This is a genomic window from Pseudomonas sp. GM79, from assembly GCF_000282495.1.
Classification (GTDB): domain Bacteria; phylum Pseudomonadota; class Gammaproteobacteria; order Pseudomonadales; family Pseudomonadaceae; genus Aquipseudomonas.
On the sequence record NZ_AKJE01000038.1, the window covers coordinates 1 to 45455 of the forward strand.

Genomic DNA, 45455 nt, shown 5'->3' on the forward strand with positions numbered 1-45455 from the left:
CCCCCGCCAATGGCTCGGACGCAACTCGCTGCGACCGCTCCAGTCGGCAAGCCGCTGCTGGTATTGCCAGGCGCTTTGGCGGGCGCTGCGTCCGAACAGGAAAAAGTACAGCACGATGCCGTACAGCAGTGGGCTCAGCAGTCGGCGACCCAAGACTTTTGCGCAAAGCGCAGTGAACTTCATCAACCAGAAGCTGCCGCGCTCCTGGCGGTCGGCCCAGTGCTGTTTGTCTGCGTTGTCGCTCATGCTCGCCACCGTCGCCAGAGGATTACCGGTGCGCGCAGCAACATGCCGAAGAACAGCCGGGTGTGCATGCTCGAAATCAGTACATTGTCGTGGAACAGACGGAAATGCGAGACGCCATCCAGAGGGTAATGAACCCTGGTTTTCAGCCACTGCATCGGCTGATTGCGCCAGGCCAGGCGCACCAGGATGTCGGAGTCGAAGTCCATACGCTTGCCGATCCTGGCCGAGTCGATCAGTGCCAGGGTCGGTGGCAATGGGTAGACACGGAAGCCGCACATGGAGTCGCGAATCTGCAACGACAGGGTGTTGATCCAGACCATCACATGGGTCAGGTAGCGGGCGTATAAACGGCCTTTCGGCACGCTGGCGTCGTATTGCGGATAACCGCAAATCACCGCGTCGGGATAGGCGCGTGAATGTTCGATGAAGACTTTGACGTCTTGCAGGTCGTGCTGGCCGTCGGCGTCCACCTGCAAGGCGTGGCTGAAGCCCAGGCGCGACGCTTCGCGCAAGCCGGTCATCACCGCGCCGCCCTTGCCCTGGTTGACGGTGAGCCTGATCAGGTAAACCCGGTCTCGCCGGGCCAGTTGGTCAAGCACCTTGGCGCAGGCAGGACTGCTGGCATCGTCCACCAGAATGCAGGGCAGGCCGCTGGCAAGCAGCGCATCGACCACGGCGGTGATTGCGGTTTCGTGGTTGTAGACCGGGATGATTGCGCAGGGGTTATGCATGATCAGAAACCTCCACAGAACCCTTGTTTTGAAGGCGCTTGCTGTGGCGAGGGAGCTTGCTCCCGTTCGAGTGCGAAGCGCTCGCAATGAAGTCTGCGTTGGTTGATTTGGGGGCCGCTTCGCAGCCCAGCGGGAGCAAGCTCCCTCGCCACAGGTTATGCATCGCTTGACGCCTCCAGCAAAATCCGCCCACTGGAGCAGGTAGCGGTTTCATTGCGATAGGCGAAATACAATTTACTGCGCGCCGAGTCGAAGCGCAGGTGCAGCTGGATTTCATCACCGGGGCGTACCAGTTGCTGGAATTTCAGTACTTCCATACCGGAAAATTTTGCCGGCAGATTCATCAATTGCTGGCCCAGGCTCAATGCCCAATCCACCTGCACCACACCGGGCAATACCGGCGCTCGGGGAAAGTGGCCGCTGAAATACGCCAGGTCTGGCGGGACCGCCAGTTGCAGGCTCCACTCGCCATCGACTTCGAGCTGCTCCAGCACTTGCGGCGCTTTTGGACGGGGTGCCAGCAGCAAGGCTTCCACCTCGGCCTGGGGCAGTTTGCCTTGCGCGTTCAGCGGTAGCTGCCGCAACAAGCGCCAGCGGCGTGGCAGGGCCAGCGTTTCACAATGTTGACTCAGATGCTGACGCAAGGCTTGAGTAAGGCTGCGTCGACCCTGATTGCGCAAGGCACGCAGGCCTCGCTCGCTGAGTACCAGCAGCGCCCCTAATGAAGCGCGGTTTTCCTGAACCACACCGAGGCGCGCTTCGGCGACCCAGTCGTGAGCCGTCAGCGCTTGTTCGAGCATCGGTAGCGAGATACGTTTTTCTTCCAGTTTGACGATTCGGTCCAGCCGTCCCAACAGCTCGAAACGGCCGTCGGCGGCGATGCGCGCGGCATCGGCGGTGTGTTCAATATGGCCGGCCGGCAAGTACGGTGAGGCGATAAGCAGGGCGCCATCGCTGTCCTGGCTCAGCGCAACATCGGCGAAGGGCTGCCAGAGATGCTGGCCCTGACGCCAGGCGATGCCGCCGGTTTCCGAACTGCCGAAGATTTCTGTCGGCCATTGTTGCAGGCGCTCATGCAGGCTTTGCGCCGCTTCGGCGGGCAGCGCGCCACCGGAGGAAAACACTCGGCGCACCGCGCCCAGCGCTGGCCAGTCGAGGTTGTCGCCCATGCGCTTGAGCAGCGCCGGGCTGGCGACCCAGGCGAAGGCCGGGTGTTCGCGGCTGGCGCGCTGCAAGTCTTCAGGGAAGGCCAATTGCTTGCGGACGAACGAGCGCCCGGCGCACAACGGCCACAGCACCCGAAACAGCAACCCGTAGATGTGCTGCGTGGCAACGCTGCCGATGATGCAGGCCTCGCCCAGATCTGCGCCCCACAGGTGCTCCAGCGCTTGGACTTCATTGGCCAGTTGGCGCAGGGTTTTGTCGATGCGCTTGGGGGCACCACTGGAACCGGAGGTGCACAGGCTCAGTTGACAGCGATCCAGATCCAGCGGGCTGGCCGGCAGCGGTGGATGACGATAATCGCTCAGGTGCGCGTCGGTAGCCTGATCGGTCAGCCACAGATCGACCTCGGTCGACCAGCGCTGGCGAGTCTGCGCTTGCAGGTCGGCGGGCAACAGTACGCTGACCCCTGCACGCCAGGCGCCGAGCAGGGCAATGGCCAGGTCGGCAGCGTCCTCAAGGTGCACGGCGATGCGCTGTACCCCCTGAGCTTGCAGGCCGGCAGCCAGGCTCAGGGCCTGTTCGCACAATTGCGCATGATTCAACGCCGGTTCGACCGTCACGGCACGGTCCGGCTGAGCCTTGAGCAACAGTTGCTCAAGTGTTATCCAATTCATGGGCGGCCTCTTACCCGTTGTCGTATCAGCCATTCAATGGCAAACATCAGGCCGATCAATCCATAGGAGATCAGGCCGGTGTACAACATCCACCAACTCAGTGGCGCCCAAAGGGTCAGGGCAGTGGCGCACAAGCCGTTGCAGAGAAAAAACAAGCACCAGGCAATCGTCACCTGACGGGTGTAGCGAATGGCCCTGGCCGGCAACTCCGGCTCTCGCAGACGGGCCAGGCGTTCAATCATCGGCGGGCCATATTTCAGGCTCAGGCCGAACAGTACCAACATGAACGCGCTGATCAGCACCGGGTACCAGCGCAGCAGCACCGGGCTGTCGAACAGCGCCAGCAGCAGGCAGAACGCGATGGCGACCACGGCCATCCACAGGCTGCCAGGCCGCCGCTCGCCAGTCAGCGCCCGCGCCAGCCACAGGCTGCCCAGCAGCAGAGCGAACTGCCACGGGGCAAAATGCTCCATGCCGAAATACACCGCAAAGGGGTACAACAGGCCTGCCAGCAGCAGGACCAGGCCGATCAATCGGCTCATGCGGCCGGTTGAACCAGACGGTAGACCGCCTCGACCACGTCGCTGACGGTACGCACCGATTTGAATTCTTCGGCGGCGATTTTCTTGCCGGTCTGGCGTTTGATGTGATCGATCAGGTCGACCGCATCGATGCTGTCGATTTCCAGATCCTGATACAGGTTGGACCCCAGACTGATGCGCTCGGGCTCCAGCTCGAAGAGTTCGACCAGAGCATCGCGCAGGGTATTGAAAATATCGTCACGAGTTTGCATGGTCCGGTCTCAAGCTGCCTGTTTTGCAGTGACGAACGCCGCAAGGCTCGCCACGTTGGTGAAGTGATTACGGGTGTCCTTGGCGTCGGCATCGATTTTGATGCCGTACTTTTTCTGGATGGCCAAGCCGAGTTCCAGGGCGTCTACCGAGTCCAGGCCCAAACCTTCGCCGAACAGCGTTTGTTCATCGCCGATATCATCGACGCTGATGTCTTCGAGGCCCAGGGCTTCGATGATCAGTTCTTTTATCTCACGGTGTAGATCGCTCATCTTCGGCGAGCTCCTTAATAAAGTAATGGTGCAAATAATCATTGAGCTTGCGCGAGGCCTGAGGCGCAGGCCCTTGCGTAGCGAAGGCCTGTGGGTCTATATCGGCCCCGACGCGAAAACTGAAGTGCACGCGGCGTTTGGGAATCCGATACCAGGGTTCGGCCTTGGTCAATGTGGTCGGGCTGACCTTGATGATCACCGGGGTGAGGATTCTCGCACCGCGCAGGGCGATTGCCGCGCCCCCCCGATGAAAGGCCGGCGGTTTGCCGGGTTGGGTGCGGGTGCCCTCGGGAAAGATGATCAGGGTCTGACCGCTTTTCAACGCGTCGGCAGCGGCGTCGAGCATATCCATGCTGCCATCGTTGCTGATGTAATCGGTGCGGCGTAGCGGGGCGCGGGTGAACGGGTTTTCCCAGAGGCTTTTCTTGACCACACAGTTGGAGTGGCCCACCAGGCCGATCAAAAACACCACATCGATCAACGAGGGGTGATTGGCAACGATCATTTGCCCTGGCCGTCCGAGTTTTTCCGCGCCCTGGATGTCATAAGTCAGCACGCCAGTGCGAGCCATGAACCGAATGAAAAACCAGAAACAGCGGCTCACTGTCTGTCGGGCACGCTGACGATGGGCCTGAGCGTCTCCCGGCAGGCAACTCAGCAGCGGGAATACCACCAATCGCAGGCATAGCCCGCCCAACCCGAACAGGGTGAAGCTTGCGGCAGTGGCCAGCAGGCGCCAGTAATAGGCGTCGCGGTTTTTATCGGTCACAGGTTGCGTTGCCAGGTCCATACACGATTTTTCCAGGCATGTTGGCAGGTCGTTTGCTGGCCGAGCAGGGTACGCAACAGATTCAGGGCATGGGGCCAGTGGGTTTTGGACAACGCTTGCGTGGTGCTGTTCAGCGACAGCTGCCACTGATTGCCAGGCGTAATCAACAGGCCCACCGCGTAGGGGAATGGCACATCGTCGATCCAGGCCGAGTAGGCTTCGGGCGGTTGCTCTTCTGTCACTACCAGCAGTACCGCGGGCGCGCCTTCCTCAAGCAGCGCCGCCGCTTCTAGCATGCCGTGTTCAAGGCCATCGCCAGCCGCGGCGAGGGCGGTCATTTCGCTGGTTTCGCCACGCATGATCGACCACAGGCCGATCACCGCGTTGTGCACCGACAAGCTGAACTGAGTGGGCGACAACGGTTGATCAGTCGCCAGATCGCTGAGAATGTCGAAGGTGCGCGGGGTTTCGCCATGGCGGGAAATAAAGACCAACGGTAGGTCCTGGCGACCATCGGCCAAAGGCCAGCCGACGCTGAACGCCATCCGCGCCAGACGGCTGAGTCGCCGACGCTGCATGGCCGGCAGAAACGACACATCGGGGGCGGCATCGCTGCGCTCGAGCACGATCGGTTGCCGGCTCCAGGCCTGCCAGTCATCCACGCTTTCAAGCCCGGGGGCCCACGCGCGCCATTGGGCGATGTTGAAGTTGATCACAGACATTCATCCCGCCCCTGCGGGCTTCCTTTTGACGCGGTGAGCCGCAAAAATCGCGGCAGACCTTACGTGGCGCTTAACGCCGAGTGGCGCGCATTATCCCGGTGCGGCGGGCGTGTAGCAAATGCTGGTTACATTTTGTGCAACGAAATGTACCGTCTGGTTCGCAAAAAAGCTGTCGTTTGGCCATTATCCACGTTGCGTCGGACATGTCTGTCGGCTCTATCGGCTGTCGTTGGGCGAGTTGGCGGTTTTTTTCGACGGAAATTACCAATGACTGTGTAGTCCCGATGCCAGCAAGGTAGCTAAGCAGCGCCGTGGACTACTACACTCGGTCATTCTTTGATACACGGAGGTTTTGACATGCGGCGCGTGGTGTTCAATCAGAAAGGTGGCGTGGGCAAGTCGAGTATTGCCTGCAATCTGGCGGCGGTCAGTGCCAGCGAAGGCTATCGCACGCTGTTGGTGGATCTCGATGCCCAGGCCAACTCCACTCAATACCTGACGGGACTCACCGGTGACGATATTCCGATGGGGATCGCTGACTTCTTCAAGCAGACTCTGTCCTCCGGGCCGTTCTCGAAGAAAAACCAGGTCGATATCTACGAAACTCCATTCGATAACCTTCACGTCGTTACCGCGACCGCCGAGCTGGCTGACTTGCAGCCCAAGCTTGAGGCCAAGCACAAGATCAACAAGCTGCGAAAATTGCTCGAGGAACTGGACGGCGATTACGACCGAATCTACCTCGATACGCCGCCAGCACTGAATTTTTATGCCGTCTCGGCCTTGATCGCCGCTGATCGTGTGCTGATTCCCTTCGATTGCGACAGTTTTTCGCGTCAGGCGCTGTATGGCTTGCTGGCGGAAATCGAAGAATTGAAGGAAGACCACAACGAAGGGCTGGAGGTTGAAGGCATTGTCGTCAACCAGTTCCAGGCCCGCGCCAGTTTGCCTCAACAGATCCTCGACGAACTGATCGCCGAAGGGCTACCGGTGTTGCCTGTGTACCTGGCCAGTTCAGTGCGGATGCGCGAATCCCATCAGGCCAACACGCCGCTGATCCATCTCGATCCACGACACAAACTGACGCTGCAGTTCGTCGACCTGCACAACCTGCTGGAAAACACCTGATTAGCCCATCATGTAGGAGCGAGGCTTGCCCGCGAAGGGGTCATAACAGTCAACATTATCTTTGATTGTCAGACCGCTTTCGCGAGCAAGCCCGCTCCCACATTTGGCCTCGTGCAGTTTTCAAATCCCCTGACTGCGCAACCAGCTCATCAACTGCGGCAACGGGAAGGCCCCGCTCTGGCGAGCCACTTCCCGGCCGTTCTTGAACAGAATCAGGCTCGGGATCGAGCGAATCCCCAACTGCGCCGACAGTTGCTGATTTGCCTCGCTGTCCAGCTTGGCCAGCCGACACTTGCCCGCCAATTGCCCCGCCGCCTGCTCGAACACCGGTGCAAACGACTTGCACGGCCCGCACCAGTCCGCCCACACATCCACCAGCAACGGCAGGTCGCCCTTGATCTGACTGGCGTAATCGCCTTGCTTCAATTCGAATGGTTTGTTGAGCAGGACTTCGGCTTTGCAGCGACCGCATTTTGGATGATCGTTGAGGCGCTCGGCGGGGATGCGGTTCAGGCCGTTGCAGTGGGGGCAGGGGATGAGGAGTGGGTCAGGCATGATTGGGTTCCGGATGAGTAGGCAATCTATGGCACTGATCTGGAGTCGGAAATGATGTTTATCAAGGCAGAAATTTGTAGGCAATAACCTTCCTTGGTTTGAGATACACCCTACGAGTGCTGGTGTCCCTGACTGATTGGCTGAGAGCTGTTCAACTCTTAGTCTTGAGCCCTATTTTCACGCAGCAAGACCGAAGCATCACTAATAGGGAGCAATAATGAGCGATATCGTTAAGCGAGCCGTCGAACACTGGCCATTTGTAGCCTGGCTATTAAAACGACCTGAATCGGAAGCTGAATACAACCTGCTGGCTGAGTCGCGGTATGAATTGCTAGCAATGATGGGCGGAGAAGAATTACATCCGTTGGAAAACCTGGTGGAGATCATAGGCGACCATATCGAAGCCTATGACCATGAGCGCCGGCCAGTACCAGTCTGAATACTCAGTGTTGTTAAGTCTCACGACGAACAACTGATCTCCAGATGCTTGCCCCACTCCGGCGGCCGTTCGGCGTAGCGCTCCATTCCAGGCTGCTCCTCGAACGGATTGCTCAATACCGCGTGCAAACGACGAACTTCTGCATAGTCGCCACTTTCCGCCGCATCGATGGCTTTTTGCGCCAGATAATTACGCAGGATGTACAGCGGATTGACCGCATGCATGCGCGTGCGGCGCTGTTCCTGGTCAACCACGCCTTCACGGGCAACCCGGGCGATGTAAAGCTCGCCCCATGCATCAAAGCCCTTGAGGTCGACGAAGTCATCGCGTAAACGGGCGAGGGTCTGCTCCGGTGATTCGTCGCCGAGGCGGCGGAAGAACAGGCTGTAATCGACGCCGCTGTTCTGCATCAGTTGCAGCAGATGCTCCAGCAATTTCTGGTCGTCGTCTTCGGCAGTGGTGAGACCGAGGCGGCGGCGCATCAGGTCCAGGTAGTGGGCCTGGAACAGTGGCAGGTACAGGCCGAGGGTTTCGCGCAGAGCTTCGACGCTGATGAACGGCGTCAAGGCCTGGGCGAGGGCGCTGAGGTTCCACTGGCCGATCGGCACTTGGTTGCTGAAGGAGTAGCGGCCTTGGTCATCGGAGTGGTTGCAGATGAAGTGGGCGTCGAAGTCGTCGAGGAAGGCGAACGGGCCGAAGTCGAAGGTGATGCCCAGGATCGACATGTTGTCGGTGTTCATCACGCCGTGGCAGAACCCATAGGCCTGCCATTTGGCAATCAGCTCGGCATTGCGTTCGACGATTTCGCGGAACATCGCCAGGTACGGTTCCGGCTGTTCCAGGCAATGCGGGAAATGCATGGCCAGCACGTGCTCGCCGAGTTCTTTCTGTTGCTCGGGGCGCTTGGTGTAGTAGAAGAATTCGAAATGCCCGAAGCGCACATGGCTGGGGGCCAAACGCAGGACCATGGCCGCGCGCTCCTGTTTCTCACGCCAGACCGGCGTGTCGGAGCCGATCACGCACAGCGCGCGAGTGGTGGGAATGTTCAGCGCATGCAGGGCTTCGGAGGCGAGAAACTCGCGGATCGATGAGCGCAGCACCGCCCGGCCATCGCCCATGCGCGAGTAAGGCGTCTGACCGGCGCCCTTGAGGTGCAGGTCCCAATGCTCGCCGGCGTTGTTATAGACCTCGCCCAGTAACAGGCCACGACCGTCGCCCAACTGTGGGTTGTAAGAGCCGAACTGATGCCCGGAATAGACCATCGCTCGCGGCTCGGCCTCGGCCCAGAGCTTGTGGCCGCCGAACAGTTCGGCGAATACCGGCGTCTCGGCCTCGGCCGGGTCCAGGTCCAGCAACGCCATGGCGGCGGGGCTGGCGACCACCAGTCGCGGAGCGGCGATGGGCTCGGGCAGCACATGGGTTGAGAACGCATCGCCCAGGCGGGCGAAGCGATTGTCGAAGGTCAGTTCGTCGAGGGCTTTCAACGGCCATCTCCAGCAGAATGTCCGAGCATTCTGCTAGGGATAGCACGGTTAGTCGAGTTCGACAGGTGGCGGTTCGCGCCGCGGTTTGCTGTCGACCACCGGCACGATGGTTTTGGCTTCCGGCTCGATCGGCACCATCTTGTATTCCTGGCCGTGAAGGTTCTTGAGGTAGACCTCCATCTGCCGGAACGAGATGTTGATGTGCTGCTTCTTGAACTCGCGATTGATAAAGCGGTTGACCTCATCGAGCACCGGGTTGCGGTCGCCGAGGTCGCGCACATGCATACGCAACTCGTGATCGAGGGTGCTTTCGCCGAAGTTCAGGAAGTACACGTGGGGTTCCGGATCCTTCAGCACGCGCGGGTTATCCCGGGCAGCCTTGAGCAGCAGCTCTTTCACCAGGTCCAGGTCCGAGCCGTAGTCGACGCCGAGCTTGAGGGTCACTCGAGTGATGGTGTCGGTCAGGGACCAGTTGATCAGTTGCCCGGTGATGAACGTCTTGTTCGGGACGATGATGTCCTTGCGGTCGAAGTCGGTGATGGTCGTGGCGCGGATGCGGATCTTGCTCACTGTGCCCGACAGGTTGCCGATGGTGATGGTGTCACCGATCCGCACCGGGCGTTCGAACAGGATCATGATGCCGGAGATGAAGTTGGCGAAGATCTCCTGCATCCCGAAACCGAGGCCGACCGACAGCGCGGCCACCAGCCATTGCAGCTTGTCCCAACTCACGCCGAGCGTGGACAGGGTCGTGACGAAACCGACACCGGCAATCACATAGGACAGCAGCGTGGTCGTGGCGTAGGAACTGCCTTGGGCCAGGTTCAGCTTCGACAGCACAAACACTTCCAGCAAGCCCGGCAGGTTGCGCGCCAGCGCAAAGGTGATGCCGATGATGATCAGCGCGCCGAGCATGTCGCCGATGCTGATCGGCACCATGCTCATGTTGGCACCGGTGCCGCTGGTGTATTCGTAAAGGGTGATGTTATCCAGGTACGAGAACACCGAGATCAGGTCCGACCAGACCCAATACAGCGCCGCGATGAAACCGCCGAGCAGGGCCAGGCGAATCAGTCGCAGGGACTGCTCGTTGACCTTCTCGATGTCCAGAGTCGGCTCTTCGATCACCGCTTCGCCATCGCCAGCCTCTTTTGCAGCCTGACGTTTGGCCAGGGCGCGTTGATAGGCCAGGCGCCGTGCCGCAACGCTGAGGCCACGGACGAAGGTCGCTTCGATCACCAGCCAGAACATCAGCAAGTACAGCGTGTTGATCAACCGGTCGCTGAGTTTCAGCGCGGTGTAGTAGTAGCCAAAGCACACGGCGACGAACAACGCGATTGGCAGGGCTGTGAACAGAACACCCACGGCCTTGCGGAACAGTGAAGCGTTCTGGTGAGTCGGGCTGCTGACCAGCAGGCGGCTGAGTAGCCAGGCCATCAAGGCGTAGCAAGTCAGCACCACCGGCATGCCGAGCACGTCATCGGCCAGTATCGCTGGTTGCAACTCGGCGACCGCCACCACCGCCACCAGGGCCATCACTACCAGGCCGAGTCGGCGAATCCAGCCTTGAAGGAATTCGACCTGAGGTTTTTCCCAGCGGAAATGCAGTTCGGCCACGCCGCCCGGCGCGAGGATGCGGTAGGCGGTGTAGAACACCAGCCAGGCCTGGGCCATTTGCAGCAGCGCCGCGCCCATATTGGCGTTCTGCCCGCGGGCGTCGATCTGCAGCGCCAGGCCGCACAAGGCTAGTGCCAGGGAAACGGGCATCGCCAGCAGGATGTTGATCAGAATCGCTTGCGGTGTGTGCCACTGGCTGTCGCGCTTGAAATGGCCGATGTCCAGGTGAACCTTGTTCAGGCGCGCATACAGATTTTTTCGGCGCCACAACAGCGCCCCGATCAGAAAGGCCAGCGGCAGGAACAGCAGCGGCCGCTGGGTCAGGCCATCGGTCAGCTCACTCACGCTCGAGGCCCACGGCAGGGTAGTGACCTGACGTTCCAGGCGTTCCGGCACGGCGTATATCCACTCAAGATCCAGCGGCTTGTTGCTGGGAATCCAGAACATTTGTTCATCCAGCGTCGCCCTTAGGCTTTGCGCGGTGCTGAGCAGTTGTTTCTGATTGAGTTGCAACGTGATGGATTCGTTGAGTACCGCGCTCAGTTCGCGATTCAAGCGCTCCAACAGGTCTGCGCGGGTGGTGGCCAGTTCCAGCAGGCTCTTGCGCAGTTGCGGGGTGATTTGCTCGGGCTGTTGTGTCGCCAGCAGGTTGTCGACATAGGTTGTCGGGTTGCTGAGCAGTTCCCGTTGCTGGCTGACTTCGAACTGATACAGGCGAATGTCGGCAATCTGGTCCGCCAGATCGCGGTCGAGCTTGAGACGCGGCAGTGCCTGTTTCTGTTTGTACAGAATCTTGGAGAGCAGCAGGCTGCCCTTGAGCACGTTGATCTGTTCCTCCAGCGCCGAGTCGCTCTGGGTCACGCTGTCCAGTTGCTGCTTGGTCTGCAGGTTCTGTTGGGTGACTTCATTGAGGCGGTCGGTGCTTTTGAGCAGGTAGTCGGAGAGCTTCAGGTTGGCCGCGCTTTCGGTGGCCAGCAGGCTGCTGCCGCCGGCCTTCTGCGCTTCGATGGACTGCTGAGTGACGGTCTCTTGAGACTGGGCCAGGCGCTTCTGGTTGATCAGGGTTTGCAGCTCCTGGATCTCTTGATCCAGGCGATTGGATTTTTCCGTGAGCAGGTCATGCTGGCTGTTGCCCAAATCCTGCAACAGGCTGTTGCCGGCCAGTTCCTGGCGACGCAACGGGATCAGTGCATTCAGCGCCGCGAGCTCGGCGTTGAGCTGGTCGCGCTGCTCGGCGGTCAAGGTCTTGCCGCTGTCCTTGCCGAGCTTGAGGATGTTGTTGATCTGCTGGATGCGTGTCTGGCTGGCAGATATTTCGGCCTGGGCGCGCTCGGGGCGAGTCTGGGCGGTGATGATCAGGCTGTTCGCTTCGGCCAGGGCTTTCTGCAGATCGCTTTGCTGGGTGGAGCGCTCGGTCAGCAATTGCTCAAGCTGCTGAATGGTCTCTTTGGTATAGCGTTGCGCCACCGGCACCACTTTGGTGGCCTTGAGGCGGGTCAGTTCGCGCTGGTTCTCGATGTTCTGCTTTGGCGCATTGGTCAGCTGCTGCTTGAGATCAATCAGCTTCTGATCGTAATTGCGCTGGTTGTTGAGTTGGGTGAGCGTGCCCTGCAAGACCGCTTGCAGGGCCTTTTGATCGGCTTCCGGCAGTTTGCGGTCGGCGATCTTGTTCAGGCTCGCTTGCACGGCTTCGCTGGACGGCGGTTCGGCGGCTTGCAGCGTGCTGATGGAAAGACTCAAGCCCAGCAGGGCCATGATGAAAAAGGTGCGCAGAGTTGACATAAAGACCGATCGAAAACGAGACGAAGTGTGGAGTTTAGAGGAACAGGCCGGGGCCGGGGCGACTTCCTTCGGGGAATCTGACGCCTACCTTACCAATCTTGTTCCCTTCCATGACAGCGACGGTCCAGAGGGTGTTGTTCCATTCCACCTGGTCGCCCACTACGGGGGCACCGCCCACTTTCTGGGCAATGAAGTGGCCCAGGGACATGTTTGGATCGATGCCTTCGACTTTCAACCCGTACAGGGCAGCAACCGCGGCCAGCTGGGCGTCTCCTTCGAGTACGAAGTCGCCGAAGAAGCGCAAATCCAGCCCCCGTTGCGGGGCCTGACTGAAGAGTTTTCCGAGGGCCGGAAGGTTGTGTTCATGGCCGATTACGCAGAGCAAATCATCGACTTCGAGCACCGTGCTACCCGACGGATGGAGCAGTTGTTGGCCACGAAAGAGGGCCGCGATACGGGTACCTTCGGGCATTTTCAGCTCGCGAAGAGGGGATCCAATGCACCATTTCTCGGCACCAAGGCGATACACGAACAGCTCCCACTCGCTGGTGACATGCACTTCCAGCGCCGATCGGGAAATCGGCAAGGGCTCCGGCGGGACGGTCACTTTCAAAAGTTTGGCAACCCAGGGCAGGCTCGTGCCTTGCACCAGCAGCGATACCAGGACGATAAAGAACGCCAGATTGAAGTAGAGCTGAGCATTGGGTAGCCCCGCCATCAGCGGGAACACCGCCAGAATGATCGGTACGGCACCGCGCAGGCCAACCCAGGAAATGAATGCCTTTTCGCGGCCATGGAATGCCTTGAAGGGCAACAGGCCGACCAGCACTGACAGCGGGCGGGCAAACAGAATCATCCACAGCGCCAGGCCCAGTGCAGGCAAGGCAATCGGCAGCAGGTCATGGGGCGTAACCAACAGCCCCAGCACCAGGAACATGCCGATCTGCGCCAGCCAGGCCATGCCGTCGAGCATATGCAAAATGCCGTGCCGACTGCGGACCGGGCGGTTGCCGATCACCAGGCCACACAGGTACACCGCCAAAAAGCCGCTGCCGTGCAGGGCGTTGGTCAGGGCAAACACGACCAATCCGCCAGCAATCACCAGAATCGGATAAAGGCCGGTCGCCAGGTTGATACGGTTGACCAGTTGTAGCATCAGCCAGCCACCACCGAGGCCAATCACACCGCCGATGCCGAACTCACGCACCAAATGCCCCAGCAGATCCCAGTGCAGGCCCGTCTCGCCGCTGGCAAGCATATCGATCAAGGTCACGGTGAGAAACACCGCCATCGGATCGTTGCTGCCGGATTCGATTTCCAGGCTCGCGCTCACCCGTTCGTTCAGGCCCTTGCCGCCCAGCAGCGAGAATACGGCCGCGGCGTCGGTGGAACCGACGATGGCGCCGATCAGCAGGCCCTGAATCATATTGAGGTCGAACAACCACGCCGCCGCCATTCCGGTCAGTCCGGTGGTGATCAACACTCCGACCGTGGCCAGCGACAGCGCCGGCCATAACGCCACGCGAAAACTCGCCACCCGGGTGCGCAAGCCGCCGTCGAGCAGGATCACTGCCAGGGCGAGGTTGCCGACCAGATAAGCCGTTGGATAGTTATCGAAAATAATGCCGGCACCGTCGACACCGGCCGACATGCCCACCGCGAGGATGATCACCAGAATCGGGATACCGAGGCGCGATGAAAGTGAGCTCACCAGAATGCTCGCACCTACCAGCAACGCGCCGATCAAGAACAGGCTGTTGATGGTCGTCGCATTCAAAGGCAGTACTCCAGAAAGCTAAAGGCGGGCACAAACTGACCATGCAGTCTGCGTGCCAGCGATTCTAACCTGTTGAAATGTGATGCTGTCAAAAAGCTTTTGCAGATCAAAAGATCGCGCCTCGTTTCACTCGACAGCTCCTACAAAGGATCTGCGTAAACCTGTAGGAACTGTCGAGTGAAACGAGGCTGCGATCTTTTCGGCAGTGATGCGATCTTTGTTTAGAGGCTAAACCGCCCAACCATGTTGTTCAGGTCCAGCGCCAGGCGCGACAGCTCGTTGCTGGCCGCGCTCGTCTGGTTGGCGCCCGTGGCCGATTGCACCGACAGGTCACGAATGTTCACCAGATTGCGGTCCACTTCACGGGCCACCTGTGCCTGCTCTTCGGCCGCGCTGGCGATCACCAGGTTGCGTTCGTTGATTTCGACGATGGCGCTATTAATAGTGTCCAGCGACATGCCTGCACCACGGGCAATATTCAAGGTCGATTCGGCGCGTTCGGTGCTGTTGCGCATCGAATCCACGGCGTGTTCGGTGCCGCTCTGGATGCTGCCGATCATGCGTTCGATTTCGCTGGTCGACTGCTGGGTGCGATGGGCCAGGGCACGTACTTCGTCGGCGACCACCGCGAAACCACGACCGGCTTCACCGGCACGGGCTGCTTCGATGGCTGCGTTCAATGCCAGCAGGTTAGTCTGGTCGGCCAGACCGCGAATCACATCCAGCACTTTGCCGATGTCTCGCGACTCATTAGCCAGATCGCCGATCAGGGTGGCGGTGCTCTGTACGTCGGCGCTCATGCGCTCGATGGCACTCACGGTTTCCTGTACCAGGTCACGACCGTCGCCAGCCGACGTGGTGGCGTTTTTCGAGGCTTCGGAGGTGCTCACGGCGTTGCGGGCGACTTCTTCCACGGCGCTGGTCATTTCATTGACGGCGGTGGCGGCCTGTTCGATTTCGTTGTTCTGCTGGGTCAGGCCACGGGCGCTTTCGTCGGTGACGCTGTTGAGCTCTTCCGCGGCGGACGCCAGTTGCGTGGCCGAACCGGAAATCCGTTGCAGGGTGTCACGCAGTTTTTCCTGCATCTTCGCCATGGCGGCCAGCAGGCGACCGGCTTCGTCTTCACCATCGACGGTGATCGGGCGCGTCAGGTTGCCTTCGGCGATTTCTTCGGCGGCGCTCAGGGCATTGGCGATCGGCTTGGTGATGCTGTTGGTCAGCAGCCAGGCGAATAGCAGAGTCAGGCCGGTGGCGATGACCAGCAGGGTCACCACCAGGTTGAAGGCCGACGAGTACTGATCGGCGGCTTGCTGATTGATCTTCGTCGCCTGCTCGTTGTTGATCTGCATCAGCCGATTGAGCACGTTGTTGACTGCTTCGGAGTTGGTCAGCAAATCGGTGTTGAGCAGTGTGCGCAACTCTTCGATCTGATTATTGCGCGACAGGCCCTTCATACGGTCTTCGAGCTGACGGTATTGGTTCAGCAACTGAACGTACTGATCGTAGCTGGCGCGTTCTTCAGGACTGCTGATGTATTTTTCGTACTCGGTCTGGGCGGTACGGATTTGCTCATTGCGTTGCTCGAACAGAGCCATGGTTTTTTGCTGCACATCCGGCTCGCGATTGGTCAGCAACCGATAGGACAGAACCCGCAAACGCAAAGTGAGCTGGGTGAACTCATCGAGTGCCTTGATGCTTGGCACATTGGTCTGGATGATGTTTTCGCTGGCGCCGCGAATCTTGCTCATCTGATTCAGGGCGAACACGCCCAGAACCAGCATCAGGCCGCCAATCAAGGCAAAACCGAGGAATGCCCGCGGTGCGATATTCATATTTCGTAAAGACATGGTGTTCACCGAAAAAAGCGCATCCGTGCGGGGCTGAGACTGCTGTATGCATGACTTATCGGTCATACGACTAAAGTCTTGAGGTGCTGCGCGCTTTTGTCGCAGAAGGGTTGCGGCGACGAAGTGCAGGAACCAGAGCCGCCAAACACAGTCTTTAAAGATCGCGAGGAAGGTCGCCCGCCAGCAAAATCAAGGCCTTGCGCCCGAATAACCCTGGCGTCAGTGGTGACTTTTCTTTATCGTACGCGCCCTTTGAAAATGCCTGGAAAATCAAAATGTTGGAAGCATCCCTAAGCCAATTGGAACAACTGGTCAGCGACCTGGTGCAGCAGAACCAGACCCTGCTCGGCACCAATCAATCCCTGAGTGCAGAACTGGCCCAGGTCAAGGATGAAAACGAAAGCCTGCAACTGAGCCTGATGGAACAGGAAGAGAAACAAGGCACCACCGCCGCACGCATTCAGGCCTTGGTTGAGCGCGTCAGCGCCGGCCCTGTCAGCGCATGAGTTATGGCGCCCCGGGGGTAAAAGTCGTCTCGATTCTGGGGGAGGACTATTCGATCAAGGCGCCGGCCGGGGAAGAGCAGACCCTGCTGGACGCCGCATTAATGTTGAAAGCCGCCCTGGCCGAGACCAAAAAGAAATACCCGACGCTGATCGGTGACCGCTTGCTGGTGTTGGCGGCGATGAATCTGTGCTCGCAGCAGATCGAAATGCAAAAGCGTCACCAGCAAGAACTCGACCGTTACCAAGAGCAAGTCAGCGCCACGGTTGAAGTGATCGCCAAGACCATCAATCAGGCCTGATCAGCTTTGCGCACAACCAAAGAATAAATTGTCGTTTGAGTTGTATACAATCGGCATGGCTGTTGCAGTGTTTCAGCCTCTTATTCTTTGGGGGTGCTCCATGCAGTTCTGGCGACGCAGTATTCAGTGGCAGTTGATCCTGAGCATGGGCACCGCCCTGCTGGTCAGTATTCTGATCGTGGTTGGCGTTTATACCCTCGTGGTCGACCGCCTCGCCCAGCGCTATCTGGTCGAACAAGCGCTGCCGTCGAGCATCGAAGCGATGCGCAACGACATCGAACGAATCCTCGTTCAACCCCTCACCGCCGCCAAGGACATCGCCAGTAACAGCATGGTGCGCGACTGGTTGGCCGGGGGCGAAAGCAGTGCCCAGACCGACACCTTCGTGAAGTATCTGGAAGGCCTGCGCGCCGAGCACAAAGCCTTTACCGCGCTGATTATCGGGGCCGCTTCAAGCCATTACTTCACTGAAAAAGGCCTGGACCGGACGCTCAGCCGTTCCAATCCCAACGACGCCTGGTTCTATTCGTTCCTCGACAGCAACCAGCCGCGCACCCTCAATATCGACAATGACACCGCCACCGGTGAGTTGGCGCTGTTCATCGACCTCAAGGTCGAGCAGGCCGGCAAAGTCGTGGGCGTCGCCGGGCTGGGCCTGAGCATGAAAGAGCTGTCGGAGCTGATCCAGAATTTCAACTTCGGTGAACGCGGCAAGGTCTATCTCGTGCGCTCCGACGGTTTGATCCAGATTCACCCCGAGACGCAGTTCAGCGGCAAACGCACGCTGGTCGAGCAGATCGGTGCCACGGCGGCGCAAGCGGTCATGGGGCAGCTCTCTACCTCCACCGCGTTCGCCACCAGCAGTTTTGTCCGCGATGGCGAAGATTTTCTGGCATTGAGCCTGCCGCTACGTGATCTGGGCTGGACCCTGGTGGCCGAAGTGCCGCAGTCGCAGATCTACGCCGAAGCCCGCCGCGCGATGTGGATGAGCAGTGGTATCGGCCTGGCGGTGGCACTGGTTTGCCTGATGCTGGTGGTATTGCTGGCCCGTGGATTGGTGCGACCGATTCGTCAGGTAACAGCGGCACTGGTAGCCATCGGTAGCGGTGGTGGAGATTTGACCCACAGGTTAGATTCCAGCCGCGCCGATGAGCTGGGTGACCTCGCTCGCGGCTTCAATCGCTTTCTGGAAAGTCAGCGCGACATGATCGGCGAAGTCCTGGCCACCAGTGAGCGCTTGCGCACGGCGGTCGGCCAAGTGGCGCGGGTGGTGGACAACACGGCCGAACGCTCGGGCCGTCAGCAGGAAATGACCGACATGGTCGCCACCGCTGTCCACGAGATGGGCCTGACCGTGCAGGAAATCGCGCAGAACGCCGGCAACGCGGCCGTCGCTTCACAAACCGCACGGGATGAAGCGCTGCAGGCGCGGGTCGTAGTGGGCGGGTCGATTCGGCATATCGAAAGCATGTCCGATGAGATTGGTATCGCTGCCGGTGCGGTGGGCGAGTTGGCCCATCAAGTGGCGTCCATCGATCAAGTGTTGGCGGTGATTCGCGGGATTTCCGAGCAAACCAACCTTTTGGCTTTGAATGCGGCCATCGAAGCGGCGCGGGCCGGGGACATGGGGCGCGGGTTTGCAGTGGTGGCCGATGAAGTGCGGACATTGGCGCGGCGGACTCAGTCGTCCACCGACGAGATTCAGCAGATGATCGGCAGCCTCAAGCAAGGCGCGGAGAATGCGGTGTCTTCCATGCACGCCGGGCAAGCGGCGACCGGCACCGGCGTTGAGTCGAGCCAGCGCACCGGGGCGTCGTTGACGGCGATTACCGGGCAGGTCGAGCGCATCAGCGACATGAACCATCAGGTGGCCACGGCGACGGAAGAGCAGTCGGCGGTGACTGAGGAGATCAACCGGAATGTGCAGGGGATTTCTGATTTGGCTCGAGCGACAGCGGGGGAAGTCAGGACTTGTCGTGAGGATTGTCAGATGTTGCAGCGGTTGGCGGATGATTTGGCACGGCAGATGGGTGGGTTCAAGTTGAGCTGATAAATGTATTGCCTGTACTGACGCCTTCGCGAGCAAGCCCGCTCCCACATTCGATCAACGGTGTTCATAAATAATATGTTCACCGCAGAGCCAGTGTGGGAGCGGGCTTGCTCGCGAATTTCAGCAACACCACAAGGGTGGGATCAAAACCACTCATCCCGCATCGTCAGGCAAACATCATCCCGCGCCTCAAGAATCGCCAGCTCATGGTGACAACCCGGTACTTCCCACGTCAGGAAATACCGCGCCGCCTGCAGCTTGCCTTTATAGAAGCTCTCATCCGCTATATTGCCCTTGGCCAACCCTTCCTCGGCACGAATCGCCTGTTCCAGCCAACGCCAGCCAATCACCGTGTGCCCGAACACTTTCAGGTACAGCGCCGAGTTCGCCAGGCTGCTGTTGACCTTGCCTTGAGCCAGATCGGTCAACAGGCCGATGGTCACGCTTTGCAGGCGCGCTACCAGTTTCTCCAACGGCTCACGCAGCGGCGTCAGCGATTCATACGCTTGAGCGCGCTCGGCGGTATCGGCAATCAGCCGGATCAATTGCTTGAGCCCCGCACCCCCGTTCTGCGCCAGCTTGCGGCCCAGCAAGTCCAGCGACTGAATGCCATGAGTGCCTTCATGAATCGGGTTCAGACGGTTGTCGCGGTAATACTGCTCCACCGGATACTCACGGGTGTAACCGTGGCCGCCGAGAATCTGGATCGCCAGTTCGTTGGCCTTCAGGCAGAACTCCGACGGCCAGGATTTGACGATCGGCGTCAGTAAATCCAGCAGCTCATGGGCCTGCTTGCGCTCGGCCTCAGTCTCAAGGGTCGTGGTGTCATCGAACAACCGCGCCGCGTACAGCCCAAGGTCGAACGAACCTTCGACGTACGCCTTCTGCGTCAACAGCATGCGTTTGACGTCGGCATGCTGAATGATTGCCACCGGTGCGGTGGTCGGATCCTTGCTATCCGGCACCCGACCTTGCGGACGCTCGCGAGCGTATTCCAGGGAATACAGGTAACCGGCGTAACCCAGCATCACCGCGCCCATGCCGACGCCGATCCGCGCCTCATTCATCATCTGGAACATGTAGCTCAAACCGTGGTGCGGCTTGCCCACCAGATAGCCGACGCACTCGCCGTTGTCGCCGAAGTTCAGCGCGGTGGATGTGGTGCCGCGCCAGCCCATCTTGTGGAACAATCCGGCCAGCAACACGTCGTTGCGTTTGCCCAGGCTGCCGTCATCGTTGACCAAAAACTTGGGCACGATAAACAACGAAATGCCCTTCACCCCGGCCGGTGCGTCCGGCAGTTTGGCCAGCACCATGTGCACGATATTTTCCGACAGGGGATGATCGCCGCCGGAGATGAAAATCTTGTTGCCCTTGAGGCGATAGGTGCCGTCGGACGCAGGCTCCGCACGGGTACGAATATCTGACAGCGACGAGCCGGCATGAGGTTCGGTCAGCGCCATGGTGCCGAAGAAACGACCGTCGATCATCGGTTGCAGGAAGCGCTGCTTCTGCTCATCGGTGCCGAAGCTTTCAATCAGGTTCGCCGCGCCCATGGTCAGGAACGGGTAAGAGGTCGACGCCGCGTTGGCCGACTGAAAGTGCGCAAAGCACGCTTGGGACAACAGTGTAGGAAGTTGCATGCCGCCGGCGTCGAAACTGCGCGCGGCGTTGAGGAAACCGGCTTCGAGGAACGCATCCACCGCCGGTTTCACTTCCGGAATCAGAATTGCCTGACCGTTCTCATAGCGCGGTTCGTTCTCGTCGCCCTTGCGGTTGTGCGGGGCGAAGAATTTCTCGGCGATGCTGCGGGCGGTGCCGATAGCCGCATCGAAGGTCTCGCGGTTGTGCTCGGCGAACCGCTCACGCTGGGTCAGGCCCTCGGCATCAAGGACTTCATACAGCTCGAAAGCCAGATTACGGGAACTGAGCAACGTCTCGGACATGGCGGCCTACCTTTTTTTGGAATGGGCCGAGTCTAGGCGTGGGAATAGAGGCTGAACAGGATGATTGATGAGCGTGATGGTGTGGTGCGGGCACCGCTAATCAAATGTGGGAGCGGGCTTGCTCGCGAATGCGGTGGATCAGTCAATGTTGATGTCGACTGACACTTCGCCTTCGCGAGCAAGCCCGCTCCCACAGGGATTTTGCAAACCAGGCACCCATTGCAGGCGCCCGGTCTTATTGCGGTTTAGCCGATAGTCATCAGGCTGGCATTACCACCCGCCGCAGCAGTGTTAACACTCAACGCCCGCTCGATCACCAGACGCTCCAACGCAATATTGGTTTCGCCCTGCGACAAGCCATGAACCCCAACAATCGCACCGGCACGCTTGGCCACTTGCTGGCAGACCGCACGCAACTGATCGGAATGGCCGTGATGCAGAACCGCATCAATCACCACTTCGTCCTTGGTCCAGTCAGCCACCCGCTTGATCCGCGCCTGAATTTCTTTCGGCAGGCGTGCGAACAGGGCCTTGCCCGGTTCAGCGTCCGGCCATACCGCCGAGCCGCCCACGGCCAATACCGCAGCCAATTGAGTCAGCAGATCGCCTTCGACGTCTGCCAGGCACAGCACGTGTTCACGCGGCAGGATGGCATAGCTGTTGCGCTCACCGGTCGGGCCGGCCAGAACACGGGTGATCCCGCTCTGCGATTGCGCCGCGAACTGTACGCACAGGGTGCTCAGGTCAGCGAACTTGTTGCTGTCGGCCCAGGCTTTCAGCACAGTCAGCGGTTTGCTCATGGCATCACGCAGACGGACGTCCGGTGCAGCGATAGCATCGCCGCGAGCGAAGGATTGTTCGATTGCATCGGTAGGACGCGTCGACAACAAACGGTACAGGTACAACGGACCACCGGCTTTCGGGCCAGTACCCGACAGACCTTCACCGCCGAACGGTTGCACGCCAACCACAGCACCGACGATGTTGCGGTTCACGTAGACGTTACCGGCGTTGACGTTGTCGATCACCTTGGCGATGGTCTCGTCGATACGAGTGTGCACACCCAAGGTCAGGCCGTAGCCGGAAGCGTTGATCTGACCGATCAGTTGATCGATGTCTTTGCGCTTGTAGCGAACCACGTGCAACACCGGACCGAAGATCTCCCGTTGCAGTTCGTCGAAGCTTTCCAGCTCGATCAGGGTCGGCATCACGAAGGTGCCGCGTTTGACTTCTTCGCTGTTGGCGATGGCCACCTGGTACACGTTGCGACCTTTGTCGCGCATGGCCTGGATGTGCTTCTCGATGCCCGCCTTGGCTTCGGCGTCGATCACCGGGCCGATGTCCACGGACAGGCGCTCTGGATTACCGAGACGGCATTCAGCCATGGCGCCCTTGAGCATTTCGATGACACGGTCGGCGGAATCTTCCTGCAGGCACAGAACCCGCAGCGCCGAGCAACGCTGACCGGCGCTGTCGAAGGCCGAGGACACCACGTCGATCACCACCTGTTCGGTCAGCGCCGAGGAATCGACGATCATCGCGTTCTGGCCACCGGTTTCGGCGATCAGCGGAATCGGACGACCCTGAGCATCCAGGCGACCGGCGACGTTGCGTTGCAGCAAGCGAGCGACTTCGGTGGAGCCGGTGAACATCACGCCTTTGACCCGATCATCGCCGACCAGACGGGCGCCGACGGTTTCGCCACGGCCCGGCAGCAATTGCAGCACGCCTTCCGGAATCCCGGCTTCGATCAGCAAACGCACGGCTTGAGCGGCCACCAGCGGGGTTTGTTCCGCAGGCTTGGCCAGTACCGGGTTACCGGCGGCCAGGGCAGCAGCGACCTGACCACTGAAGATTGCCAGCGGGAAGTTCCACGGACTGATGCAGACCACCGGCCCCAATGGACGGTGGGCGTCGTTGGTGAAATCGTTGCGCGCCTGCACCGCGTAATAACGCAGGAAGTCCACGGCTTCACGCACTTCGGCGATGGCGTTGGCGAAGGTCTTGCCGGCTTCACGCGCCAACAGGCCCATCAACGGCTGGATCTCGCCTTCCATCAAATCGGCGGCACGTTCCAGAATCGCGGCGCGTTCGGCGGGCGGGGTGGCCTGCCAGATCGGTGCAGCGTTCAGGGCGCACTGAATTGCGTTGTCGACATCTTCGACGGTGGCTTCTTGCACGTGACCAACCACGTCACGCAGATCCGACGGGTTCAGGACTGGCGCAGGGGTTTCGCTGCTGGACGCGCAGCCGAGCATCGGCGCCGCTTTCCAGTTGTTATGAGCGGTGGCCAGCAGGGCGCAGGACAAGGAAGCCAGACGATGTTCGTTGGCCATGTCGATGCCGCTGGAGTTGGCGCGCTCGGCACCATACAGATCACGCGGCAGCGGGATACGCGGGTGCGGCAGGCCGAAGCCGCCTTCCAGCGTCGCCATCTGCTCGATGCTGGCCACTGGATCGGCCACCAGCTCCTGAATCGAAATGGACTGGTCGGCGATGCGGTTGACGAACGAAGTGTTCGCGCCGTTTTCCAGCAGACGACGCACCAGGTACGCCAGCAGTGTTTCGTGCGTGCCAACCGGAGCGTACACGCGGCACGGACGGTTCAGCTTGCCTTCGGAAAATTTGCCTACAACCTGTTCGTACAGCGGTTCGCCCATGCCGTGCAGGCACTGGAACTCGTACTGACCCGGGTAATAGTTCTGACCGGCGATGTGGTAAATGGCCGACAGGGTATGGGCGTTGTGCGTGGCGAACTGCGGATAAATGACTTCCGGCACCGACAGCAGTTTGCGTGCGCAGGCAATGTAGGAAACGTCGGTGTACACCTTGCGGGTATAGACCGGATAGCCTTCCAGGCCTTCGACCTGGGCGCGTTTGATTTCGCTGTCCCAGTACGCGCCTTTTACCAGGCGGATCATCAGGCGATGACGGCTGCGACGAGCCAGGTCAATCACGTAGTCGATCACGTACGGGCAACGCTTTTGATAAGCCTGGATCACGAAACCGATGCCGTTCCAGCCGGTCAGTTGCGGCTCGAAGCACAGGCGCTCCAGCAGATCCAGCGACAGCTCGAGGCGGTCGGCTTCTTCGGCGTCGATGTTCAGGCCGATGTCGTATTGCTTGGCCAACAGGGTCAGCGACAGCAGGCGCGGGTACAGCTCGTCCATCACGCGCTCGTACTGGGCGCGGCTGTAACGCGGGTGCAAGGCGGACAGCTTGATCGAAATACCCGGGCCTTCATAAATCCCACGACCGTGGGAGGCTTTGCCGATCGAGTGAATGGCTTGTTCGTACGAGGCCAGGTACTTCTGGGCGTCATGTTCGGTGAGTGCAGCTTCACCCAGCATGTCGTAGGAATAGCGGAAGCCCTTGGCTTCGAACTTGCTGGCGTTGGCCAGGGCTTCGGCAATGGTTTCACCGGTGACAAACTGCTCGCCCATCAGGCGCATGGCCATGTCGACGCCCTTGCGGATCATCGGCTCGCCGCTCTTGCCGATGATGCGGCTCAGGGACGACGTCAGGCCCGCTTCGTTGTGGGTGGCGACCAGTTTGCCGGTCAGCAGCAAGCCCCAAGTGGCGGCATTGACGAACAGCGACGGACTGTTGCCCAGGTGCGGCTGCCAGTTACCGGTGCTGATCTTGTCGCGGATCAGCGCGTCACGGGTGCCTTTGTCCGGGATGCGCAGCAGCGCTTCGGCCAGGCACATCAGTGCCACGCCTTCCTGGGACGACAGGGAAAATTCCTGCAACAGGCCCTGAACAATCCCGGCACGGCCGCCGGCGCTTTTCTGATTGCGCAATTTTTCGGCAATCGAGGCGGCGAGCTTGTTGGTGGCTTCAGCCATCGGGGCCGGCAGGCGCGCCTGCTCGATCAGCATCGGCACCACTTCAGGTTCCGGGCGACGGTAGGCGGCAGTGATAGAGGCGCGCAGCACCGATTGCGGGAGGATGCTTTCAGCGAACTCCAGGAAGCACTGATGCGCGTGATCGACATGGATCTCGCCCGCGTCGTCAACTTCCTTGCCGTTCAAACCGTTCAGCTCGGACAGGGTTGCACCACCCTCGAGTTTTTCCAGGTAATTGAAAATTGCCTGCTTGATCAGCCAGTGCGGCGTGCGATCAATCGAGGTCGCGGCGGCCTTGAGGCGTTCGCGGGTCGGGTCGTCAAGTTTGACCCCAAGAGTGGTGGTAGCCATATTTTTATCCTCATGTTTGCCACGACCGCGTGGCATCAGCTGGCGGCAAGATTAGCTGTGCGTCGGTCGAGGTGCAACCGGGTGCAACCCTTTTTTTGTCGGAATAATAAGCAGCTCGTCAGGAAACTGATTCTGGTACATCCCTCCCGCGCCGGCTTGGTGCTTTTACTTCTAGTGCAACCCGGAAAACGCCCTGAAAAGGAGCAAAAACCGACCCTTTTCAAGAAAATCCGACTAGGTGCAACTTATTCGCACGAAACTGGTTGCACCTTATTTGCTTTGTTGAATAGCATTCGCGGCCAAGGTGCAACCGGTCAAAAAGATCGGTGTGCCGGCTGATGGCTTTCCTGGGGAAACATCAGTCATAAATGCGCGGGACCCCGAATCGTCCGTCAAACGTCGTCGTTTGCGAGCGGTTCACCAGCCGCTGCTACATAAAAACAATGCCAGGGCGTAACTCAATGAGCGTAAGCAATCCAACCCTGATCACGTTCGTGATCTACATCGCAGCAATGGTGCTGATCGGCTTCATGGCCTATCGCTCCACCAACAACCTTTCTGACTACATTCTGGGCGGTCGTAGCCTGGGCAGCGTCGTGACCGCACTCTCTGCCGGTGCTTCCGACATGAGCGGCTGGTTGTTGATGGGCCTGCCGGGCGCTATCTACATGTCCGGTCTTTCCGAAAGCTGGATCGCCATCGGCCTGATCGTCGGTGCTTACCTGAACTGGCTGTTCGTTGCCGGCCGTCTGCGTGTGCAGACCGAGCACAACGGCGATGCACTGACCCTGCCGGATTACTTCTCCAGCCGTTTTGAAGATAAAAGCGGCCTGCTGCGGATCATCTCCGCGGTCGTGATCCTGGTGTTCTTCACCATCTACTGCGCTTCCGGCATCGTGGCCGGTGCCCGTCTGTTCGAAAGCACCTTCGGCATGTCCTACGAGACAGCGCTGTGGGCCGGTGCCGCGGCGACGATTGCCTACACCTTCGTCGGTGGTTTCCTGGCAGTGAGCTGGACGGACACCGTACAAGCCACGCTGATGATCTTCGCCCTGCTGCTGACGCCGATCATCGTGCTGCTGGCGACTGGCGGCATCGACACCACGTTCCTGGCGATCGAAGCACAAGATCCAAGCAACTTCGACATGCTGAAAAACACCACTTTCATCGGCATCATCTCGCTGATGGGCTGGGGTCTGGGCTACTTCGGCCAACCGCACATCCTGGCGCGTTTCATGGCCGCGGATTCGGTCAAGTCGATCGCTAACGCCCGTCGCATCTCCATGACCTGGATGATCCTGTGCCTGGGCGGCACGGTCGCTGTAGGTTTCTTCGGTATCGCTTACTTCTCGGCAAACCCTGCCGTGGCGATGCCAGTGAGTGAAAACCACGAGCGTGTATTCATCGAACTGGCAAAAATCCTGTTCAACCCGTGGGTTGCCGGTGTACTGCTGTCGGCCATTCTGGCGGCGGTAATGAGTACGCTGAGCTGCCAGCTGCTGGTGTGCTCGAGCGCCCTGACCGAAGACTTCTACAAAACCTTCCTGCGTAAAAGCGCTTCCCAGGTTGAACTGGTCTGGGTCGGTCGCGCCATGGTGCTGCTGGTTGCCCTGATCGCCATTGCGATGGCGGCTAACCCGGAAAACCGTGTACTGGGTCTGGTCAGCTACGCCTGGGCTGGTTTCGGTGCTGCGTTCGGTCCAGTCGTCCTGATCTCCGTGATCTGGAAAGACATGACCCGCAACGGCGCACTGGCCGGCATCCTGGTTGGCGCGATCACCGTAATCGTCTGGAAACACTTCGAGCTGCTAGGCCTGTATGAAATCATCCCTGGTTTCATCTTCGCCAGCCTGGCGATCTACATCGTCAGCAAGCTGGGCACGCCGACTCACGGCATGCTTCAGCGTTTTGCGGCTGCTGAGGCAGATTTCCGCCTGAACAAGTGATGGGGATGAGCTGAGGCTCTGACCTTTCGGCTACATGAAAACGGCCCGCTTCCTTTTGGAGGCGGGCCGTTTTTTTTTGCGCTTTTACGTCTGGCGCAGGGCGTGAAGCATCGAAGTTCCACTGTGGGAGCGGGCTTGCTCGCGAAGGCGGTAAATCAGTCGACATCAACGTTGTCTGTCACACCGCCTTCGCGAGCAAGCCCGCTCCCACATTTGTCCGGTGGTGCTTCTGAAGGGAATGTCTGTAGTCAAAAATTCTATTTTATGAAGGGGGAGTCTTCATAAAAAGTAGGGAAAATCTGATTTCCTTGTCCCCCCCTCAACACCCCTTGTCGCTCATGCAGAATCGCCCGCCTTCATTCTGCAGAGACACATCGGATGTTCGCGCCTGCCAATCAACCGCGTTTCACGTTGACCCTCGACGGCGTCCAGAATGAGCTCAAGGTACTTGAGTTCACGGGCAAGGAAGCCATCAGCCAACCCTACCGTTTTGACCTGGAACTGGTCAGCGAACGGCCCGACATTGACCTCGAAAGCCTGCTGCATCGTCAGGCGTTTCTGAGTTTTGATGCGCAAGGTTCCGGTATTCATGGTCAGATTTTTCGCGTCGGCCAAAGCGACTCCGGGAAACGTCTGACGGGCTATCAAATCAGTCTCGTGCCGCGCCTGACGTATCTCGGTCAGCGTATCAATCAGCGGATTTTCCAGCATAAAAGCGTGCCGGCGATCGTCACGCAAATCCTCAAAGACCACGGCATCCAGCGCGATGCCTTCGAGTTCCGGCTCGGCAGCGACTACCCCGAGCGCGAGTACTGCGTGCAGTACGCCGAAAGCGACCTGGCATTCATTCAGCGTCTGTGTGCCGAGATCGGCATTCACTACCACTTCCAGCACAGCCCAGATGGGCACCTGTTGGTGTTCGGTGATGACCAAACGGTTTTCCCACGGCTGCCCGAACCGACGCTGTACCTGCCAGGCAGTGGGATGGCGGCAGAAGCGCCGGCAATCAAGCGGTTCAACGTGCGCCTGGAAACCCGGACCACAGCGGTCACTCGCCGGGACTACGACTTCGGCAAACCGCGTTTGCAACTCGAAAGCCGCCTCGACAGCGAGCAGCGACCGGTGCTGGAGGACTACCACTTCCCTGGTCAATTCACCGATCGCGAACACGGCAAGCATCTGGCGCAACGGGCCTTGGAGCGCCACGGCGCGGATTACCGTCAGGCCGAAGGTCGCGGCGACGAATCTGCTTTGGTCAGTGGGCATTTCCTACACCTCGCCGAACACCCGCGTCAGACGTGGAATGACCTGTGGTTGATCACCGAAATCGAACACCGTGGCCGGCAGCCACAAGTGCTGGAAGAGTCGGCCACCGGCGACAGCCCGGATGATTTCCAAGGCTATCGCAATACTTTTCTGGCGACGCCGTGGGACGTTGCTTTTCGCCCCGCGCTGGGGCCGGAAAAGCCGCGCATGCTCGGCTATCAACCCGCTATGGTCACCGGCCCGACTGACAGCGAAATCCATTGCGACGAGTACGGTCGAGTCAAGGTTCAGCTCGCCTGGGACCGTGACGGTCGGCTCAATGAGCATTCCAGTTGCTGGCTGCGTGTCGCCACTGGCTGGGCACACGACCGCTACGGCAGCGTGATGATTCCGCGCGTCGGCATGGAAGTGCTGGTGGGGTTTGTCGACGCCGATGCCGACAAGCCGCTGGTCATGGGGTGCCTGCCCAACGCCGCGACCCCGGTGCCGCTCGATCTGCCGGCGGACAAGACCCGCAGCATTTTCCGTAGCCAAAGTAGTCCCGGTGGCGGTGGTTACAACGAATTGCGCATAGAGGATCGCAAAGGCGCCGAGGAAATCTACCTGCGCGCCCAGCGAAACTGGACTCAGCATGTACTGAACGATCAACAGGTTCAGGTCGATAACCAGCGCAGCATCGTCGTCACCGGCACCGCCCGCCATGAGCTGAAGGCTGACGAAAAACGCATTACCCACGGTCAGCGCCAGACCGAAGTGCGGCAGGACGATCACTTGGTAGTGGTCGGCGACCGGCACATTCGCGTAACCAGTCAGGCCCTCAACGCCAGCCAGCAATTCCACGTCAGCGCCGGCCAGCAAGTGGTCATCGACGGCGGTGCCAGCGCGACCATTCAGGCGGGCGGGCAATGGATCAACATCGGCCCCGGCGGGATTTTCAGCAGCGTGCCGATTCAGGTGGGGGGCGCGTTGATGCCGGCCACGGCAGCTGCGCCGAGCTTGCCGGATGTGCCGTTAAAACTGGCAGCGGCCCCGGCGGCGCTGCTCAGTGCCGCACAGATTCTCAGCCTGAAAAGTGATGCGCCGTTCTGTGAAGAATGCGAGCGCTGCAAGGACGGTGTTTGTGCAGCCTGATCCCTTGTCGCCTCACGCCTGGCTGGAGCGCCAGCCGCTGAAGCCGCGGGAGCAACTGTTCGCGATTTTCAGCAGCGCCAGTGCGGCTGAACCGTTCAAAGCCTGGCAACGCTCGATCACCGCTCAAGCGCCGAGCCCGATCTGGGCTGATACCGCGTATGCCGAGTGGGAAGCGGTGATGCCCTTTGTGGGAATCGTCCCTGCTGGCGGTGAGTTTCTGGAGTGGGGCGCTACGACCGAGTCCCGCGATTGGGGTTGGCTGGCGGTTTCTTCTGCCTCTCAAGAAGTGCTGGTCGAGCATTTGCGCAGCCTCACTCAAGTTCTTTTGCCCAACGGCAACGCGGTGTTTTTTCGCTTCTGGGATGGGCGCTATTTGCTGCCGATTCTTCAGTCTGCCGACGTTAACGCCACGCAGTTAATGCCTGTCATCGACCGTTGTTTGATCAATGGGAAACCGCTCGATATCGGCGGCAGTGCGTTGAAAACCGCCAGGGTTTTCCCGTGGTGGGAAGTTTCTGAATCACTGCTCAAACACCTCACCGCCGAGTCCGCCACAACCCGCATCAACAACTTGATGAAGTGGTTGAGCGAGGACCGCCCAGACCTTTACGAAGCGTTTTCCGAAAGTGTGTTGCGGCACAAAGTTGCGAGCCTTCTTGAGACGCCAGACCTGCCTCAAGCACCGAAATCAGCCTTGGTGGATTACCTGATGACGGAGCTGGACTGATGGATCAGATCGTTCGTATTGAGCAGGAGCTCGACGGTTTCAAAGACACCTTGAGTTTATATCGCCAGCAACTTGGCAGTTTTTTGAGCGGGAATGCGGACAGGGTTAGCCGAGTTACGGATATGCCGTCGCTGATGGACATGGAGCGGCTCATAAAACTTGGTAATACCACCACCGCGGTGAGCAGTCGTGATGACGATTTTTTCTCCAGTCTTGCGCAGTGCCCGAAGAGCGGAATTCTGGAAATCGAGAGCAAGTTTGAATCGGTTTATGACGTTCCGCTGGGGAATATTCGGGTCGATGTGATTGCTGCCGATGGCGGCGAGATCACACCGGTCACGCTCGATGAAAACGGTAAAGGACAGTTCGAAGGTACACCCGGCAAGTTCTATCGTGTTCATGTTCAGAGCGAAGTTACCCCGGCTCAAATCGATGATCTTTTCTCGTCTTACGATGGCTTGACCTTAGAGCTGGAAGGCTGGCTGCGCAAAGAGTGGGAGGGGTTCAAACCGCAGTGGTCGCAGCAATCGGCTTCAGCTTCATTGGCAGCAGTGGGCAATGGAATGCTGGCGGGAAGTTGGGCAGCGATTCAGGCTGTTTGGGATGGCATTGGTGAACTCACCGACATCCTGAAAGACCCCAACGCCTTTGCCGAAAAGCTCGGTGAAAGTGCCAGTCAACTCGCCAATCTGGCCGTGACTGCCCCAGACACAATGGAAAAGGCCATGTTGCTGGCCAGCGACGAGGCAGCACTGTGTTTGCTGGTACGCACCGCAGTGCTATGGCTCGAAGCATTGCCGCCTTCGCAACTTGCCGGGTCCTCGGCTGAAGCCATTTCCAAAGTTGTGGTCGGTTTGGTCATCGACTTGTTGATTGGCGTGGTGCTGAGTGTCGTTGGGGTAGGCATTGCCTGGCTGACGGTGCGTCTGGCCAAGTACAGCGCGCAGATTTTTCAGGCCGTAATGGGCTTCGTGAAGTCGATGGTCGCGATCATCAACAACTTCATGGAGTACGTCGACCGCTATAAGAAAGTCGCCGCGCGCGGTGTTGCAGCGGGACTGAAAAAGGGTCGCATGCAACTGCGCTGGGATGCCAAACGCAACACCACGCTCAAGCAAAACGAACACCACGACGATGTCTCAAAACAAGCCACAAACCCCAACGGCGACAGCGCCGACTCCGCGGATAAAACCGCGACCAACAAATGCCCGGTATCGATGGTCACCGGCGAGGAACTGCTAACCCTCACCGACGGTTCGCTGGACGGGATCCTGCCGTTCGACTTCACCCGGCTCTATCGCACCAGTGCCGCCGAGATCGATTGTGGGCTGGGCTTCGGCTGGAGCCATTCGCTCGCCCATCGGCTGGAAATCGACGGTGATCAGGTCATCTGGATCGACCACGAAAACCGCCGCACCACCTTCCCGCTGCCGAACCACGAACGCCCGGCGATCCACAACGGCCTGTCACGCGCGGCGATTTATCTCGGTGCCGAGCCCGAAGAACTGATCCTCGCCCAGGCCGGCGAAGAAACCCGTTTCTACCACTTTCATAACGGTTTTCTGACGACGATTAGCGACGCGTACGACAACCGCTTGCGCATCACTCACGACCGCCAGCAGCGCATCCAGCGCCTCGATAACGGCGCCGGCCGTGCCTTGCTGTTGCGCTATGACCGCGCGCGTCTGATCGCCGTCGACTATCAGGTGTTTGTCCCCGCGCAGACCCTCGATGAGACCTGGCACACCGAGCAGACGCTGGTCAGTTACCGCTACGACGAATGCGCTCAACTGGTCGAGGCGAGCAACGCCGCCGGCGAAAGCGAGCGTTACGACTACGACGACCGGCACGTGATTTTGCAGCGTCAACTGGCCGGTGGGGCGAGTTTCTTTTGGGAGTGGGAAAGGTCCGGCAAAGCGGCCAGATGTGTCCGCCACTGGGCGTCGTTTTCGCAGATGGACACGCGTTATGTCTGGGATGACGAGGGCAGTGTCACCGTCCAGAACATCGATGGCAGCGAAGAGGTTTATGTCCACGATGATCGGGCGCGGCTGGTGCGCAAGGTCGAGCTGGATGGCGGCGAGCACCTCAAGGCTTACGACGACAACGGTCGGTTGCTTGCCGAACAGGATCCGCTCGGCGCCGTCACCGAATACCGCTACGACGAAGTCGGACGGCTGGTGGCGCTGATTCCACCGCAAGACGAACCGACTGCCTACGAGTACCGCAACGGTTTCCTGCATGCGCGGTATCGCGGCGAGGCGGTATGGACCTATCGGCGCAATGCCCAGGGCGACGTCACCGAGGCTGTCGACCCGGACGGCCAGGTCATCCATTACCACTACGACGCCCAGGGGCGGTTGCTGTCGATCCGCTACCCGGACACCAGTCGGCATCTGTTCGTCTGGAATGCCTTGGGCCAGTTGCTCGAAGAAACCTTGCCGGACGGTGGTCAGCGGCGCTTTTCCTACGACGCACTGGGCCGAAGGATTACCCGTCAGGACGAACACGGCGCGATCACAAAGTCTCAGTGGGACGCCGTCGGCCGACTGATACAGACGACGCTGCCTACAGGAGCCATTCGCGCCTACAGCTACAACGCCTACGGCAAGATCACCGCCGAACGCGATGAACTGGGCCGCGTCACTCGCTATGAATATGCCGACGATTTACACCTGGTCAGCCGCCGCATTAATCCCGATGGCACGCAACTGCGTTATCGCTATGACAACGCCCAGCTGCTGCTCACGGACATCGAAAACGAAGCCGGCGAACACTATCGGCTGGACTACACCCCCGGCGGATTGATCCGACAGGAAACCGGCTTCGACGGCCGCCGTACCGCGTACGCCTACGATCTCAATGGGCACCTGCTGGAGAAAACCGAGTTTGGCGATGACGGCTCGCAGCTGATCACGGCTTATGAGCGGGACTCGGCCGGGCGCCTGTTGGTCAAGACCCTGCCCGATGGCATCCAGGTCGAGTATCGCTACGACTCACTGGGTCGACTGACCAGCGTCGACGACGGCCACGATCATCCGCTGGAATTCGAGTACGACCAGCAGGACCGGCTGATCACCGAACACCAGGGTTGGGGCACCTTGCGCTATGGCTACGACGCCTGCGGCCAGCTCAACCGGCTGCGTCTACCGGACGGCAGCAAACTCGACTACCACCACGCCAAGGGCGGGGCGCTGACGGCCATCGACCTCAATGGCGCGCGTCTTACAAGTCACACGTACAAATCCGGCCGTGAACAGCAACGCCAGCAAGGTCTGCTGCTCAGCGAATATGCCTACGACGACCAGGGCCGACTGAAGGCCCACGCCGTCAGCCAACAGCAAAAAAACCTGTACCGCCGCGACTATGCCTACAGCGCCAACGGCAATCTCGACCACATCGCCGACACCCGCCACGGCCAACGCAACTACACCTACGACCCGCTCAACCGCCTGACCCGTGTCCGCCACACCCGCGACACCCCGCCGGAAAGCTTCGCCCACGACCCCGCCGGCAACCTGCTGATGCAGGATCGCCCCGGCGCCGCGAAAGTCGCGGGCAATCGCCTGCTCATGCAAGGCGACCGCCACTACGACTACGACGCCTTCGGCAACCTGATCCGCGAACGCCGTGGTACTGCGCAAAAACTCGTCACCGAATACCGTTACGACTGCCAGCACCGGTTGGTGGGCGTCACGTTGCCCGATGGAAGCTGTACGAATTATCGCTACGACGCCTTCGGCCGCCGCATAACCAAAACCGTCGACGGCAAAACCACCGAACTCTTCTGGCAGGGCGACCAAGTCGTCGCCGAAAGCAGCAAAGAGCATTACCGCAGCTACGTCTACGAACCCGGCAGTTTCCGCCCGCTGGCCATGCTCGACGGCAAAGGCCCGAAAAAGGCCTGCCCGTTCTACTACCAGCTCGATCACCTCGGCACGCCGCAGGAACTGACCGATTTTGGTGGCGAGATTGTCTGGTCGGCGAAGTACAACGCCTACGGCAAAGTCACGCGTCTGGCGTTCGGCGGGGGCGAGCAGCTCGATCAGCCGCTGCGGTTCCAGGGGCAGTACTTCGACGCCGAGAGTGGCCTGCATTACAACCGGCATCGGTACTATGATCCGGAGATAGGACGGTATCTGACGCCGGATCCGGTGAAGTTGGCAGGTGGGCTGAACCAGTATCAATACACGCCGAATCCGACGGGGTGGGTTGATCCGTTGGGGTTGGCGTGTCTACCTTGCCCCGGTGATCCTGAAGGACCGTTTAGCGTAATTGTTCCGGGCGGTGGTTTGGCTGCACACGAAGCTCAGGGAGGCCATCTCATTGAGAAACATATTGGTCGGACCGAAGCCCAGTTGCGAGAAAGGCTCGAGGCAGAGCCACATATACCAATCGCATCGACATTTCCTAATCAAACTGCCGCAGAGGCCACAGTTTCAAGCGTAATGGATAGAAATAAAGAACTAATAGATGATTTTGTGAGTGGTAATGCGCGCAGGCTCGTTATTACACAACCAATGTCGGCGCCGGTAGGCGTTGGAGTTGTTCGACGCAGTGGAGAACTTGAGTCTTTATCTGTTGTAAAGTTAATACTCCAGAGAGCTAACGAATCGCCGTCCGGCTACATTATTTATACGGGGTATGCAAGTGATCGATAATTCGTTTTCGCAGCTTTACCAGTTCTTGGGAGCCTATTTTCATGAGGACTGGATGTGTGAATTTTACACGGCGGATGATGTTGTTAGATCTTTCCTGTTTGACTCAACATCCGAAACAATTTCGGTTGTGAGAAATGAAATTGCTGCTCTGCTCGAGAGGCATATGACCGAGATAGAGTTGCGAGAGTTTCTGCTCAAAAAGATGAGCTGCTGCTACTGCTACTGGCACGAATGGGATTCGGGAGAGGTATGGTTGAGTCACCTTGTTGATATTTTTGATGAGTAAAAAATATCCCAACGCGCACGATTTTTTAATGTGTACTTTCATGGGGCAAAGGGGGTGGGCTTATATTTTCCAATTTTCGGGGTTTGTGGCTGTTTGAAGGGGGCTTGAGTAACAAATAAACTCCGTCCATTTATGCTTTGTTCTCATTGATGGTGAACGGCAAGGGAGTAAGTGAATTCGTTACTTTTTTTCAACTTTATTGTGTTTCGTAATGGTCGGTTTTTGAAGAATGACGTTATCAATAGCTATTAGAAAATGTATCGCTATAGTGCGAGCTGCGTATAAGAATCGGGCCGAGAATTCGGGTTCTGCTGTTCAGCAACAAACCACTAGCTGCGAACTTCGTGGTGGAAATAAGAGTTGGAGAGCCGTTCCAAGCTCTAGGTTTATAAGCCATAGAGCACAGCTGAATGCTTATAATGAAGCGATGACAAGGGAGACTAGAAAAATGTCTCGTTTTACTGGGGAGGATAGTAAAGGAAATTTGGTAGTAAGAATGGAGGCTGAAAATGTAGGTCAAGGATATGAACCTAATCCTTTAGACCCAGAAAATCCGCGTTTCATTCCTCAGATTAATGCCTTTGAGATGAAATTCGATTTTGAGACATTGAAGCCTATAGCGCTTTATCCGATAGAGAAAATCTAATGCTGATGCATCCGTATCTTAACGTTCCATATAATCCGAGCGTAGAGCACTTTCTCGGTGGGTTCGATATATATGATCGCGAGGAGAGTCTTGGGGTTGAGTTGTCGGCGTACGATCCTGAGTGTCCTTCAGATAGGGAGTTTTTAATATCCCGGTTTATTGTCAAGCGCTTCGCTGCGTTGAGTTATCGGCACAAGTTTGTTTTGTTCTTTGTGTTGGGAGAGGCTCTTGAGGGTGACTCGAGTGTTTTTTCTGAGATTTTGGAACATGATCCGATGTCTCCCTCCTCGCTCCCTCCTGGGTGGAATGAAATGAAAAATCCGAGGGCGTTTTTTGAAGATGTGTACCTTAAGTTGTCCGAGGCGTGGATTAATGATCTTTATAAAGCGAGTCAGGAGGACTTTTCAACTTGGTGAGACTAGTGCTTAAGCTAGTCATGAATTTCTGAAGCTTAGATGATAAATACGTCTGTCCCCTTTCTTGTGCCTGACAATTTGGAATCCCAAGCGTCAAACTCTCAGTGCTTTGATTGCCAGCACCACAGATTAATCGGAAGGTGTTTAAAAACTTTGTTGTGACATCGAAATTTCCGGACAATGTCGTCGGAAGTTTCCTTCAAACCGTATCGGTTTCCATGAACTGGTGCGAAGTGAGATCCATGGATAGTCTTTGGCTGTCGCTGCAAATGCAGCGGCAGGGTGTAGGAACCCGGGACAACTCACCGCGCATCAGCGCTGTCGTTTGATTGCGGCACTTAACTTGTGTCCGTAACATCGTTCGCGGCGGCTGTGCGCGGGGCACGCTTCGGCGTGGCTGAGTTTGGTGAGTTGCTCAGTTTCCTACTCCCGCGTACGGCTGCCACCCAAGCCCGTAGGAAAGGCCGTTGGTAGCATTTAACTCAATCACCAAGGTCTAAAAAAATGAAAAGTCTTCACCCCGATCCACCTTACGAAAAAATAATCCCTCATCCCGAAAACCGCTTCATGGCATTGACCGGCAACTGCAACGACATGCCCACGCTGTTCGTCGATACCCACGCCCCGCTCGATGTTCTGTATGACGCTGCCAACTATCGAATTCGCGCCGTTACGCAGGTGCTTGAGAACATGTCGATGCGCGGTTCGGTTGAGTGTGAGTCGTTCATTCTCAGTGATTTTGCGTTGCTGTGTGCCATTCCGTTGCGGGATGGGTGTGATGTGCTGGATGTGATTGGGCGGCGGTTGCGGGCTCGGCCTTCGGACTAACGCCGAGTGGTTTTATGGCGAGGGAGCTTGCTCCTGCTGGGTTGCGCAGCAGCCCCAAAAACCAGCGATCCGGATTTGTTAGGCGCGGTGTTTGGTTTGGCGACTGCTGCGCAGTCGAGCGGGGGCGAGCCCCCTCGCAACGGGGTTTTGTGGTGGTTTCAGGTTTCTTGGGGCTGCTGCGCAGCCCAGCGGGAGCAAGCTCCCTCGCCACTAGAGCAAGAGCAAGAGCAAGAGCAAGATCAAAAGATCGCAGCCTTCGGCAGCTCCTACAGGGGGTTGTGATCACGCCCTTGCTCTTGCGTTGGGATGATTGCCGCGCAGATTGTCCGCTCGGCTGTGAGGCCCTGACGTTCGGCCCCGTACAAGGTAAACTTCCCGGCCTTCGCAGGAGCAATCATGAATTATCGTCACGCCTTCCATGCCGGCAATCACGCCGATGTGTTCAAACACCTGACTTTGACCCGCCTCATCGCCTTGATGTCGCGCAAGGAGCAGCCGTTTGCCTATCTCGACACTCACGCCGGCATTGGTCTGTATGACCTGCAGGGCGATCAGGCGAGCCGTACCGGTGAGTACCTGGAAGGGATCGCGCGGTTGTGGGATCAGCCGGATTTGCCGGCGCTGACTGCCGATTACATGAAGGTGCTGCACGACATGAACCCGGATGGCCAGTTGCGCTATTACCCGGGATCGCCGGAGTTGGCGCGGCGACTGACGCGGCCGCAGGATCGGCTGATGCTCAACGAGAAGCACCCCGAAGATGGCTTGCTGCTCAAGGACAACATGGCCGGTGATCGTCGGGTGAAGGTTCACTTGGGTGAAGGCTGGCATGTGTCGCGGGCGATGTTGCCAGTGCAGGAGAAGCGGGCGGTGATGTTGATTGATCCGCCGTTCGAACAGCTCGATGAGATGCAGCGTTGTGCGGCGTCGTTGAAAGAAGCGATTGGCCGGATGCGCCAGACGGTGGCGGCGATCTGGTACCCGGTGAAGGACCAGCGCATGTTGCGTCGGTTCTATCAGGATTTGGCGGGTACGGGCGCGCCGAAGTTGTTGCGGGTTGAGTTGCTGGTGCATCCGCTGGATACGCCCAATAGCTTGAATGGTTCGGGGTTGGCGATTGCCAATCCGCCGTGGGGGCTTGAAGAGGAATTGCGTGAGTTGCTGCCGTGGTTGTCCAAGAAGCTTGGGCAGACCCAGGGTGGGTGGCAGATGGATTGGTTGATTGCTGAGAGTTGATTGCTGATCAGATGGATTGATGGCGTCTGAAAGGACGCCTTCGCGAGCAAGCCCGCTCCCACAGGGGGGCTATGTCGATCACAAGAGTGTGGTCAGGCACAGATCCAGTGTGGGAGCGGGCTTGCTCGCGAAGCTTTTCAGGGCCCAAAATCAGATCGGGCAGGTCACGCCTGTACCGCCAATCCCGCAATACCCTTCAGGGTTTTTCGCCAGGTACTGCTGGTGATACGCCTCGGCGAAGTAGAACGTCGGCGCTTCTTCGATTTCGGTGGTGATGGTGCCTTTGCCAGCCTTGGTCAACTCGGCCTGGAACACTTGCTCGCTGTGCTTGGCGGCGGCCAATTGTGCCGGGTTGGTGGCATAGATCACCGAGCGGTACTGGGTGCCGATGTCATTGCCCTGGCGCATGCCCTGGGTCGGGTTGTGCAGTTCCCAGAACATCTTCAGCAATTCTTCATAGCTGACTTTTGCCGGCTCGTAGACTACCAGGACCACTTCGCTGTGGCCGGTCAGGCCCGAGCAGACTTCTTCGTACGTCGGGTTCGGCGTAAAGCCGCCGGCATAACCCACCGCCGTACTGACCACGCCTTCGCGCTGCCAGAACTTGCGCTCCGCGCCCCAGAAGCAGCCCAGGCCGAAGATTGCGAAATCCACGTCCATCGCGAACGGGCCCAGCAGCGGGGCGTCGTGGACGAAGTGTTTTTCCGGCACGGTCATTGGGGTTTCGCGGCCAGGCAGAGCTTGTTCTTTAGTCGGGAGCACGTTTTTGTTCACCAGGATTTCCGAGCGCAGAACCATGATCAGTCCTCTCAGTCAGGTTGAGATGTAAATAAACAGACCACCAGTGTGCCCAATGATGCCAAGTTAATCACTACCTTGTGGGAGCGGGCTTGCTCGCGAAGGCGGTGTGTCAGGCAACAATGATGTCGACTGTCACACCGCTTTCGCGAGCAAGCCCGCTCCCACAGGGTTTTGTGTCCAGGCAGAAAGAGCATTCAGCCTTATTCAGGCGATCGGACCACGCGGGTAGCGTTTGAGCTTTTCGATCAGCTCGGAACCCGGTATCGGTCGGTCGAACAGGTAGCCCTGGCCGACGTCGCAGCGGTGGCGGCGCAGGAACGCAAGCTGCTCGGCCGTCTCGATGCCTTCAGCCACGACCTTGAGTTTCAGGTTGTGGGCCATGGCGATCACTGCGGAGGTGATTTCCATGTCGTCCTGGTTGTCCGGGATTTCGTGGATGAAGCTTCGATCAATCTTGATGATGTCGATCGGGAATTTTTTCAAGTAACTGAGCGACGAGTAACCGGTGCCGAAGTCGTCCATGGCCAGGGTCAGGCCCAGACGCTTGAGCTGGTCGAGTTGCAAGTGCGTGTCTTCGGTGGCTTCCAGCAGCAGGCCTTCGGTCAGTTCCAGCTCCAGCAGGTTCGCCGGCAGTTCTTCTTCCTTGAGGATGTTGGCGATGGACGCTACCAGGTCCGGGTCGGAGAACTGTTTGGGCGACAGGTTGATCGCCACTTGCAGGTTGCCGAGGCCGGCGGCGGTCAGGTCTTTGCTCATGCGGCAGGCCTGGCGGGCGATCCATTTGCCGATCGGGATGATCAGCCCGGTTTCTTCGGCAACGCTGATGAACTGGTCCGGGCGGATCATGCCTTTTTCCGGATGGTTCCAGCGCAGCAGCGCTTCCATGCCCAGCAAGCGACCGCTGCGCAGGCACAGCTTGGGCTGGTAGAACACGTCCAGCTCGTTCTGGGTCAGGGCGCGGCGCAGGTTGTTTTCGACGAACAGTTTGTAGCTGGCTTCTGCATTCAGCGCTTCGGTGAATACCTGCACCTGGTGCTTGCCGTTGGCCTTGGCCTTGTGCAGCGCCAGGCCGGCGTTGCGCATCAGCGTCTGGGGATCACGGCCGTGCAGCGGCGCGCAGGCCAGGCCCACGGAGCCGGTGACGCTGATCAGCTGGTTGTCGACGAACATCGGTTTGTCGAGGGTCGCCAGCAATTGGTTGGCGACCTGTTGGCCAGTCGAGAGGTCGGTGTCATCCAGCAGCACGGCGAATTCGTTACTGGCGAAGCGCGCCAGGCTGCCACTCGGGCTCAGGCTGTTGCGCAAGCGTCGCGCCAGGCTGATCAGCAGCTTGTCGCCGGTCTGGTGGCCGAGGCTGTCGTTGATGCGTTTGAAGTTGTCGATGTCCACCAGCAGCAGGCTGATTGGCGTGTCGCTGTCTCGGGCGAAGCGTTCGTCGAGGTTGCGGATGAACGCCGGGCGGTTGCCGAGGTTGGTCAGATTGTCGGTGTAAGCCAGGCGCTCGATGCGCTGCTGGGCGAGCTTGGTCTGGGTGATGTCTTCGTAGATGCCGATGTAGTGCGTCAGCTCACGGTTGTCGCCGTAGACCTTGGAAATCGATAGCTGGCCCCAGTAGGGTTCGAGGTTTTTGCGCCGGCTCTTGAACTCGCCCTGCCAGCTGTTGCTCTTGGCCAGCGCCGACGGCGCGTCGAACAACAGTTCGCTGAGGTTTTCCAGCGCCGGCAGTTCCGACAGCCGCTGGCCGTGGACTTCCTCGGTGGAGTACTGGGTGATCGCCGTGAAGCTCGGGTTGACGTATTCCACCACGCCGTCGCAATTGACCAGCAGAAAGGCGTTGGCGCTTTGCTCCACCGCACGTTGGAACAAGTGCAGGGCGCTGGTGGCGGTGCGGCGGTTGTGGTTGTTGATGACCTGGGCGAACTGATCCGCCAGCTCGCCGGCAAAGGCGATTTCGTCCGATTGCCAGGCGCGCGTCGCACCGATCTGCTCCAGGCAGAGTACGCCGACCACTTGGCCGTCGACGCGGATGCTGGCGTCGAGCATGGCGTTGACGTCGCGCGGGCGCAGGCTCTCGGCTATTTCCCGGGTGCGCGGGTCGCGCATGGCGTTGTGGGCGTCGATGGCACGGCCGGTGTGCAAGGCTTCGAGGTAATCGGGGAAGCCACTGGCATCGATCGGCTCTGGCAGTCGGTGATTGCGGGTGGCGCGGTGATAGGCCGAGATCGGCGTCAGTAGTGAGCCGTCGAGGTTCCACAGGCTGGCGCAGTCGATTTCATAGATATCGCAGGCACTGCGGGTGATCAGCTCGGCGGCTTCTTGCAAGGAATTGTTGGTGCTGTAGCGCTGGCGGGTCAGCAGCAGAATCAGATCTTGCTGGGCGCGCACCCGGTCCAGGTGCTGCAGTTGTTCCTGCTGGGCGCGTTGATTGAGTTCCAGGGCGATTTGCAGGCGTGAGTTCTGGGTTTCCAGATCCAGTACCGGCAGCAGCGGCTCATCGATGAACAGGCCGTCCACTACCATCAGATAGCCGCGCAGCAGGTGTCGATTGTGTTGTTTGTAAGCTTCGCCCAGTTCCAGCAGGCTCAGTACGCCTGCGGCGGTGTGCAAAGTGTAGCGGATCAGGTAATGCGGGCTTTCGGTGAGTTGCTGCTGGATCGTGTCATGCAGTTGATAGCGCGCTTCGGGCTCCATCAGGCTGGCGTAAGGCGAGCCGACCAGAGCACAGAGCTCCACTGCCGGCAGGCCAAATTGTCGTTCGCAATTGGGGTCGAGAAACAGCAGCGCCCAGCTCGGTTCATTCAGCCGTTCGAAACGCAGCATGCCGAGCCGCGAGGGCACTGGCAACTGCGTCACTACCTCGGCCACCATACGGCTGGCGGCATCGGGTTGGCTCTTCATATGGAGGGAAACTCGCTTCGAATATGCTGATCGCGCCGGGCTCTCGCCCTCTTTACTGTTGTCTGCGGCAAGGTTGCATCATTGCGACACCGACTGACAAGAGACATGAAGGCCAAGTGCTATAAGAATATGTCGGCAGGCGCGAAGATTTCTCCAGCGAGGGGCCTAAAAGTAATGTTGTGAGTCAAAAGATCGCAGCCTTCGGCAGCTCCTGCAGGCTGCGATCTTTTCCGCAATCAATGCAATTTTATGGTTATCGATTGCAGTTGCTTGCCATCCCGATCGTGATAATTGACGCGGACCTGTTCAGCATCGACGACCAGATGCGCGAAGTTATCCTGGCTGATCACTTCACTGCTCAGCTCATGCCGATAATCCCCCGCGGCCGTTCGGGCCAACGGCTGGTCGAGGATGAAGGTCGATGCCTTGGCATACGGCAGCAGTTTGCTGTTGTACAGCGGTGAAGACACGATGGTGTGAACTTCAAAATTCGGGTCGGCGCTGTGAGTCAGGCAACTGGTCAGTGAGCCATGGACATCGCCGGAAATGAACAAGACGTTTTTGATGCCGTGCGTACGAATCGTCTCCAGCAGCCGTAGTCGTTGTTCCGGGAAGGCTTTCCAGGCGTCATCGCCGTTAAGTTTGCGGTCGGGGTAGAACATGACGCTGGTGACCACGAATTTGACCCGGGCCGTACTGTTGATCAGCCATTTGAGCAGCGCCTGTTCCTGTTCTTCGTCAAGGATGCGCCGGTCGCTGGCCGACAGATTGCGTCGGGTTCGGCTGTCGGTGATAAACCATTCGATATCGCCATCGGAGAATTGATACCAATACTTTTGCAGTTTCTTGCTTACTTGCCCGTTGGCAAGTAACTCATAAGCAGGGCTGTGGCTGGCTTGATATAACTCATACGCCGCCATGGCGTTTTCGTATAAGTAAGCATCGGCCTTGCTTTCATTGGCAGGCCAGTTGTCTTCAATTTCATGGTCATCGAGGATCATGTAAGTCGGCACGCCGGACATTAACTTCGAGATATGCGGCTGAGAAAAAGCGGTGCGGTATTTGCTGAGGATGTCTTTGTATTCCCGGTCGGGAGCCACGAGGTTCAGGTCATCGACGTAGATTTGGTCGCCAGTCATCAGCATGGCGCTGATCGGCGGCTCGGCGCGTTCCGCCAGGCTTGTGATCGAGGCAAAGATCCGATCGCCCAAATGTGGAGCGAACGCAATGCCGGCGGTCATTCGCAGGTAACGACATGAGCCTGCGATATAGGCCCGTGGCGTGGTGGTTTTGCTGGACTGCGTGCGAAAGCGATAGATCTCCCGAGGCCATTGCAGTGGCAGTTCCTGGATCGTCTCCACGGTATGCACCGGGCTCATGGGGCTGAACCAGCCCGCCTGATATTCATAGGCGGTATCGGTAGCCAGATCGTTGAGGGCAATCACGTCGGACATGTCGCGCAAGATGGTCAGTTTTGCAAATACGCCTTTGGACCAGTGCTCCTCGCCGGCGCGTCGATAACGAATGCCTGCAAATACCAAGGCGTTGTTCTGTGAATTACCGCGCAAGAAAATACGGGTGTGATTAGTTGTGGTGTGGCCAATAATCGGGCCGACAGTCGGTTTGAACATGTTCGAGTCCATTCGAAGTAATGCTAACTAATCGGAATAAGTTGTCGAAGTTTCTATTAGAAATTCTCCTAACTAAGACTAGTTATTGGCTCGCAAAAAATATCGGGCGGAAGTGGACTCGAGTTGTAGGCGGTGTAAGCCATGAGTGTAGGAATAAGGTGCAGAGGAGGGCTTTCTTCAGGGCAAAAAAAGCCCCGCCAAATTGGCGGGGTTGAGGTACGAGCGTGGCGCTCGGAAAACGTCGAACGCGGCGGCCCTGCGGTGAAGGAGGGCCGACCGGTGTTACAGCAGGATGGTGCGGATGTCCGCCAGCAGGTCGCTCAGACGCTTGGTGAAGCGTGCAGCAGCGGCGCCGTTGATCACACGGTGATCGTAGGACAGCGACAGCGGCAGCATCAGTTTCGGCTGGAAGGCTTTGCCGTCCCAGACTGGCTGGATGGTTGCCTTGGAAACACCGAGGATCGCCACTTCCGGCGCGTTGACGATCGGCGTGAAGCCGGTGCCGCCAATGTGGCCGAGGCTGGAAATGGTGAAGCAGGCGCCTTGCATGTCGTCAGCGGTGAGCTTTTTGTCGCGGGCTTTGGCGGCCAGCGCAGCGGCTTCGGCTGCCAGTTGCAACAGGCTCTTCTGGTCGACGTTCTTGATGACCGGTACCAGCAGGCCTTCAGGGGTGTCGACCGCGAAGCCGATGTTCACGTACTTCTTGCGGATGATCGCCTTGCCGCTTGGCGCCAGCGAACTGTTGAAGTCCGGCAGTTCCTTGAGCAGGTGCGCGCAGGATTTGAGCAGCAGCGGCAGGATGGTCAGCTTGACGCCAGCCTTCTCTGCAACGGCTTTCTGAGCAATACGGAACGCTTCCAGCTCGGTGATATCAGCCGAATCGAACTGAGTCACGTGAGGAATGTTCAGCCAGCTGCGATGCAGGCTCGACGCGCCGATTTGCATCAGGCGAGTCATCGGCACTTCTTCGATTTCACCGAAGCGGCTGAAGTCCACGACCGGAATCGGCGGGATGCCCGCGCCGCCGGTTGCACCAGCTGCAGCGGCCGGTGCTTCCTTGGCCTTCTGCATCATGGCTTTGACGTAAACCTGCACGTCTTCTTTCAGGATGCGACCGTGCGGACCGCTGGCGCCAACGGCGCTCAGCTCGACGCCGAACTCGCGGGCCAGTTGGCGAACAGCCGGGCCTGCGTGAACCTTGGCGCCTGGCTTGGCCGGGGCAGCAACAGGTGCGGCCGGTGCCGGAGCAGCAGGTGCAGCAGCGGCTGGAGCAGGAGCGCTCGGTGCAGCAGCGGCCGGGGCCGGAGCCGCAGCAGGTGCCGCGCCTTTGACCTTCAGCTTCAGGATCAGGTCGCCGGTACCGACTTCGTCATCCAGCTTGATGGAAACGCTTTCCACCACGCCAGCGGCAGGCGATGGAATTTCCATGCTCGCCTTGTCGGATTCCAGAGTGATCAGCGACTGGTCGGCGACGACGGTGTCGCCAGCCTTGACCAGCACTTCGATGATCTTGGCCTTGCCCGCCGAACCGATGTCCGGGACGTGAATGTCCTGGACAGTGTCGGCAACCGGAGCCGCCGGAGCCGCAGCGGCTGGCGCTGGAGCAGCGGCAGCAGGCGCAGCAGCCTGGGCTGGAGCGGCCGCGGCCGGTGCAGCAGCACCCGCCACTTCCAGGTCCAGAATCAGGTCGCCGGTGCCGACTTCGTCGTTGAGCTTGACGCTGATGGCCTTGACCACGCCAGCGGCAGGCGATGGAATTTCCATGCTGGCCTTGTCGGATTCCAGGGTGATCAGAGACTGATCAGCCTCGACGGTGTCGCCGACCTTGACCTGGATCTCGATGATCTGGGCCTTGCCCGACGAACCGATGTCCGGCACGTGCACTTGCTGAACGCTGGCAGCAGCAGGCGCGGCGGCTGGAGCGGCCGGCGCTTTGGCGGCAGCAGGCGCAGCTTCAGCCTTGGCAGCTGGCGCAGCGGCAGCC

32 protein-coding genes and 3 pseudogenes are annotated in these 45455 nt (G+C 59.0%); 15 read left to right on the top strand and 20 right to left on the bottom strand.

The window, feature by feature from the left end; translation table 11 throughout:
• The 8 genes and pseudogenes from PMI36_RS17865 to PMI36_RS17830 all read right to left on the bottom strand — a co-directional run.
• A pseudogene (locus PMI36_RS17865) lies at window positions 1-246 on the bottom strand (glycosyl transferase); the annotation flags it as partial.
• A complete protein-coding gene (locus PMI36_RS17860) occupies window positions 243-977 on the bottom strand; it encodes a glycosyltransferase family 2 protein (RefSeq protein ID WP_008071035.1) in 735 nt (244 codons plus the stop codon). The gene PMI36_RS17860 and the pseudogene PMI36_RS17865, both read right to left, overlap by 4 nt.
• Window positions 978-1132: 155 nt before the next feature.
• Window positions 1133-2815, bottom strand: coding sequence for an acyl-CoA synthetase family protein (locus tag PMI36_RS17855; protein ID WP_008071037.1), 1683 nt, complete (start codon window positions 2813-2815; stop codon window positions 1133-1135).
• The gene (locus PMI36_RS17850) at window positions 2812-3357 is read right to left on the bottom strand and encodes a hypothetical protein (protein WP_008071039.1); all 546 of its coding nucleotides are present in this window, start codon (window positions 3355-3357) and stop codon (window positions 2812-2814) included. Before PMI36_RS17850 ends, PMI36_RS17855 begins: the two co-directional genes overlap by 4 nt.
• Window positions 3354-3608: an acyl carrier protein gene (locus PMI36_RS17845; protein ID WP_007903178.1), complete on the bottom strand. Its 255-nt coding sequence runs from the start codon at window positions 3606-3608 to the stop codon at window positions 3354-3356. Before PMI36_RS17845 ends, PMI36_RS17850 begins: the two co-directional genes overlap by 4 nt.
• A gap of 9 nt (window positions 3609-3617) precedes the next feature.
• On the bottom strand, window positions 3618-3878 hold the full coding sequence (locus PMI36_RS17840) for a phosphopantetheine-binding protein (protein WP_008071040.1): 261 nt from the start codon (window positions 3876-3878) through the stop codon (window positions 3618-3620).
• Entirely contained in the window at window positions 3859-4668 is an 810-nt protein-coding gene (locus PMI36_RS17835; RefSeq protein ID WP_008071041.1) for a lysophospholipid acyltransferase family protein, read from the bottom strand. Before PMI36_RS17835 ends, PMI36_RS17840 begins: the two co-directional genes overlap by 20 nt.
• A complete protein-coding gene (locus tag PMI36_RS17830; RefSeq protein WP_008071042.1) occupies window positions 4644-5369 on the bottom strand; it encodes a beta-ketoacyl synthase chain length factor in 726 nt (241 codons plus the stop codon). Before PMI36_RS17830 ends, PMI36_RS17835 begins: the two co-directional genes overlap by 25 nt.
• 357 nt (window positions 5370-5726) lie before the next feature.
• Here PMI36_RS17830 and PMI36_RS17825 point away from each other — a divergent pair, with 357 nt between their 5' ends.
• Window positions 5727-6497: a ParA family protein gene (locus PMI36_RS17825; protein ID WP_008071043.1), complete on the top strand. Its 771-nt coding sequence runs from the start codon at window positions 5727-5729 to the stop codon at window positions 6495-6497.
• A 120-nt stretch (window positions 6498-6617) separates the two neighbouring features.
• Here PMI36_RS17825 and trxC read toward each other — a convergent pair whose 3' ends face one another.
• On the bottom strand, window positions 6618-7052 hold the full coding sequence (gene trxC / locus PMI36_RS17820; protein ID WP_008071044.1) for a thioredoxin TrxC: 435 nt from the start codon (window positions 7050-7052) through the stop codon (window positions 6618-6620).
• Between the two features lie 217 nt (window positions 7053-7269).
• Here trxC and PMI36_RS17815 point away from each other — a divergent pair, with 217 nt between their 5' ends.
• Window positions 7270-7491, top strand: coding sequence for a hypothetical protein (locus PMI36_RS17815; RefSeq protein WP_008009123.1), 222 nt, complete (start codon window positions 7270-7272; stop codon window positions 7489-7491).
• Between the two features lie 20 nt (window positions 7492-7511).
• On the opposite strand, the gene selO is transcribed toward PMI36_RS17815, so the two are convergent.
• The 5 genes and pseudogenes from selO to PMI36_RS32440 all read right to left on the bottom strand — a co-directional run.
• Window positions 7512-8975, bottom strand: coding sequence for a protein adenylyltransferase SelO (gene selO / locus PMI36_RS17810; protein ID WP_008071045.1), 1464 nt, complete (start codon window positions 8973-8975; stop codon window positions 7512-7514).
• 48 nt (window positions 8976-9023) lie between these two features.
• Complete coding sequence (gene mscK / locus PMI36_RS17805; protein ID WP_008071047.1) at window positions 9024-12374, bottom strand: mechanosensitive channel MscK; 3351 nt, start codon at window positions 12372-12374, stop codon at window positions 9024-9026.
• Between the two features lie 34 nt (window positions 12375-12408).
• On the bottom strand, window positions 12409-14151 hold the full coding sequence (locus tag PMI36_RS17800) for a potassium/proton antiporter (protein WP_008071049.1): 1743 nt from the start codon (window positions 14149-14151) through the stop codon (window positions 12409-12411).
• 221 nt (window positions 14152-14372) lie between these two features.
• Window positions 14373-15500: a methyl-accepting chemotaxis protein gene (locus PMI36_RS17795; RefSeq protein ID WP_443216696.1), complete on the bottom strand. Its 1128-nt coding sequence runs from the start codon at window positions 15498-15500 to the stop codon at window positions 14373-14375.
• 3 nt (window positions 15501-15503) lie between these two features.
• Window positions 15504-16064 (bottom strand): annotated as a pseudogene (locus tag PMI36_RS32440) (MCP four helix bundle domain-containing protein); the annotation flags it as partial.
• A gap of 209 nt (window positions 16065-16273) precedes the next feature.
• On the opposite strand from PMI36_RS32440, the gene PMI36_RS17790 reads away from it, so the two are divergent.
• The 4 genes and pseudogenes from PMI36_RS17790 (at window position 16274) to PMI36_RS32450 (ending at window position 18853) form a co-directional block, all read left to right on the top strand.
• Window positions 16274-16504: a hypothetical protein gene (locus tag PMI36_RS17790; RefSeq protein ID WP_008071054.1), complete on the top strand. Its 231-nt coding sequence runs from the start codon at window positions 16274-16276 to the stop codon at window positions 16502-16504.
• Complete coding sequence (locus PMI36_RS17785; protein WP_008071056.1) at window positions 16501-16803, top strand: cell division protein ZapA; 303 nt, start codon at window positions 16501-16503, stop codon at window positions 16801-16803. Before PMI36_RS17790 ends, PMI36_RS17785 begins: the two co-directional genes overlap by 4 nt.
• A 145-nt stretch (window positions 16804-16948) precedes the next feature.
• Window positions 16949-17986 (top strand): annotated as a pseudogene (locus PMI36_RS32445) (HAMP domain-containing protein); the annotation flags it as partial.
• Between the two features lie 135 nt (window positions 17987-18121).
• A complete protein-coding gene (locus tag PMI36_RS32450) occupies window positions 18122-18853 on the top strand; it encodes a methyl-accepting chemotaxis protein (protein ID WP_443216697.1) in 732 nt (243 codons plus the stop codon).
• 143 nt (window positions 18854-18996) lie between these two features.
• On the opposite strand, the gene PMI36_RS17775 is transcribed toward PMI36_RS32450, so the two are convergent.
• Together PMI36_RS17775 and putA are read right to left on the bottom strand one after the other, a co-directional pair.
• Complete coding sequence (locus PMI36_RS17775) at window positions 18997-20799, bottom strand: acyl-CoA dehydrogenase (protein ID WP_008071067.1); 1803 nt, start codon at window positions 20797-20799, stop codon at window positions 18997-18999.
• A gap of 245 nt (window positions 20800-21044) precedes the next feature.
• Window positions 21045-24998 (bottom strand): trifunctional transcriptional regulator/proline dehydrogenase/L-glutamate gamma-semialdehyde dehydrogenase, encoded by a 3954-nt coding sequence (gene putA, locus PMI36_RS17770; protein WP_008071069.1) that lies wholly within the window; start codon window positions 24996-24998, stop codon window positions 21045-21047.
• A 461-nt stretch (window positions 24999-25459) separates the two neighbouring features.
• Here putA and putP point away from each other — a divergent pair, with 461 nt between their 5' ends.
• From putP to PMI36_RS17730, 9 genes are all read left to right on the top strand, one after another.
• Window positions 25460-26944, top strand: a complete 1485-nt coding sequence (putP, locus tag PMI36_RS17765; RefSeq protein ID WP_008071078.1) for a sodium/proline symporter PutP — start codon at window positions 25460-25462, stop codon at window positions 26942-26944.
• A 378-nt stretch (window positions 26945-27322) separates the two neighbouring features.
• Window positions 27323-29341 (top strand): type VI secretion system Vgr family protein, encoded by a 2019-nt coding sequence (locus PMI36_RS17760; protein WP_008071080.1) that lies wholly within the window; start codon window positions 27323-27325, stop codon window positions 29339-29341.
• Window positions 29331-30068 carry a DUF4123 domain-containing protein gene (locus tag PMI36_RS17755; RefSeq protein ID WP_008071081.1) on the top strand — a complete coding sequence of 246 codons (738 nt, stop codon included), beginning with the start codon at window positions 29331-29333 and terminating at the stop codon, window positions 30066-30068. Before PMI36_RS17760 ends, PMI36_RS17755 begins: the two co-directional genes overlap by 11 nt.
• Complete coding sequence (locus PMI36_RS17750; protein ID WP_008071083.1) at window positions 30068-34729, top strand: RHS repeat protein; 4662 nt, start codon at window positions 30068-30070, stop codon at window positions 34727-34729. The genes PMI36_RS17755 and PMI36_RS17750 overlap by 1 nt, the downstream gene beginning before the upstream one ends.
• The gene (locus tag PMI36_RS31620) at window positions 34713-35015 is read left to right on the top strand and encodes a contact-dependent growth inhibition system immunity protein (protein WP_050549259.1); all 303 of its coding nucleotides are present in this window, start codon (window positions 34713-34715) and stop codon (window positions 35013-35015) included. Before PMI36_RS17750 ends, PMI36_RS31620 begins: the two co-directional genes overlap by 17 nt.
• A gap of 448 nt (window positions 35016-35463) precedes the next feature.
• Window positions 35464-35661 carry a hypothetical protein gene (locus PMI36_RS17745; RefSeq protein ID WP_008071087.1) on the top strand — a complete coding sequence of 66 codons (198 nt, stop codon included), beginning with the start codon at window positions 35464-35466 and terminating at the stop codon, window positions 35659-35661.
• The gene (locus PMI36_RS17740; protein ID WP_008071089.1) at window positions 35661-36077 is read left to right on the top strand and encodes a hypothetical protein; all 417 of its coding nucleotides are present in this window, start codon (window positions 35661-35663) and stop codon (window positions 36075-36077) included. The genes PMI36_RS17745 and PMI36_RS17740 overlap by 1 nt, the downstream gene beginning before the upstream one ends.
• A gap of 504 nt (window positions 36078-36581) precedes the next feature.
• Window positions 36582-36905 (top strand): hypothetical protein, encoded by a 324-nt coding sequence (locus tag PMI36_RS17735; protein ID WP_008071091.1) that lies wholly within the window; start codon window positions 36582-36584, stop codon window positions 36903-36905.
• Window positions 36906-37301: 396 nt separating this feature from the next.
• The gene (locus tag PMI36_RS17730) at window positions 37302-38141 is read left to right on the top strand and encodes a 23S rRNA (adenine(2030)-N(6))-methyltransferase RlmJ (RefSeq protein ID WP_008071093.1); all 840 of its coding nucleotides are present in this window, start codon (window positions 37302-37304) and stop codon (window positions 38139-38141) included.
• Window positions 38142-38291: 150 nt separating this feature from the next.
• Here the strand turns inward: PMI36_RS17730 and msrA are convergent, their stop codons facing one another.
• The 4 genes from msrA to aceF form a co-directional block, all read right to left on the bottom strand.
• On the bottom strand, window positions 38292-38939 hold the full coding sequence (gene msrA, locus PMI36_RS17725) for a peptide-methionine (S)-S-oxide reductase MsrA (protein ID WP_007903246.1): 648 nt from the start codon (window positions 38937-38939) through the stop codon (window positions 38292-38294).
• 207 nt (window positions 38940-39146) lie between these two features.
• Window positions 39147-41840 carry a sensor domain-containing phosphodiesterase gene (locus PMI36_RS17720; protein WP_008071095.1) on the bottom strand — a complete coding sequence of 898 codons (2694 nt, stop codon included), beginning with the start codon at window positions 41838-41840 and terminating at the stop codon, window positions 39147-39149.
• A gap of 236 nt (window positions 41841-42076) precedes the next feature.
• Window positions 42077-43471 carry an alkaline phosphatase D family protein gene (locus PMI36_RS17715; protein WP_008071097.1) on the bottom strand — a complete coding sequence of 465 codons (1395 nt, stop codon included), beginning with the start codon at window positions 43469-43471 and terminating at the stop codon, window positions 42077-42079.
• Between the two features lie 282 nt (window positions 43472-43753).
• The coding region (gene aceF, locus PMI36_RS17710) for a dihydrolipoyllysine-residue acetyltransferase (RefSeq protein WP_008071099.1) at window positions 43754-45455 on the bottom strand (1702 nt) is incomplete at its 5' end.

Excerpts from the sequence above, each read along its gene's own strand:
- PMI36_RS17850 (WP_008071039.1), bottom strand. The coding sequence starts at position 3,357 with ATGAGCCGATTGATCGGCCTGGTCCTGCTGCTGGCAGGCCTGTTGTAC.
- putP (WP_008071078.1), top strand. The coding sequence starts at position 25,460 with ATGAGCGTAAGCAATCCAACCCTGATCACGTTCGTGATCTACATCGCA.
- PMI36_RS17730 (WP_008071093.1), top strand. The coding sequence starts at position 37,302 with ATGAATTATCGTCACGCCTTCCATGCCGGCAATCACGCCGATGTGTTC.
- PMI36_RS17735 (WP_008071091.1), top strand. The coding sequence starts at position 36,582 with ATGAAAAGTCTTCACCCCGATCCACCTTACGAAAAAATAATCCCTCAT.
- PMI36_RS17825 (WP_008071043.1), top strand. The coding sequence starts at position 5,727 with ATGCGGCGCGTGGTGTTCAATCAGAAAGGTGGCGTGGGCAAGTCGAGT.
- PMI36_RS31620 (WP_050549259.1), top strand. The coding sequence starts at position 34,713 with ATGCAAGTGATCGATAATTCGTTTTCGCAGCTTTACCAGTTCTTGGGA.
- msrA (WP_007903246.1), bottom strand. The coding sequence starts at position 38,939 with ATGGTTCTGCGCTCGGAAATCCTGGTGAACAAAAACGTGCTCCCGACT.
- PMI36_RS17815 (WP_008009123.1), top strand. The coding sequence starts at position 7,270 with ATGAGCGATATCGTTAAGCGAGCCGTCGAACACTGGCCATTTGTAGCC.
- PMI36_RS17845 (WP_007903178.1), bottom strand. The coding sequence starts at position 3,608 with ATGCAAACTCGTGACGATATTTTCAATACCCTGCGCGATGCTCTGGTC.
- PMI36_RS17785 (WP_008071056.1), top strand. The coding sequence starts at position 16,501 with ATGAGTTATGGCGCCCCGGGGGTAAAAGTCGTCTCGATTCTGGGGGAG.
- PMI36_RS17790 (WP_008071054.1), top strand. The coding sequence starts at position 16,274 with ATGTTGGAAGCATCCCTAAGCCAATTGGAACAACTGGTCAGCGACCTG.
- PMI36_RS17860 (WP_008071035.1), bottom strand. The coding sequence starts at position 977 with ATGCATAACCCCTGCGCAATCATCCCGGTCTACAACCACGAAACCGCA.
- PMI36_RS17750 (WP_008071083.1), top strand. The coding sequence starts at position 30,068 with ATGGATCAGATCGTTCGTATTGAGCAGGAGCTCGACGGTTTCAAAGAC.
- PMI36_RS17835 (WP_008071041.1), bottom strand. The coding sequence starts at position 4,668 with ATGGACCTGGCAACGCAACCTGTGACCGATAAAAACCGCGACGCCTAT.
- trxC (WP_008071044.1), bottom strand. The coding sequence starts at position 7,052 with ATGCCTGACCCACTCCTCATCCCCTGCCCCCACTGCAACGGCCTGAAC.
- PMI36_RS17840 (WP_008071040.1), bottom strand. The coding sequence starts at position 3,878 with ATGAGCGATCTACACCGTGAGATAAAAGAACTGATCATCGAAGCCCTG.
- PMI36_RS17775 (WP_008071067.1), bottom strand. The coding sequence starts at position 20,799 with ATGTCCGAGACGTTGCTCAGTTCCCGTAATCTGGCTTTCGAGCTGTAT.
- PMI36_RS32450 (WP_443216697.1), top strand. The coding sequence starts at position 18,122 with ATGGTCGCCACCGCTGTCCACGAGATGGGCCTGACCGTGCAGGAAATC.
- PMI36_RS17855 (WP_008071037.1), bottom strand. The coding sequence starts at position 2,815 with ATGAATTGGATAACACTTGAGCAACTGTTGCTCAAGGCTCAGCCGGAC.
- PMI36_RS17760 (WP_008071080.1), top strand. The coding sequence starts at position 27,323 with ATGTTCGCGCCTGCCAATCAACCGCGTTTCACGTTGACCCTCGACGGC.
- putA (WP_008071069.1), bottom strand. The coding sequence starts at position 24,998 with ATGGCTACCACCACTCTTGGGGTCAAACTTGACGACCCGACCCGCGAA.
- PMI36_RS17830 (WP_008071042.1), bottom strand. The coding sequence starts at position 5,369 with ATGTCTGTGATCAACTTCAACATCGCCCAATGGCGCGCGTGGGCCCCC.
- PMI36_RS17720 (WP_008071095.1), bottom strand. The coding sequence starts at position 41,840 with ATGAAGAGCCAACCCGATGCCGCCAGCCGTATGGTGGCCGAGGTAGTG.
- PMI36_RS17740 (WP_008071089.1), top strand. The coding sequence starts at position 35,661 with ATGCTGATGCATCCGTATCTTAACGTTCCATATAATCCGAGCGTAGAG.
- PMI36_RS17795 (WP_443216696.1), bottom strand. The coding sequence starts at position 15,500 with ATGCAGATCAACAACGAGCAGGCGACGAAGATCAATCAGCAAGCCGCC.
- PMI36_RS17745 (WP_008071087.1), top strand. The coding sequence starts at position 35,464 with ATGTCTCGTTTTACTGGGGAGGATAGTAAAGGAAATTTGGTAGTAAGA.
- PMI36_RS17715 (WP_008071097.1), bottom strand. The coding sequence starts at position 43,471 with ATGTTCAAACCGACTGTCGGCCCGATTATTGGCCACACCACAACTAAT.
- mscK (WP_008071047.1), bottom strand. The coding sequence starts at position 12,374 with ATGTCAACTCTGCGCACCTTTTTCATCATGGCCCTGCTGGGCTTGAGT.